This is a genomic window from Streptomyces finlayi (assembly GCF_014216315.1).
Taxonomy (GTDB): domain Bacteria; phylum Actinomycetota; class Actinomycetes; order Streptomycetales; family Streptomycetaceae; genus Streptomyces; species Streptomyces finlayi_A.
Window position 1 is genome coordinate 5,429,052 of record NZ_CP045702.1, and the last position, 57,671, is coordinate 5,486,722.

General features: G+C 70.4%; 50 protein-coding genes, 2 tRNA genes and 1 pseudogene (1 of these 53 only partly in view). 44 read left to right on the plus strand and 9 right to left on the minus strand.

Features of this window, described 5'->3' with window-relative positions; all coding sequences use genetic code 11:
- Positions 1 to 226: 226 nt before the first annotated feature.
- Entirely contained in the window at positions 227 to 502 is a 276-nt protein-coding gene (locus F0344_RS24940; protein WP_258050102.1) for a hypothetical protein, read from the plus strand.
- A gap of 414 nt (positions 503 to 916) precedes the next feature.
- On the opposite strand, the gene F0344_RS24945 is transcribed toward F0344_RS24940, so the two are convergent.
- Positions 917 to 1,396, minus strand: coding sequence for an ATP-binding protein (locus F0344_RS24945; protein ID WP_185300899.1), 480 nt, complete (start codon positions 1,394 to 1,396; stop codon positions 917 to 919).
- 229 nt (positions 1,397 to 1,625) lie between these two features.
- On the opposite strand from F0344_RS24945, the gene F0344_RS24950 reads away from it, so the two are divergent.
- The 16 genes from F0344_RS24950 (at position 1,626) to F0344_RS25025 (ending at position 19,638) form a co-directional block, all read left to right on the plus strand.
- Positions 1,626 to 2,474: a helix-turn-helix domain-containing protein gene (locus tag F0344_RS24950; protein WP_185300900.1), complete on the plus strand. Its 849-nt coding sequence runs from the start codon at positions 1,626 to 1,628 to the stop codon at positions 2,472 to 2,474.
- Between the two features lie 13 nt (positions 2,475 to 2,487).
- A complete protein-coding gene (locus tag F0344_RS24955) occupies positions 2,488 to 2,688 on the plus strand; it encodes a DUF397 domain-containing protein (RefSeq protein WP_185300901.1) in 201 nt (66 codons plus the stop codon).
- Positions 2,689 to 2,732: 44 nt separating this feature from the next.
- A complete protein-coding gene (locus F0344_RS35190; RefSeq protein WP_219732151.1) occupies positions 2,733 to 3,008 on the plus strand; it encodes a ribbon-helix-helix domain-containing protein in 276 nt (91 codons plus the stop codon).
- Positions 3,005 to 3,442 carry a PIN domain-containing protein gene (locus F0344_RS24965; protein ID WP_185300902.1) on the plus strand — a complete coding sequence of 146 codons (438 nt, stop codon included), beginning with the start codon at positions 3,005 to 3,007 and terminating at the stop codon, positions 3,440 to 3,442. The genes F0344_RS35190 and F0344_RS24965 overlap by 4 nt, the downstream gene beginning before the upstream one ends.
- A gap of 207 nt (positions 3,443 to 3,649) precedes the next feature.
- Positions 3,650 to 3,970 carry a 50S ribosomal protein L21 gene (gene rplU / locus F0344_RS24970; RefSeq protein ID WP_185300903.1) on the plus strand — a complete coding sequence of 107 codons (321 nt, stop codon included), beginning with the start codon at positions 3,650 to 3,652 and terminating at the stop codon, positions 3,968 to 3,970.
- Positions 3,971 to 3,984: 14 nt separating this feature from the next.
- Positions 3,985 to 4,242 (plus strand): 50S ribosomal protein L27, encoded by a 258-nt coding sequence (gene rpmA, locus F0344_RS24975; RefSeq protein ID WP_015608479.1) that lies wholly within the window; start codon positions 3,985 to 3,987, stop codon positions 4,240 to 4,242.
- 134 nt (positions 4,243 to 4,376) lie between these two features.
- The gene (gene obgE / locus F0344_RS24980) at positions 4,377 to 5,813 is read left to right on the plus strand and encodes a GTPase ObgE (protein ID WP_185300904.1); all 1,437 of its coding nucleotides are present in this window, start codon (positions 4,377 to 4,379) and stop codon (positions 5,811 to 5,813) included.
- Positions 5,814 to 6,180: 367 nt separating this feature from the next.
- The gene (locus F0344_RS24985) at positions 6,181 to 7,680 is read left to right on the plus strand and encodes a bifunctional cytidylyltransferase/SDR family oxidoreductase (protein WP_185300905.1); all 1,500 of its coding nucleotides are present in this window, start codon (positions 6,181 to 6,183) and stop codon (positions 7,678 to 7,680) included.
- Positions 7,681 to 7,816: 136 nt separating this feature from the next.
- Positions 7,817 to 9,979, plus strand: a complete 2,163-nt coding sequence (locus tag F0344_RS24990) for a hypothetical protein (protein ID WP_185300906.1) — start codon at positions 7,817 to 7,819, stop codon at positions 9,977 to 9,979.
- 179 nt (positions 9,980 to 10,158) lie between these two features.
- Complete coding sequence (locus tag F0344_RS24995; RefSeq protein WP_185302880.1) at positions 10,159 to 11,451, plus strand: glycosyltransferase family 2 protein; 1,293 nt, start codon at positions 10,159 to 10,161, stop codon at positions 11,449 to 11,451.
- A 197-nt stretch (positions 11,452 to 11,648) separates the two neighbouring features.
- Positions 11,649 to 14,369, plus strand: coding sequence for a CDP-glycerol glycerophosphotransferase family protein (locus F0344_RS25000; protein WP_185300907.1), 2,721 nt, complete (start codon positions 11,649 to 11,651; stop codon positions 14,367 to 14,369).
- Positions 14,370 to 14,578: 209 nt separating this feature from the next.
- Positions 14,579 to 15,706 carry a glutamate 5-kinase gene (gene proB, locus F0344_RS25005; RefSeq protein WP_185302881.1) on the plus strand — a complete coding sequence of 376 codons (1,128 nt, stop codon included), beginning with the start codon at positions 14,579 to 14,581 and terminating at the stop codon, positions 15,704 to 15,706.
- A gap of 121 nt (positions 15,707 to 15,827) precedes the next feature.
- Complete coding sequence (locus F0344_RS25010; RefSeq protein ID WP_185300908.1) at positions 15,828 to 16,328, plus strand: hypothetical protein; 501 nt, start codon at positions 15,828 to 15,830, stop codon at positions 16,326 to 16,328.
- Between the two features lie 84 nt (positions 16,329 to 16,412).
- Complete coding sequence (locus F0344_RS25015) at positions 16,413 to 17,696, plus strand: glutamate-5-semialdehyde dehydrogenase (protein WP_185300909.1); 1,284 nt, start codon at positions 16,413 to 16,415, stop codon at positions 17,694 to 17,696.
- Positions 17,697 to 17,762: 66 nt separating this feature from the next.
- Entirely contained in the window at positions 17,763 to 18,353 is a 591-nt protein-coding gene (locus F0344_RS25020) for an SCO2584 family spore wall biosynthesis protein (RefSeq protein ID WP_185300910.1), read from the plus strand.
- Positions 18,354 to 18,519: 166 nt separating this feature from the next.
- Complete coding sequence (locus tag F0344_RS25025; RefSeq protein WP_185300911.1) at positions 18,520 to 19,638, plus strand: SCO2583 family membrane protein; 1,119 nt, start codon at positions 18,520 to 18,522, stop codon at positions 19,636 to 19,638.
- Here F0344_RS25025 and F0344_RS25030 read toward each other — a convergent pair.
- Positions 19,571 to 20,680 carry a M48 family metallopeptidase gene (locus tag F0344_RS25030; RefSeq protein ID WP_185300912.1) on the minus strand — a complete coding sequence of 370 codons (1,110 nt, stop codon included), beginning with the start codon at positions 20,678 to 20,680 and terminating at the stop codon, positions 19,571 to 19,573. The two genes, F0344_RS25025 and F0344_RS25030, sit on opposite strands and share 68 nt — an antisense overlap.
- Positions 20,681 to 21,026: 346 nt before the next feature.
- Here F0344_RS25030 and F0344_RS25035 point away from each other — a divergent pair, with 346 nt between their 5' ends.
- From F0344_RS25035 to F0344_RS25070, 8 genes are all read left to right on the plus strand, one after another.
- Positions 21,027 to 21,191 carry a hypothetical protein gene (locus F0344_RS25035; protein ID WP_185300913.1) on the plus strand — a complete coding sequence of 55 codons (165 nt, stop codon included), beginning with the start codon at positions 21,027 to 21,029 and terminating at the stop codon, positions 21,189 to 21,191.
- Between the two features lie 38 nt (positions 21,192 to 21,229).
- Positions 21,230 to 21,847, plus strand: coding sequence for a nicotinate-nucleotide adenylyltransferase (gene nadD / locus F0344_RS25040; protein ID WP_185300914.1), 618 nt, complete (start codon positions 21,230 to 21,232; stop codon positions 21,845 to 21,847).
- A 19-nt stretch (positions 21,848 to 21,866) separates the two neighbouring features.
- Positions 21,867 to 23,627: an LCP family protein gene (locus F0344_RS25045; RefSeq protein WP_185300915.1), complete on the plus strand. Its 1,761-nt coding sequence runs from the start codon at positions 21,867 to 21,869 to the stop codon at positions 23,625 to 23,627.
- A 90-nt stretch (positions 23,628 to 23,717) separates the two neighbouring features.
- Positions 23,718 to 24,149, plus strand: coding sequence for a ribosome silencing factor (rsfS, locus tag F0344_RS25050; RefSeq protein ID WP_185300916.1), 432 nt, complete (start codon positions 23,718 to 23,720; stop codon positions 24,147 to 24,149).
- Entirely contained in the window at positions 24,146 to 24,799 is a 654-nt protein-coding gene (locus tag F0344_RS25055) for a histidine phosphatase family protein (RefSeq protein WP_185302882.1), read from the plus strand. Before rsfS ends, F0344_RS25055 begins: the two co-directional genes overlap by 4 nt.
- Positions 24,800 to 24,914: 115 nt before the next feature.
- Positions 24,915 to 24,987 (plus strand) — tRNA-Ala (locus F0344_RS25060).
- A 383-nt stretch (positions 24,988 to 25,370) separates the two neighbouring features.
- On the plus strand, positions 25,371 to 25,604 hold the full coding sequence (locus F0344_RS25065) for a hypothetical protein (RefSeq protein ID WP_185300917.1): 234 nt from the start codon (positions 25,371 to 25,373) through the stop codon (positions 25,602 to 25,604).
- Positions 25,605 to 25,710: 106 nt separating this feature from the next.
- Positions 25,711 to 25,783 (plus strand) — tRNA-Ala (locus F0344_RS25070).
- A gap of 55 nt (positions 25,784 to 25,838) precedes the next feature.
- Here the strand turns inward: F0344_RS25070 and F0344_RS25075 are convergent.
- Together F0344_RS25075 and F0344_RS25080 are read right to left on the minus strand one after the other, a co-directional pair.
- Positions 25,839 to 27,413 carry an NADH-quinone oxidoreductase subunit NuoF family protein gene (locus F0344_RS25075; protein WP_185300918.1) on the minus strand — a complete coding sequence of 525 codons (1,575 nt, stop codon included), beginning with the start codon at positions 27,411 to 27,413 and terminating at the stop codon, positions 25,839 to 25,841.
- Positions 27,410 to 28,660, minus strand: a complete 1,251-nt coding sequence (locus tag F0344_RS25080; protein ID WP_258050103.1) for a ferric reductase-like transmembrane domain-containing protein — start codon at positions 28,658 to 28,660, stop codon at positions 27,410 to 27,412. Before F0344_RS25080 ends, F0344_RS25075 begins: the two co-directional genes overlap by 4 nt.
- A 430-nt stretch (positions 28,661 to 29,090) precedes the next feature.
- Here F0344_RS25080 and leuS point away from each other — a divergent pair, with 430 nt between their 5' ends.
- The 7 genes and pseudogenes from leuS to F0344_RS37070 form a co-directional block, all read left to right on the plus strand.
- Positions 29,091 to 31,964 (plus strand): leucine--tRNA ligase, encoded by a 2,874-nt coding sequence (gene leuS, locus F0344_RS25085; RefSeq protein ID WP_185300920.1) that lies wholly within the window; start codon positions 29,091 to 29,093, stop codon positions 31,962 to 31,964.
- Between the two features lie 200 nt (positions 31,965 to 32,164).
- Entirely contained in the window at positions 32,165 to 32,938 is a 774-nt protein-coding gene (locus tag F0344_RS25090; RefSeq protein ID WP_185300921.1) for a hypothetical protein, read from the plus strand.
- Between the two features lie 128 nt (positions 32,939 to 33,066).
- On the plus strand, positions 33,067 to 33,912 hold the full coding sequence (locus tag F0344_RS25095; RefSeq protein ID WP_185300922.1) for a DegV family protein: 846 nt from the start codon (positions 33,067 to 33,069) through the stop codon (positions 33,910 to 33,912).
- A 348-nt stretch (positions 33,913 to 34,260) separates the two neighbouring features.
- The gene (locus F0344_RS25100; RefSeq protein ID WP_258050104.1) at positions 34,261 to 35,142 is read left to right on the plus strand and encodes a ComEA family DNA-binding protein; all 882 of its coding nucleotides are present in this window, start codon (positions 34,261 to 34,263) and stop codon (positions 35,140 to 35,142) included.
- The gene (locus tag F0344_RS25105; RefSeq protein WP_185300924.1) at positions 35,139 to 37,658 is read left to right on the plus strand and encodes a ComEC/Rec2 family competence protein; all 2,520 of its coding nucleotides are present in this window, start codon (positions 35,139 to 35,141) and stop codon (positions 37,656 to 37,658) included. The genes F0344_RS25100 and F0344_RS25105 overlap by 4 nt, the downstream gene beginning before the upstream one ends.
- A gap of 72 nt (positions 37,659 to 37,730) precedes the next feature.
- The gene (locus F0344_RS25110; RefSeq protein ID WP_185300925.1) at positions 37,731 to 38,585 is read left to right on the plus strand and encodes an arylamine N-acetyltransferase family protein; all 855 of its coding nucleotides are present in this window, start codon (positions 37,731 to 37,733) and stop codon (positions 38,583 to 38,585) included.
- 1 nt (position 38,586) lies between these two features.
- Positions 38,587 to 38,679 (plus strand): annotated as a pseudogene (locus F0344_RS37070) (YceI family protein); the annotation flags it as partial.
- Between the two features lie 10 nt (positions 38,680 to 38,689).
- On the opposite strand, the gene F0344_RS25115 reads toward F0344_RS37070, so the two are convergent.
- Positions 38,690 to 38,935: a hypothetical protein gene (locus tag F0344_RS25115; RefSeq protein ID WP_185300926.1), complete on the minus strand. Its 246-nt coding sequence runs from the start codon at positions 38,933 to 38,935 to the stop codon at positions 38,690 to 38,692.
- A 79-nt stretch (positions 38,936 to 39,014) separates the two neighbouring features.
- Between F0344_RS25115 and holA the strand changes: the two genes are divergently transcribed.
- On the plus strand, positions 39,015 to 40,001 hold the full coding sequence (gene holA, locus F0344_RS25120) for a DNA polymerase III subunit delta (RefSeq protein WP_185300927.1): 987 nt from the start codon (positions 39,015 to 39,017) through the stop codon (positions 39,999 to 40,001).
- 347 nt (positions 40,002 to 40,348) lie between these two features.
- Here the strand turns inward: holA and rpsT are convergent, their stop codons facing one another.
- Positions 40,349 to 40,615 (minus strand): 30S ribosomal protein S20, encoded by a 267-nt coding sequence (gene rpsT / locus F0344_RS25125; RefSeq protein ID WP_173313224.1) that lies wholly within the window; start codon positions 40,613 to 40,615, stop codon positions 40,349 to 40,351.
- 217 nt (positions 40,616 to 40,832) lie between these two features.
- On the opposite strand from rpsT, the gene lepA reads away from it, so the two are divergent.
- The 4 genes from lepA (at position 40,833) to hemW (ending at position 48,424) form a co-directional block, all read left to right on the plus strand.
- On the plus strand, positions 40,833 to 42,707 hold the full coding sequence (lepA, locus tag F0344_RS25130) for a translation elongation factor 4 (protein WP_185300928.1): 1,875 nt from the start codon (positions 40,833 to 40,835) through the stop codon (positions 42,705 to 42,707).
- A 276-nt stretch (positions 42,708 to 42,983) separates the two neighbouring features.
- The gene (locus F0344_RS25135; protein ID WP_185300929.1) at positions 42,984 to 44,873 is read left to right on the plus strand and encodes an AMP-dependent synthetase/ligase; all 1,890 of its coding nucleotides are present in this window, start codon (positions 42,984 to 42,986) and stop codon (positions 44,871 to 44,873) included.
- A gap of 256 nt (positions 44,874 to 45,129) precedes the next feature.
- Positions 45,130 to 47,127, plus strand: a complete 1,998-nt coding sequence (locus F0344_RS25140) for an ATP-binding SpoIIE family protein phosphatase (RefSeq protein WP_185300930.1) — start codon at positions 45,130 to 45,132, stop codon at positions 47,125 to 47,127.
- Between the two features lie 55 nt (positions 47,128 to 47,182).
- Positions 47,183 to 48,424, plus strand: a complete 1,242-nt coding sequence (gene hemW / locus F0344_RS25145) for a radical SAM family heme chaperone HemW (protein WP_185300931.1) — start codon at positions 47,183 to 47,185, stop codon at positions 48,422 to 48,424.
- Positions 48,425 to 48,591: 167 nt separating this feature from the next.
- Here the strand turns inward: hemW and F0344_RS25150 are convergent, their stop codons facing one another.
- Together F0344_RS25150 and F0344_RS25155 are read right to left on the minus strand one after the other, a co-directional pair.
- The gene (locus tag F0344_RS25150) at positions 48,592 to 49,410 is read right to left on the minus strand and encodes a DUF3097 domain-containing protein (protein WP_185300932.1); all 819 of its coding nucleotides are present in this window, start codon (positions 49,408 to 49,410) and stop codon (positions 48,592 to 48,594) included.
- A 25-nt stretch (positions 49,411 to 49,435) separates the two neighbouring features.
- The gene (locus tag F0344_RS25155; RefSeq protein WP_185300933.1) at positions 49,436 to 50,158 is read right to left on the minus strand and encodes an MBL fold metallo-hydrolase; all 723 of its coding nucleotides are present in this window, start codon (positions 50,156 to 50,158) and stop codon (positions 49,436 to 49,438) included.
- 164 nt (positions 50,159 to 50,322) lie between these two features.
- Between F0344_RS25155 and hrcA the strand changes: the two genes are divergently transcribed.
- From hrcA to F0344_RS25175, 4 genes are all read left to right on the plus strand, one after another.
- Positions 50,323 to 51,339 carry a heat-inducible transcriptional repressor HrcA gene (gene hrcA, locus F0344_RS25160; protein WP_185300934.1) on the plus strand — a complete coding sequence of 339 codons (1,017 nt, stop codon included), beginning with the start codon at positions 50,323 to 50,325 and terminating at the stop codon, positions 51,337 to 51,339.
- Positions 51,340 to 52,479 (plus strand): molecular chaperone DnaJ, encoded by a 1,140-nt coding sequence (gene dnaJ, locus F0344_RS25165; protein WP_185300935.1) that lies wholly within the window; start codon positions 51,340 to 51,342, stop codon positions 52,477 to 52,479.
- Positions 52,480 to 52,621: 142 nt separating this feature from the next.
- Positions 52,622 to 53,695 (plus strand): nitronate monooxygenase, encoded by a 1,074-nt coding sequence (locus F0344_RS25170; RefSeq protein WP_185300936.1) that lies wholly within the window; start codon positions 52,622 to 52,624, stop codon positions 53,693 to 53,695.
- Positions 53,692 to 54,438, plus strand: a complete 747-nt coding sequence (locus F0344_RS25175) for a 16S rRNA (uracil(1498)-N(3))-methyltransferase (protein WP_185300937.1) — start codon at positions 53,692 to 53,694, stop codon at positions 54,436 to 54,438. Before F0344_RS25170 ends, F0344_RS25175 begins: the two co-directional genes overlap by 4 nt.
- Positions 54,439 to 54,454: 16 nt before the next feature.
- Here the strand turns inward: F0344_RS25175 and F0344_RS25180 are convergent, their stop codons facing one another.
- Positions 54,455 to 55,813, minus strand: a complete 1,359-nt coding sequence (locus tag F0344_RS25180; protein ID WP_258050223.1) for an IS4 family transposase — start codon at positions 55,811 to 55,813, stop codon at positions 54,455 to 54,457.
- Positions 55,814 to 56,316: 503 nt separating this feature from the next.
- Here F0344_RS25180 and F0344_RS25185 point away from each other — a divergent pair.
- The 3 genes in view from F0344_RS25185 to F0344_RS25195 are tightly spaced (at most 35 nt apart) and all read left to right on the plus strand, a layout consistent with a single transcriptional unit that may run on beyond the window.
- Entirely contained in the window at positions 56,317 to 56,676 is a 360-nt protein-coding gene (locus F0344_RS25185) for a histidine triad nucleotide-binding protein (RefSeq protein WP_185300938.1), read from the plus strand.
- Positions 56,677 to 56,693: 17 nt separating this feature from the next.
- Positions 56,694 to 57,602, plus strand: a complete 909-nt coding sequence (locus F0344_RS25190) for a ribonuclease Z (protein WP_185300939.1) — start codon at positions 56,694 to 56,696, stop codon at positions 57,600 to 57,602.
- 35 nt (positions 57,603 to 57,637) lie between these two features.
- Positions 57,638 to 57,671, plus strand: the 5' portion of a protein-coding gene (locus F0344_RS25195) for an adenosine deaminase (RefSeq protein WP_185300940.1). The gene runs 959 nt beyond the window's last position; only the first 34 of its 993 coding nucleotides appear in the window; the start codon lies at positions 57,638 to 57,640; its stop codon lies beyond the right edge, outside the window.

Sequence of the window (57,671 nt, forward strand, 5' to 3'; positions counted from 1 at the left end):
CGGCCGGCATCGATACCGCGCGTGCAGCACTGGCAGGTGGTGCGGAGCTGGTTGAGCAGGTGCGGACGTCCTTGGCGGTGAGCTTGGCGAGCTTCTTCCGTCCGAGGCCGGGGATGAGGTAGAGGTGGGCGACGGCGGTGTAGCGGGCGACTGCCCGCACGCCAGCGGGGGTGAACCTCTGCGGATCCAGTTGTCCGAGGCCGCGGCACCGTCCTACACTGCCGGCGTGGCCGCTGCATTCGACTACGAGGACATGCACCACCTGGTGGACCGGCTCTCCCCGACCCAGGTGCGACGTCTGCGCCTGCTCGTCACCCAGGATGAGGAACTGTCCCAGGTTGCCCAGTCGCTGTCGGTAGTCGACGCGAACGAGGACGAGGAGTCGGTCCCGGCCGGGCTGCTGGCCCTGATCGGCAGCGTGAATGGCCCAGAGGATCTGGCTGAACGGCACGACGACTACATCCGCGAGCGGATGCGCGAGCGCTTCGGCGACTTGGCGTGATTGCCACGGTCCTGGACACCGGACCCCTGGCTGCGGCGTTCAACGCGGCCGACCGGCGTCACCCGGAGTGCGCCTGATTGAGGCGACTGCTGCGGGCCCGTGCGCGCTCCGGCCTCGCGGCGCCGCCGCCCGCTCCTGTCTCCGCCCAGCTTGGCGGCAGCCCCGCCGGTCCGGGCGCCCAACGCCGGTCGGCAGAGACCGTTGTGGGGCTCTGCCGCAGGCCCTGGCCCTCTCCCTGAGGGGAGGAGGCCGAGTGCGGGTGCGGCTCCGATAGGTGGTCGGGGCGCGGGAGGGCCTCGCCGCCCGGTCGCCGGAGGCGTACCAGGACCCCCGGGGGAACCCTGGTCCAGCGAAGCTGCCCGACCGGCGAGGCCCCCTTCCGCGCAGGCCTCGATCCTGCCCGGCCCGGATGCGTTAGGCCGCGCTGACCAGTTCCCGCTTGGGTGTGAGCTCGAACCAGAGGAGCTTGCCGCTCCGGCCGAAGAGGTCGTCGCCGAGTGGGTATCCGCCCCAGTTGTCGGCGCACTCTTGTACGAGAAGTAGTCCGCGCCCGCCCTCGGCGGTGTCGGCGGCGGGGGAGAGGGCCGACAGGAGCGTCAGCGCCCCGGGTGGTCTGTCGAACGGGGCCGGGATCAGGGGGTTGGTGTCCCACACGCTGACCCGTAGGCCGCCGTCCTCCGTGTGGCGCAGCCGAAGTGTCGACTGGCCGCCCGAGTGTCGGTAGGCGTTGGTGACCAGCTCGCATGCCAACAGCTCGGCGGTGTCGCGCAGTTCTGTCGGTCCGTGGAGCTCGAGTACGGCCCGCAGTATCGTGCGCGCCACCCTTGGTGCGCGGGGGTCGTGTGGGAGTTGGAGTACGTACGACCAGGGTGTCTGCGGCGATACGGTGTCCACGGAAGTCCCCTGCGGGGAGGTGGAGTTGGATCACTCGGCGGCGGGGCCGTGCGGTGGCAGTGTCGCGATGAGCGGTGCGCTTCCGGCTGAAGGGCCGGGCCGGTCGAGTGGCTGTGGGACACACCGTAGAGCGGATATTGATATACCTGCCAATGAATCATGGGGATTCATCTCAATTTCCCACGTGTGGGTGACGCGCCACGGACGTGCGTACGTAGAACGGAGAGTCGTGCCCCCAAGTGCTGCCCCAACCCTCAGGCAACAGCGGCTTGGCGTTGAGCTGCGAAAGCTGCGTGAGTACGCAGGTCTGACGTCGACTGCCGCCGCTTCGCTCCTGGGCGTGAACCAAGCCCGTGTCAGCAGCATCGAAGCGGGGCGCTATGCGGTGAGTGCCGAACGTGTGCGTGCCTTCGCGCGCAGCTACGACTGCGCCGACGAGTCGCTGGTGGAGGCGCTCTGCGCGATGACCGGCGGACGTACGCGGGGGTGGTGGGACGAGTATCGCGAGCACCTTCCGGCCGCTCTGGTCGACCTCGCCGAACTTGAGCACCACGCGGTGGGCCTGCGGGTGAGCCTCGTCATCCACATTCCGGCGCTGCTTCAGACCGTCGACCATGCGCGAGCGCTCTTCCAGGATGTGGCTCCGCCCCTGCTGCCCTACGAGGTGGAGCACCGTCTTTCGCACCGCATCAAGCGGCAGGGGATCCTGCACGGAGACCGGCCGGTCCGCTACACCGCGCTGATCCACGAGGCTGCGCTACGCATGGGTGTCGGGGGCGCTGATATCGCGCGGTCCCAATTGCGGAACGTCCTCGATATGGGCGAGCGCGAACACATCACCGTTCGGGTGGTCTGTTTCGGGAGTGGCTTCGTCGGCACCGGCCAGTCCGTCGACTATCTGGCCGGGCCGGTTCCCCAGCTCGACACCGTGCAACTGGATACCCATCACGGCTGTGAATTCCTCGACGCGAGGTCTCAGCTCGACAAGTACCGCTCGGTCCTCGACCGGACGGAAGCCGCAGCCCTTACGCCGGCTGAGTCGCGAGACTTCATCCACCGGCTTGCCCGGGAACTCTGAGAAGGAGAGCGAAGTGTCTGACTACCAGTGGCGGAAGTCCTCGTACAGCGGCGACGCCTCGAACTGCGTCTGCCTGGCCGCAGCCCCCGACGGAACCGTCCGCCTCCGCGACAGCAAGGCCCCCGCGACCCTCGTCGCCACGACGCCCCAGGCCCTGCGTCGCTTCCTGGATGCCATGGTCGCGGGGTCCTTCGAAGGCGCCGGGCCTGCCTGAATGCTTGCCGCCGCACGGACGTATACAACGGGTACCATACGTTCATGGGACTCAAGCGAACGACGGTCTACGCCGACGCGGAAGACCTCGCCATAATCAAGGAAGCGGCAGGGCGCGAAGGCATCGCGGAGGCGGAGATCATCCGCGAAGCCATTCACTTGGCCGCGCTGTCCAAGCGGACATGGGATGCGCCGCTGGCCTTTCCCACGTTCCGGAGCGGCGATCCGAAGGGCGCTGAGCGCGCTGGGGCGGAGTTCGACCGGATCTGGGACGAGAAGGCGCGGGCCTATGAGGAGACGAAGGGGCGGCCCCGTACGTGATCGTCATCGTGGCGGACACGTCGGCGTTGCTGGCCTCCGTGGACGAGAGTCACCCCGACATGGAAGCGAGCAGGGGGGTCCTTGAGCGAGCCGGCCTCATCGTCCTCTCGCCGCTGGTCCTGGCTGAAGCGGACCAACTTCTGCGCCGGATCGGCGGCGCGACTGTGCGGGACGGTTTTCTGGACGGCCTGGTCGAGGAGGAGCGGCGTGCCAGGGTTCAGTTTCCGCAGGTCACCGGGGGCATGCTCGGCACAGCCCGGGGTGTCATGCGTCGATATGCCGCGCTCGACCTCGACCTGGCGGACGCTGTCAACGTCGTACTTGCTTCGGAATTTCGTACGAACGCGGTGCTGACCTTTGACCGACGGGACTTTCGGAGTGTCCGGCCGCTCACCGCGCACAAGGCTTTCAGGGTCCTGCCGGATGATCTGTAGCCACCCGGTTTGACCCCCCGCACCCCGCCCCGTAGCCTTGACCCTCGGCGTGTTTACCTGCGCCTACCCCTGAGCACTTCCCTCCTGGCCTCGGCGTTCGCGTCGGCTGCCGTGGAGAGGCCGCTCATCCTTCCGGATCGTCGTGGGCTTCGGCCTGTGCGAGCGGCTGGCATCAGGGGATCCGTTCCGAGCGAAAGAGAGATCCGCGTGTACGCCATCGTGCGCAGCGGTGGTCGCCAGCACAAGGTTGCTGTCGGCGACATCGTTGAGGTTGACAAGATTCCCACCGCCAAGGTCGGCGACACCGTAGAGCTCTCTACGCTGCTCGTGGTCGACGGCGACGCCGTCACCAGCGACCCCTGGGTGCTTGCCGGGATCAAGGTTCAGGCCGAGATCGTGGACCACCACAAGGGCGAGAAGATCGACATTCTTCGCTACAAGAACAAGACCGGCTACCGCCGTCGCCAGGGTCACCGCCAGCAGTACACGGCGATCAAGGTCACCGGTATCCCCGCGGCTGCGAAGTAAGGGACTGAGGAGACATGGCACATAAGAAGGGCGCATCGTCCACTCGGAACGGGCGCGATTCCAATGCTCAGCGGCTCGGCGTGAAGCGCTTCGGCGGTCAGGCCGTCAACGCCGGTGAGATCCTGGTCCGCCAGCGCGGTACCCACTTCCACCCGGGCACGGGCGTCGGCCGTGGCGGCGACGACACGCTGTTCGCGCTGACCGCGGGTGCGGTGGAGTTCGGTACGCACCGTGGCCGCAAGGTCGTGAACATCGTTCCGCTCGCCGTCTGATTTCCGGCGCGCGCAGAACGACACAGCACCTTCCGAGGGCGGATCTCAGCTTTCCCGGGGTTTTCGGGGAAGCGGGTCCGCCCTCGGCGTGTTACGTACAGAGACATTCCCGTATTTACCTGGAGGCACCAACCATGACCACCTTCGTGGACCGCGTCGAGCTGCATGCCGCCGCAGGTAACGGAGGCCACGGCGTCGCCTCCGTCCACCGTGAGAAGTTCAAGCCGCTCGGAGGCCCCGACGGGGGCAACGGCGGCCGTGGCGGCGACGTGATCCTCGTCGTCGATCAGTCCGTCACCACCCTGCTGGACTATCACCACCACCCTCACCGCAAGGCCACCAACGGCCAGCCCGGCGCGGGTGACAACCGTTCGGGCAAGGACGGCCAGGACCTCGTGCTGCCCGTCCCGGACGGCACCGTCGTCCTCGACAAGGAGGGCAACGTCCTCGCCGACCTGATCGGCCAGGGAACCACCTTCGTCGCCGGCCAGGGCGGCCGTGGCGGCCTCGGCAACGCCGCGCTGGCCTCCGCCCGCCGCAAGGCCCCGGGCTTCGCACTGCTGGGCGAGGCGGGTGTGAGCCGGGACATCGTCCTGGAGCTCAAGACCGTCGCGGACGTCGCACTCGTGGGTTACCCGAGCGCCGGCAAGTCCTCGCTGATCTCGGTGCTCTCGGCCGCCAAGCCGAAGATCGCGGACTACCCGTTCACGACCCTCGTCCCGAACCTGGGTGTCGTCACCGCCGGAGCGACCGTCTACACCATCGCGGACGTCCCCGGCCTCATCCCCGGCGCCAGCCAGGGCAAGGGTCTCGGTCTCGAGTTCCTGCGTCACGTCGAGCGCTGCTCGGTGCTGGTGCACGTCCTGGACACCGCGACGCTGGAGTCGGACCGTGACCCGCTCTCCGACCTCGACATGATCGAGGAGGAGCTGCGGCTGTACGGCGGTCTTGAGGACCGGCCGCGCATCGTCGCCCTGAACAAGGTCGACATCCCGGACGGCCAGGACCTCGCCGACATGATCCGTCCCGACCTGGAGGCCCGCGGATACCGCGTCTTCGAGGTCTCGGCGATCGCGCACAAGGGCCTGAACGAGCTGTCGTACGCCCTCGGCGGGATCATCTCCGAGGCGCGCGCCGCCAAGCCGGCCCAGGAGTCGACCCGCGTGGTCATCCGTCCGAAGGCCGTCGACGATTCAGGCTTCACCGTCAAGCTCGACGACGAGGGCATCTACCGGGTGCGCGGCGAGAAGCCCGAGCGCTGGATTCAGCAGACCGACTTCAACAACGACGAGGCCGTTGGCTACCTCGCCGACCGGCTCAGCCGCCTCGGCGTCGAGGACGCGCTGCGGAAGGCGGGTGCCCACGCCGGTGACGCCGTGGCCATCGGCTCCGCGGAGAACTCGGTTGTCTTCGACTGGGAGCCGTCCATGATGGCCGGCGCCGAGATGCTGGGCCGTCGTGGCGAGGACCACCGTCTCGAGGCGCCGCGGCCTGCCGCGCAGCGCCGCCGGGACCGTGAGGGTGAGCGTGACGACCCGCAGCGCGAGTACGACGAGTTCGATCCCTTCTAAGCGAAGCGATCTGCTTGGCGAAGAGAGCTGCGTGAGGCCCGCCGCGCACCGTCGAAAGCGGTGCGCGGCGGGCCTCACGCACACCACACCGAGGCCGAATTTCCCGTGTCGGAACGGACGCTCACCGTCACGCTCACCGCAATTGCCTGGTGGCGACCGGTGTTGGGCGCCAAAGCTGTGCGGATTGGGTAACACGTCTGTGGAGTCGGTCACTGCCCGTACACCCCCGGCAGAGGCCAACCTCCCTGGCCAGGCGGTGAACTACGGGTTTCCGGAGGGCATGCACCGGTCGACGTCCGCCTTGCGGGACGGTCACGGAGAGTGCGACCATCACACTGTTCCCTCGTCATCGCAAGGTAGGTCGTTTGTGTCTGTGCCGCACCACGCCAAGCCCCGGACCGCTGCTGTCGTACTCGCCGGTGGTACCGGTCAGCGCGTCGGACTGTCGATCCCCAAGCAGCTGCTGAAGATCGCCGGCAAGGCAGTCATCGAGCACACGCTGACCATCTTCCAGAACGCCGAGGGCATCGACGATGTCATCGTGCTGATGGCGCCCGGCTTCGTGCCCGACGTCGAGGCGATCGTCGCCAAGGCCGGACTGACCAAGGTCGTCAAGGTCATCGAGGGTGGCAGCACCCGGAACGAGACCACCCAGCGTGCCATCGCGGCCCTCGGCGAGGGCCTGGCCGAGGGCGAGGACCGCAACGTCCTCTTCCACGACGCGGTCCGCCCCCTCCTGTCGCAGCGCGTCATCAAGGACTGTGTCGACGCCCTCGACCGCTACCAGGCCGTCGATGTCGCCATCCCGTCCGCGGACACGATCATCGTGACCCGCACGCACGGCGGTGACGGCGAGTTCATCACCGACGTCCCGGACAGGTCCCGGCTGCGCCGCGGCCAGACCCCGCAGGCGTTCAAGCTGTCGACGATCCGCAAGGCGTACAGGATCGCGGCGGGAGACCCCAACTTCCAGGCCACCGACGACTGTTCGGTGGTCCTGCGGTACCTCCCCGACGTGCCGATCTACGTGGTCGCGGGCGACGAGTACAACATGAAGGTGACCCAGCCGGTCGACGTCTTCATCACCGACAAGCTCTTCCAGCTGGCCTCCACCGCCGCTCCCCGCCAGGCCGACGAGGCCGCCTACCGTGAGCTGCTCGCCGGCAGGACGCTGGTCGTCTTCGGCGGCTCGTACGGCATCGGCGCCGACATCGCGAGGCTGGCCGAGCAGTACGGCGCGAGCGTCTACGCGCTGGGCCGCTCCACCACCGGTACGCACGTCGAGAACCCGGAGCACGTCGACGACGCGCTGTCCAAGGCGTACGCGGAGACCGGGCGCATCGACTACGTCATCAACACGGCGGGCGTGCTGCGCATCGGCAAGCTGGCGGAGACCGACACCGCCACGATCCAGGAAGCGCTGAACGTCAACTACCTGGCGCCGGTCCAGATCGCCCGTGCCTCGTACAAGTACCTGGCGGAGACCAAGGGCCAGCTGCTGCTCTACACCTCCAGCAGCTACACGCGCGGCCGCGCCGAGTACAGCCTCTACTCCTCCACCAAGGCGGCCATGGTGAACCTCACCCAGGCGCTCGCCGACGAGTGGGCGGGCGACGGCATCCGGGTGAACTGCGTCAATCCGGAGCGCACGGCGACCCCGATGCGCACCAAGGCGTTCGGCCAGGAGCCGGAGGGCTCGCTGCTCTCCTCGGAGGCCGTGGCCCGTACCTCGCTGGACGTGCTGCTCTCCGCGATGACGGGTCACGTCATCGACGTCCGGCAACAGGACCCGACCAGCGACGTCTCGGAATCCTCCGGGTTCGAGCAGGCCCTGGCCTCCGTGCTCGACCGTCAGGAAGATGTGTAATAATTCTTGACAAATGTTTTTTCGGGCCTCTGTGATCGCATTCCGCGAACGCAGAGGCCCGAATGCGTGAAGCCCCGTCTTCACATTTCCCTCAATACGTGAATCAAACCGGCACCCCTCCTGGAGCAGGTTCTTCGTGATTTCGACAGCCATCCGCCTGGCCCGTGTGGGCAGCCGGTCAGAACTGTTCGCGGCCGTACTGATGATGCTGGGATATCCCCTCATCATGCTTGCCGCGCTTCTGCCCAATATCTGGTTCTTCGCGGCGGCCACGGCTGTCACGTATGTCGCGGACTGGTATCTCCATCAGAGCGGCAGCTATCTCGTCAACCGGCTCGGCAAGGTGCGGGCGGGGCTCTCTATCCGCTTCCTGCTCCGCCAGCTGATGGTCATCCTGTTGCTGGCCCGGCTGGATCTCGCTGCGGAGCCGCTCTTCTTCGCGACGGTCGCCTGCTTCCTGCTCTTCTACGGCCTGCAGGCCCCGCACGGCGCGATGACGACCCTGCTCCGGATGCGCCGCACCATGCCGGTCGTCACCCGCAACGTGGATCTGCACGCCGTGCGCATCCCCGACGCACCGCCGCGTGTGCTGCTGCACCGCTCCGCCGAGAAGATGCTCCACCTCGACATCCCCGCGGTGGTCGGCATCCTGGTCGCCGCCGGGACCGGAGTGAACGCCATCGGCTATGCCGGTGCCGCGCTCACCCTGCTGCTGGCGCTCCTGTTCAACGCGCTGGTCGTCCAGTATCTGCGCCGCGGCCGGCTGGTCCCGCCGGCCGGCGCGGTGCTCAAGGCCGTGGACGGCTGGCTGCGCGAGTACCAGCCGACCGTCGTCCTCTACTTCTCCGGCTCCAACGAGTCTGCGTACCAGGGCAACATGTGGCTCGACACCATGGCGAAGGTCGACGGCCGGCCGCTGATCATCATGCGTGAGCGCGCTCTCGTGCCGCAGCTCGCCGAGACCTCGGTGCCGGTGCTCTGCGTGCCGGCGGGTACGCACCTGATGAACCTGGACCTCTCCAGCGTCCGGGTCTGCCTCTACCCCGCCAACGTCGGCAAGAACATCCACATGCTGCGGGTCCCCACGATGAAGCACGTGTTCATCGGGCACGGCGACAGCGACAAGCTCGCCAGCGTCAACCCGTACTCCAAGGCGTACGACGAGGTGTGGACGGCCGGCCGTGCGGGCCGCGACCGCTACGCACTGGCCGACGTCGGCGTCCGTGACGAGGACATCGTCGAGGTCGGACGGCCGCAGCTCGCGCCGATCACGACCTGGACCGGCACCGCGAAGAACCCCATCCCGACCGTGCTGTACGCCCCCACCTGGGAGGGCTGGGACGACAACCCGGGCAACACCTCCATGCTGCTCGCGGGCGAGAACATCGTGCGCCGCCTGCTGAGCGCCGAGAAGCCGGTGCGGGTCATCTACAAGCCGCACCCCTTCACCGGCATCCGCAACCCCAGGGCGAAGGCCGTCAACGCACGGATCCGCAGCCTGCTGAACAAGGCGAACGCCGAGCGTGCGGCCGAGCCGCGCTGGGCCGAGGAGGCCGCCGCCTCCCTCGCGGGGCAGGACGCGGCGAAGGGCGAGTTGGCCAGGATCGAGGCGGCGCTCGCCGGGCTGGCGACGCCCGGCCGCGCCGGTGGCGACGACGCCGAGGAGTCGCGCGTCTCGCTCGCCGACCCCTCCCGTCAGGAGCGTGCCGAGGCCCTGCGTGCCGAGTGGAACGACGCCTACTGGCGTTCCTTCGGCTGGTGGGAGCACCAGACGGTGACCGGCCCGCAGCCCAAGCTGTACGACTGCTTCAACGAGTCCGACGCCATGGTCTCGGACATCTCCAGCGTGGTGTCCGACTTCATCGCCAGCGGCAAGCCGTACGCGGTCACCGACTCGGCGGAGCTGGGCGTGGAGGAGTTCAAGCGGCAGAACACCGCCGTACGGGCGGCGGTCATCCTCTCCAACAGTGCCGAGGAGATCGGTGAGCTGCTGGACGCGGTCGCGGACAGTGCGGCCGACCCGCTGGCCAAGGCCAGGCACGAGCTGAAGAGCTATCTGCTCGGCCCGGACGAACCGACCTCCATGGAGCAGTTCAACGCCGCTGTGCGCGCACTCGCGGCCAAGGCCGAGGCGCGCAACGCCGGGGTCAGACAGCGAATCGGGGAGCAGGACGTGGCAGCGGTTCCCGACCCGGAGGACACGTCAAGCGGCGCGGGTGACGGCGAGGAGCAGGTCGTCGCCGAGGCCGTGGCCGCGGCCGACGCCGAGATCGGCACCGGATCCTCGGTGGTCGGCTGACCGTCCCCGAGTGATCAAGGTCGTCGCGACGGCCAGGCAACCAATCGGTCGGCCCGTACATCTCTCCAGGAGAGGGATGTACGGGCCGATCTGCGTGTTGACACGCAAAAGGTAGATTAGATCAGCATTCTGTCTCATTTGTGATGAGAATCAACGAGATGGGTACTGCCGAGATGGTCATGGACGCCAACGAGACCGATACCCGCGGCTCCGGTGCCGCCGAACCCGGTGCCGTCGAACCCGACGTCAGCATCGTCATCGGGGCCTACGAGGCCATGCCGTACCTGATCCGCTGCCTGGAGTCCGTCGAGGGGCAGACGCTGCCCGCCGGGCGTATGGAGATCGTCGCGGTCGACGACGGCTCCACGGACGGCACGGGGGAGTATCTGGACGCCTTCGCCGCCCGTACCGCGATCCCGACGCGGGTCATCCACCAGGCCAACTCCGGCGGGCCCAGCGGGCCGCGCAACACCGGTCTCTCTCTGGCCCGCGGGCGGTACGTCTTCTTCCTCGACGCCGACGACTACTTCGGTCCCGAAGCGCTGGAGCGGATGGTCGCGATGGGTGACCGCGCCGGTACGGACGTGATCCTCGGCAAGGTCGTCGGCGTCAACAGGGGGGCGGCCAAGTCGATGTGGAAGGAGACGGTCGAACGCGTCGACCTGTACCACTCCAACGTCAAGTTCACCCTGAGCGCCCAGAAGCTCTTCCGGCGCGAGCTGCTCCAGCGGCTCGGGATGTCCTTCGACGAGAAGCTCAGGACCGGCGAGGACGCGCTCTTCACCATGGAGGCGTATCTGCGGGGCAACGGCGTCTCCGTCGTGGCGGACCACACCTGCTACTACCTCGTGGGCCGGGACGACGGCAAGCACGTGACCAAGAGCGGCAGCTACGTACTGCGGTTCGATTCGGCGCGGGCACTGATGCGGCTGATCGCCACCCACGTGCCTCCGGGGCCGCGTCGGGACTCCCTCATGGTCCGCCCGTTCGTCATCACGTTGCTGCCACAGTTCGGACCCAATCTGCTGAAGCAGTCGAAGGCCGTCCGCGAGAAGAAGATGGCGCTGGCGGCGCCCCTCCTCGCGGCGTACTGGACGCCGGGACTGGCACGCGGACTGAAGGCGAACGAACGGCTCAGGCTCACCTGTGTCGCGATGGGCCGGCTCGATCTGCTCCTCGACGTCCTGCGGTTCATGAAGGCCAAGAGCGAGCCCGCGCTGGTCCACGAAGACCGTCCCTCCCGGCTGTACCTCGCGTATCCGCACTTCAGGGACGGCTCGGGTCTGCCCGACTCGGCGTACGAGGTGACCGTCACCGAGTGGATCGGCGGACGGCGGATCGAGGCGCCGGAACCAAAGCCATACCTCTCCTTCGCCCGCCGCGTGGTGCGCAAGATCCGCCGGACAGCCCTCCGGACGCTCCGGGCGCCACGGTCGCAGAGGGGGCGCGCGGGTGCGCGCACCAGGGCGTGAGCGGGTCGAAGCGCCCTCTGCGCGGAGGGGGTTGTGACGGGCGTCACTCCACCCTGTTGGGCAACCATGAGACCTTGGTGAGAGTCTCATTCACGCCCCGTCTTCCTGGGGTTCACGTCTGAAAGTCCCCCCGGAAAGGCCCTCTCGCCGTGGCGTCCCGACCTGTCGAAACCATTCCCGAAGAGCTCAGCCGTCTCATGAAGTACTTTCCCGAGACACCGGTCGAGGAGCGCACCGCCTTCCACGCAGCCGCGAAGGACTTCCTGGCGCGGGCCGCGCCCAAGCTGGTCAGGCAGTTCTCGCCGATGGCCCGGGTCAAGTGGCACCTGGCGGCCAGCGGACGCGGCGACGAGCTGATGGACGTCCTCCACTACGAGCGCGAGAACCCCGGCGTCTTCGCCGTCAGGGGCCTGCGGCGGGCCCGCATCGAGCTGCCCGGAGTCGAAAGCTCCTCGCTGCCCCCCACGGTGCGCAACTTCACCCGCAGCGAGCTTCCCGTACACGGCAAGCTGACCGACCTGGCCTGGCAGGACGGACGCCTGGTCGTCCGCGGCTACGCCTACATCCCGAACGTCCCCTCGGCGACCGGCAAGCGCTCGCTGCGCGTCGCCGTGCTGCGCCGGCAGGGCAGCCGGAGCACCATCCCGCTGCGGATGCGCACCGTCCTGGAGCCCAGGGCGACGGCGGAGGCCAAGGGGGCTCTGCACTGCTACGACTGGTCGGGCTTCGAGCTCGCCATCGACCCGTCGCGGCTGCGGACCCGCGGTCAGTGGCAGGCGGGCACCTGGCGGCTCGGGATCGGCATCCCGCGCCCCGGAGGCATGTCCGTCGGCAGCATCCTGAAGAGCAACAGCGGAGCCGCGGGCCACAGCCAGGTGCACGTGCTGGACGACGGCGTACGCCTCGTCGCCGGTTACGACCGCAACCGGCTGAAGCTCACCGTGGACGTCGTGCCCGCCGAGGTCGAGTCGCAGGAGACGGACGACAACGGCCTCACCGTGACGATCCGCTCGCGCGGTACGGCCGCAGCCTCGGGGAAGATCCCGACCGCGCTGCGCATCGACCACGAGGGCACCGAGTTCTCCATCGACCTCCCGCTGGAGGCCGGTTCCATCGGCGCCGACGGCTGGCACCGCCACACCGCGCGCCTGCCCTTCGGCGATCTGCCCGTCGCGGGCGTCGTCCCCGGCAAGGCCCGGAAATACCGCGCGCGGATCGTCTTCGCGGACGGCACGATGCGCCGCGCCACGATCGGCCAGTCCCTGCGCACCGGTGTGCGGCAGCTGCCGGGCACCCTCGAATTCGCCGTGCTCACCGACGGCGCGGGCAACTTCACCCCGCAGCTCCGCACGGCCCAGCCCGTCGTCGACACGACCGAATGGTCCGAGAACGGCGAGCTGACGCTGTCCGGTACGTACGCGGGCCCGGCCGAGAAGATGAAGTTCGTCCTGCGGCACAGCGGCCGCAACGAGGACAAGCCGTTGCCCGCCGAGTTCGAGAACGGGCGCTTCACGGCCCGCCTCACACCCGACGCCATGCCCACGTACGACGGGACGCTCCCGCTCCGGGCCGGCCGCTGGCTCCCCTTCCTGCGCGCCCGGGACGAGTGGAACCACCGGCACGACATCCCCGTGACGATCCGCCCCGACCTGGTCTCCCTACTGCCCTCGGCCCACGATGGCGCCCGCCGGACGTACACGCTGGAGCGGCTGGACCACGACCGGATCTTCCTGGAGTCGGGCCCCGCCCTGGAACCCGAGCTGCGCGGCGCGTACCGCCAGCGGCTCATGCGTGACGTGTACACCCCCGAGCAGCGCAAGCTGCCGCTGCGCGAGGCCGTGCTCTACAACAGCTTCGGCGGCAAGCAGTTCTCCGACTCGCCCCGCGCCGTCTACGAGGAGCTCGTACGCCGAGGCACCGAGGTCGAGCACATCGCGATGGTCCACGACGAGCAGGTCGTGCTGCCGCCGGGCGTCCGCGGAGTGCTGTGGGGCAGCAAGGAGTGGTACGAGGCCCTGGCCCGCAGCCGCTACATCGTCACCAACGGCGGCATCCGCGAGTGGTTCGTCCGCCGTGAGGGCCAGGTCGTCGTCCAGACCTGGCACGGCACGCCCCTCAAGCGCATCGGCGCCGACCTGCTCGGCACCCCGCAGGCCAACCTCGCCTACATCTCCAGCCTGCCGCAGCGTTCGCGCCAGTACAGCCTGTTCATCACGCCGAACTCCTTCACGACGCCGATCATGACCAACTCCTTCCGCCTCCAGTGCGAGGTCCTGGAGGCCGGTTATCCGCGCAACGACGTCTTCCACGCCCCGGACCGGGTCAAGCGCGCGGCGGCCGTACGGGAGAAGCTCGGCGTCCCCGCGGGCAAGAAGGTCGTCCTGTACGCGCCGACCTGGCGCGACGACCAGCGGTACGGCGGCCGGCGCTTCAAGCTCGACAACCAGATCGACGTCACCGCCGCCCAGGAACAGCTGGGCGACGACCACGTGCTGCTCTACCGCAAGCACCACAAGGTCCTCGACAGCATCCCCGGCGCGGGCCAGGGCTTCGTCTGGGACGTCACGTACTACCCGGACATCGCCGACCTCTACCTGATCGCGGACGTGCTGATCACGGACTACTCCTCCGTGCTCTTCGACTTCGCCCACTCGGGCCGGCCGATGCTGTTCTTCACGTACGACCTGGAGCACTACCGGGACACCCTGCGCGGCTTCTACTTCGACTTCACGTCGCGCGCCCCGGGACCGCTGATCAAGACGTCCGGTGAACTCGTCGACGCCATCCGCGGCATCGACGCGGTGACGGAGGAGTACAAGGAGAAGTACGCCCAGTTCAGGGTGGACTTCTGCGAGCCCTCCGACGGTCTGGCCTCGGCGCGGGTCGTCGACCGGATGCTGACCGTCAACAACGACTGACGCCGTCCGGGCCGGCCGCGCCGCGCCTCCCACCATCCGTCCGCGGCGTGTCCACCGGACGGAACGGGAAGGCGCCGGGCGCGGCCGCTCGCGTACTGTGCTGCTCGGACGGCCCCCGCAAGCCCGGGCCGCAGGAGCCCTTGACGGCCCCTCAGCGGCGCTCCGGGCCAGCCAGAGTGAGGAAGTACGTGTCAGCTGCCAGGCCGGGCGTGACCGGCGCCCGCAGGATCGTGGTCAAGATCGGTTCCTCCTCCCTCACGACGGCGGCAGGCGGCCTCGACGCCGACCGTGTCGACGCCCTCGTCGATGTCCTGGCAGGCGTCAGGAGCGGCGGGGAGAAGGAGATCGTCCTGGTCTCCAGCGGTGCGATCGCCGCCGGACTCGCCCCGCTCGGACTGATCCGCAGACCCAAGGACCTGGCCCGTCAGCAGGCCGCGGCGAGCGTCGGCCAGGGACTTCTGGTCGCCCGCTACACCGCCTCGTTCGCCCGCCACGGCGTACGTGTCGGGCAGGTGCTCCTCACCTCCGACGACACCAGCCGGCGCGCCCACTACCGCAACGCCTACCGCACGCTCGACCAGCTCCTCGACATGGGCGCCCTGCCCGTCGTCAACGAGAACGACACCGTGGCCACGGACGAGATCCGGTTCGGCGACAACGACCGGCTCGCCGCGCTCGTCGCCCACCTGGTCCGCGCCGACCTCCTGGTCCTCCTGTCCGACGTCGACGGCCTGTACGACGGCGACCCCCGGACCCCGGGCGCCACACGGGTCGCGGAGGTCCAGGGTCCGCAGGACCTGGAAGGTGTCTCGATCGGCAGCGCAGGGAAGGCGGGCGTCGGCACCGGCGGGATGGTGACCAAGGTCGAAGCCGCCAGGATCGCCGGCGCCGCCGGTATCCCCGTCGTCCTCACCTCCGCCAGCCACGCCGCCGACGCGCTGTCGGGCCGCGACACCGGCACGTACTTCCACCCGACCGGACGCCGCTCAGCCGACCGGCTGCTCTGGCTGGCCCACGCGTCGACCCCGCGGGGAGCCCTGGTCCTCGACGACGGTGCCGTACGGGCCGTGGTGGACCGCCGCACCTCGCTGCTGCCCGCCGGGATCTCCGCCGTCGAGGGCGAGTTCACCGCCGGGGACCCGGTGGAACTGCGCGACCTCTCCGGCCGGGCCGTCGCCCGCGGCCTCGTCAACTTCGACGCCAAGGAGATCCCCCAGCTGCTCGGCCGGTCCACCCGCGAGCTGGCACGCGAACTGGGCCCCGCCTACGAACGCGAGGTCGTACACAGGGACGATCTGGTCGTCCTCGCGCCCGGACTCACCCCCCGAATCGGCTGAGGCTCCGGAGATTCGGCGGAGACCTTCACCAAAAGCGCCCCACACCCGGCTCCGGACTGGTCAACTTTGTAGCGGGGACACAAGGCGTACAGCACCGCAACGCATTCACAGGAGGCCGCCGGTGAGACGAGCGCGCCCGGGGGCGCCGCCCCGAGGGACGGGAAGCCGCGCCCTGACCAGCGTCGGGGCGGGCTCCGACTTCGGCGCCGGGCTGCCCACGGACAGCAACAGTGACCGAGCCACCGAGCAGGAACCGATGGCGGCGCGGGAGGAACGGACCCAGTCCAGGCTCTGGCACATCACCCTCAGCGTCTCGGGTTCGGAGATCCCGCTGAAGGAGGTCAGACGCGGCCTGGAGCAGCTGGCCCACGACCACCCGTTCCTGCTGACCAGCCGGTATGCCAACGACCACGCGGAGATCCGCTACTGGGAAGAGGCCCGCGACCTCCACGACGCGGCGGCCGTAGCCCTGCGGCTGTGGGGCGAGCACCGCTCCAGCGCCCGGCTCCCGCCGTGGGAGATCGTCGGCCTGGAGGTCATCGACCGGGAGACGTACCACCTGCGCATCGCCGAGGGGTACGGGCCACCGCCCGCGGCCCCCGTCGGAGTGCACCCGTACTGAACGGGCCGGCCGCCCTGCGGACCGGCCGTCTCGCATCACGGGATACGTGAGGGATGCCCGCAGCGTGCGCATTACCCTGCGGGCATGACCACGCTCTCGCCGTACGACAACATGTCCCCGGTCGCCCAGGCCGCCTACCGGGCCCGCGCCGCCGCCGCGGACATCGCGCCGCTCCCGCGCTCGGCGAAGGACGACGCGCTGCTGGCCATCGCGGACGCCCTCGAAGTGCGCACGGGCGAGATCGTCGCCGCCAACGCCGAGGACGTCGCCCGTGCCCGTGAGGCCGGGACCAGCGAGTCGATCGTCGACCGGCTGACCCTCACCCCCGAGCGCATCCGCGCCATCGCCGCGGATGTGCGCGATGTCGCGGCGCTGCCCGACCCGGTCGGTGAAGTGGTCCGCGGCTCGACCCTCCCCAACGGCATCGACCTCCGTCAGATCCGTGTACCGCTCGGCGTGGTCGGGATCATCTACGAGGCCCGTCCCAATGTGACGGTGGACGCGGCCGCCCTCTGCCTCAAGTCGGGCAACGCCGTGCTCCTGCGGGGCTCCTCCTCCGCGTACGCCTCGAACGTCGCCCTCGTCCGGGTCCTCCGCGACGCCGTCGGGGGCTCCGGCCTCCCCGCCGACGCCGTGCAGCTGGTTCCGGGCGAGAGCCGTGACTCGGTACGGGAGCTGATGCGGGCCCGCGGCCTGGTCGACGTGCTGATCCCGCGCGGCGGCGCCTCGCTGATCCGCACGGTCGTGGAGGAGTCCACGGTGCCCGTGATCGAGACCGGTACCGGCAACTGCCACGTCTACGTGGACGCGCAGACCGACCTCGGCATGGCCGTCGACATCCTGATCAACTCCAAGGCACAGCGCCCGAGCGTGTGCAACGCGGCCGAGACGCTACTCGTCCACAAGGACGTCGCCGCCGAGTTCCTTCCCCTGGCCCTGGACGCCCTGGCCGAGGCGGGCGTGACGGTCCACGGCGACGAACGCGTCATGGGATACGCCGGGAACTCGAAGGCCACCCTGGTGGAGGCGACACCGGAGGACTGGGAGACCGAGTACCTCTCGTACGACATCGCGGCGGCCGTCGTCGAATCGCTGGACGCCGCGGTCGCGCACATCCGGCTCTGGTCCTCGGGTCACACCGAGGCGATCGTGACCACGTCGCAGGCGGCGGCCCGCCGTTTCACCCAGCTGGTCGATTCCACGACGGTCGCGGTGAACGCCTCCACGCGCTTCACGGACGGTGGCCAGTTCGGGTTCGGCGCCGAGATCGGCATCTCGACGCAGAAGCTGCACGCCAGGGGTCCCATGGGACTTCCGGAGCTGACGTCCACGAAGTACATCGTCACCGGCGACGGCCACATCCGGTAGCCGACGGGGGCGGCCTGGTCTGTGCGCTCCCTGCCCAAACCGACCCGGCGCGGCTACGCTGAAGCCGTGCCGGACGACGTGGGAGGCAGGCCGTTCCAGGACGGCTGGGAGCCCGACGACGACCGCGGGGGCGCGGACGAGGACTTCGCCTCCGTGGTGTTCGACGAGGACTTCGTACGGGCCGCGGCGGTCCATGAACCCACCGCGGTGGAGCGGCTGGTCCTCGCGGCCCAGGCGCGAGCCGAGGCGGAGGCCGCCCGGGCGCGCTCCGGCGGTGGCCCGCTGGACGACGACCTCTACGACGAGGACCATGGCCAGGACGGCGCGTACGGCCGCAGACGGCCCTACGGAACCTCCGCGGACCCCGACGGGGACGAGGACGACTACAGCGGCCCGTACGGGCCGCACGGCGGCGCGCTGCGCCCCTATCGCGGCTCGGCACGGTGGCACCGGCCGGTGGCCTGGCTGCTCGCCCTGGTGATGGGCGTCGGCATGGTCGCGCTGGCCTTCTCCGCCGTGTACCGCGGCGCTTCGGGCAACCGCCAGGACCAGATTCCGCAGCCGGTGACGAGCGGCGTCGACAAGCCGGGCACCGACCGCTCCGCCCCGGCCGGCCACACCCGCCCGACCGTCTCCGCGGTGCCCCGCACCCCCTGACGGCGCCTCCCTCCTGACGGCCCCTTCCTACTTCTGGCCTCTCCCGCGTTTACGTTCTGCCCGATCGACCTACCCTGAAGGTGTGACCCCTCTTCCGGTCTCCCGGAGAGGGCTCCTCACTTGTCCGGTTGTGCGCCCGCGTACGTGTCGGCGATCGGGAGAAGTCATGACTGGCCGCGGAGAACCGCCGGAAGGCCCGCCCGAGAACCCCGCGGGCGGCGAGGACGAGTACCGCTCGCTCGTCTTCGACGAATCGTTCGTCCGCGCTGCCCGCCTTCAGGAGTTCTCCGCACAGGAACGCCTGGGCGACCACACCGCCGCCGTACGTCCACTGCCCGGCCGCGTCGCCCGCAACGGCTCCAAGGCCGCCATGGCCCTGGTACTGCTCATCGCCCTGGCCTTCGCCACGGCGGTGTACATCGGCTTCCGCAACCCCTACCCGCCACCCGCCGTCACGCGCGCCGAACCGCTGAAGGTGACCACGGTGCCCCTCGCCCCGCAGGGAGCCGTGCGGGGCGGTACCCCCGCGGCTCTCTACGCGGCGAGCCCGGCAGCGGAATTCCGGACCGGCGCCGACGGCATCGCTCTCCCCGCGGTCCGGCGCACGCACAGCTTCTCCGTCAGCCAGGTGACGGCTGCCCTGTCCACGGTCAAGGACTATCTGGTGGGGTCCTCGACCGACCCCGACGTGCTCAACGGAACGTCCACCCGGCCCGTCGAGCGCCTGCTGGACCCGGACCAGACGGCCCAGTTCGAGCGGAGCGTGAACTCACCCGCCGACGACGGCCGGCACTCCGCCACCGGCTGGCTCGTGCGCTTCGATCCCCAGGACGTGGAGCTCGCCGACCCGAAGGTCAGGGTCCAGGGCACGGTGGCCTACACGGAGGTGGGAGCGGACACCCTGGAGGTGGTCTCCGACCACACGTTCACGTACGCGCTGCGCCCGGCCGGTTCCGGCCCGCGGAAGGAGGCCGGTGCCTCGCTGTTCACCGTGCGGCGCGAACTGAGCTTCCAGTTCGACCGGGAGGATCTGCGGCTCCACCGACTGGAGGTCCGGACCGCGCATGTGCAGGCCGGACCCCAGTCGTGCTCGGCGGACACGGCCGGTTGGCTGGTACCGCTGCTCGCGGGGGAGCGGGCGGACAGCCGGGGACCGGCCGGCACGGACCCGTATGCGACGGGTCCGCGCACGGCGGCGCTGTGCGGAACGCTGGCGGTCAGCTCCGGTCGGGCCCGGACCCCTCCTCCGGGTCCTGCGGCGGACGGCTCCCCGGTCCGTCCGTAGTGCCGGTGCCGGTGCCGTTACCCGCACCCGCGAACTTGTTCCGGAGCCTGCCGCCCAGGTCTCCCGCACCGCCCGCGATGTCACCGACCAGCTTCATCAGCGGGTCCTTGCTGGTGCGTACCGTGTCCGCGTAGTGCGAGGCCGACTCCCGGAAGGAGTCCGTGACCGAGGTGTCCGGGTCCTCGTCGCGCCGGGGGTAGTGGCCGTCCATGATCCGCTGGTAGTCGCGGGTCTCCGACCACTTCTTCAGCTCGGCGGCCCGCACCGTGGTGAACGGGTGCGTGCGGGGCAGCACGTTGAGGATCTTCAGCACGGAGTCGCGCAGGTCGCCGCCCTTCTCGTACTCGTCGGCCTGGGCCAGGAACGCGTCCACGTTCATCTCGTGCAGATGGTTGCCGCCGGCGATCTTCATCAGGCCGCGCATCGAAGCCTGCAGATCCTGACCGACCAGCAGGCCCGCCCGGTCCGCCGACAGCTCGGACTTGCGGAACCACTCGCGCAGCGCCGTCACGATCGCCATGATCGCGATGTTGCCGAGGGGAATCCAGGCGATCTTGAGGGCCAGATTCGTGAGGAAGAGCAATATCGTGCGGTACACCGAGTGGCCGGAGAGCGCGTGGCCCACCTCGTGGCCCACGACGGCCCGCATCTCCTCCTCGTCGAGCAGCTCGACCAGACCCGTCGTCACGACGATGATCGGTTCGTCGAGCCCGATGCACATCGCGTTGGGCCGGGGGTCCTGGGTGACGTACATCGGAGGGACCTTCTCCAGGTCCAGGATGTAACAGGCGTCCCTCAGCATCGCGTTGAGGTGGGTGAACTGCGCGTCGCTCACCCGGACGGAGTCGGAGAGGAAGAGCAACCGCAGACTGCGCTCGGGAAGCAGTCCGCTGAGCGCCTTGAAGACGGTGTCGAACCCCGTCAGCCTGCGCAGGGCCACCAGGGCCGAGCGGTCCGCCGGATGTTCGTACGCCCGGGACGAGATTCCCGGGAATCGCCTGCGCTGCCTGCTCGGCACGTTCTCGTGGCTGCTTTCGGTCATGGAAGGCCCCCTGTTCGTACGAGATGTCGCTCGTCCCCCTGGCAAATCCCAGCGTATGTGCTGGCGCTACGGTGTGCGGGGGCTGTGGACAACGTTGAGGAGCGCCCGAGATGCCGTACACCGTCGCACTGCTCGCCGCCGCGTCCGATGACCAGGAACGGGCGACACGCTTCGGATCGTACTGATCGTCTCGATCCTCGGCGCCGCCCTGCTCGCCTGGTTCCTGCTGCGTGGATACGGCAACGAGGACAACAACGACTGAGTCGGCGTGAGCGTGCCCGAGGCGCCCGCATACGATGGCGGCGACGTCTTCCTTCCGACTCCCGATGAAAAGGTCCCGCCGAAGATGAGCCTCACGAGCACCGCGCACCAGCTGGTCACTCTCGCCTCCGAAGGCGGCGAGTCCGGCGGTAACCACGAAAGCCTCAACCCGTACCTCACCGGCGGAGGTGCGTTCCTCGTGCTGCTGCTGTTGCTGTGGATCACCACCTCCTTCAACCGCGACCGCTGAGGCAGGGGCGCACGGCCGTACCAGTAGGGTCTGCACGCATGGGAGAGCAGGAAGTGCCTACCGGCCGCGGCAAGCGCCGAATCGGCGTGATGGGCGGGACATTCGACCCGATCCATCATGGACACCTGGTGGCGGCCAGTGAAGTGGCCGCCCAGTTCCACCTCGACGAGGTCGTCTTCGTCCCGACCGGGCAGCCGTGGCAGAAGAGCCACAAGCAGGTCTCGCCGGCCGAGGACCGCTATCTGATGACGGTCATCGCCACGGCCTCGAACCCGCAGTTCTCCGTGAGCCGCCTGGAGATCGACCGTGGCGGACCGACGTACACCATCGATACGCTGCGGGACCTGCGCGCGATCCACGGTGACGCGGACCTCTTCTTCATCACCGGCGCCGACGCCCTTTCCCAGATCCTCACCTGGCGGGACGCGGAGGAGCTGTTCTCGCTCTCCCACTTCATCGGCGTGACCCGTCCGGGCCATGTGCTCACGGACGACGGACTGCCGAAGGGCGGCGTCTCCCTCGTGGAGGTTCCGGCGCTGGCCATCTCGTCCACGGACTGCCGTGCGAGAGTCGGGCAGGGAGATCCGGTCTGGTATCTGGTACCGGACGGAGTGGTCCGGTACATCGACAAGCGCCAGCTGTACCGCGGCGAATGAGCCACGGAGAGGGGCACCGGTGAACGACCGACAGAACCCGTACGACCCGTACTACCAGCAGCCGCAGATCGTCGGCTACGACGAGTACGGGCAGCCGGTGTACCAGCAGCCGGGACAGCAGGCGCAGCAGCAGGGACAGAACCCGTACGACCCGTACGGAGAGCAGTCCCAGCAGCCGCACCAGTCCCAGCAGGGTCAGCAGTCCCACCAGGACCAGCACGGCCAGCAGGCTCAGGGCGGCGACCAGGGCTACGGGTACGACCCGTACGCCCAGCTGCCGCAGCAGCCCCAGCAGTACGACCCCTACGCTGCCCAGCAGCAGCAGCAACAGCCGCAGGGATACGACAGCGGTTACGCCGACTACGGCTACGACGCCGGCAGGCAGCAGCCCGCGGCGCCCGACAGCACCCAGCAGTGGACCGCGCCGCAGCAGAACGCCGCCCCCACGACGGCCCTGCCGGAGCCAGTGCGGCCGTCCCGACCCGGCCCGGAACCGGTCGTCCCCGGACAGCGCAGCGCCGCCCCGGACTACCGCACCGAGCAGTTCTCGTTCATCGAGGAGCCCGACGAGGACTCCGAAGACGTCATCGACTGGCTGAAGTTCACCGAGAGCCGCAGTGAGCGGCGCGAAGAGGCACGGCGTCGCGGCCGCAACCGGATCGTCGCCCTGATCGTCGTCGCGGTGCTCGTGGTGATCGGCGGCACGGGATACCTCTGGGCCACCGACAACTTCCCCGGACTCTCCGGACCGGACGAGCCGAAGGCCACCGAGGCGGGTGCGCAGCAGCGGGACGTCATCGTGGTGCACCTCCACAACACGAAGAAGGGCGGCACCTCCACGGCGCTGCTCGTCGACAACGTCACGACCGAAGAGGGCACCACCGTCCTGCTGCCCAACTCGCTGGCCGTCGCCACCGACGACGGCTCGACCACCACGCTCGGCAGGTCCGTCGACGACGACGGGTCCACCGCCACGAGCGAGTCGATCGACGCCCTGCTGGGCACCAGCATCAGCGGCACCTGGCGTCTCGACACGCCGTACCTGGAGAACCTGGTGGAGCTGGTCGGGAACATCGAGGTCGACACCGACACCGATGTGCCCGACACCCGCAAGGGTGCGTCGCCGCTGGTGAACAAGGGGGAGGCGCAGACGCTGAGCGGCCAGATGGCCGTCGCGTACGCCACCTACCGCGGCCCGGAGGAGCCCGAGGCGAAGCAGCTGCTGCGGTTCGGGCAGGTCATCCGGAGCGTGCTGCGGAAGCTGTCGGAGGACCCCGCTGCCGCGACGGTCACCGTGCAGACACTGGGGCAGATCCTCGACCCGTCACTGCCCGAGGCGGACCTCGGGGCATCCCTCGCGAAGCTCGCCGGACACGCCAAGGTCGGCGACTACAAGACGGCGCTGCTGCCGGTCCAGCCCGACGGCGCGCTCACCGAGAAGGCCACGAACAGTGTGATCAAGGACGTGCTCGGCGGAACGGTGAAGGCGCCGGACAAGGACGCGATCGTCCGGGTGGGCGTCAAGAACGCCACCGGGAACACCGAGGCTCCCGGGCGGTCCAGGGTGCAGCTGATCAACGGCGGCTATGCCTTCGTCGACGGCGGGAAGAGCGAGGTCGCGGCTTCGTCCACGGTCCTCTACCGGACGGCGGAGGACAAGGCGAAGGCGACCGAGGTCGCCAAGACGCTGGGGTTGCCGACGAGCTCGGTACGGAAGGGCGAGCCCGCCGCGAACGTCGATGTGTCCGTCGTGCTCGGCCAGAACTACCCGGTCGAATAGCGAACCGGCGCGTTCGAACGATCGTCGTCGGGGCTGTCGGCGGTCCGTGAGACCCTAGAGGTTGATCTGACCGCCGACGAAAGCCTGCATGTGACCGCCACGGACCGCTCCATCGAGCTCATCAACGCCGCCGCTCAGGCGGCCGCCGACCGGCTCGCGCACGACATCATCGCCTACGACGTCAGCGACGTGCTGTCGATCACCGACGCCTTCCTGCTGGCCTCGGCCCCCAATGACCGCCAGGTCAAGTCGATCGTCGACGAGATCGAGGAGCGGCTGCAGAAGGAGCTCGGCGTCAAGCCGGTGCGCCGCGAGGGAGACCGCGACGCCCGCTGGATCCTCCTCGACTACGTCGACATCGTGATCCACGTCCAGCACAGCGAGGAGCGTGTGTTCTACGCGCTCGAGCGCCTGTGGAAGGACTGCCCCGAGATCGGCCTCCCCGAGGACGCGATCAAGACCCGCGGCAAGGCCGCCGAGCACGCCGAGCTCAACGGCGTCCCGGAAGGTGAGCAGCTCTGAACGGCAGCGGCAGCGGCAGGGGCCGCAGGATCGTCCTCTGGCGTCACGGCCAGACGGCGTGGAATCTCGAGCGCCGTTTTCAGGGCTCCACGGACATCGAGCTCACCGAGACCGGCGTCGGGCAGGCCCGTCGGGCCGCCCGGCTGCTCGCCTCGCTGAAGCCGGACGCCATCGTCGCCTCGGACCTGCGGAGAGCGTCGGCCACAGCGGCTGAGCTCGCCGCGGTCACCGGCCTCGCAGTCGCGCACGACGCGGCACTGCGCGAGACGTACGCGGGCGCCTGGCAGGGGCTCACGCACGAGGAGATCATCGAGCGGTTCGGCGACCAGTACGCCGCCTGGAAGCGCGGCGAACCCGTGCGCCGGGGCGGTGGCGAGCTGGAGACCGAGGTCGCCGACCGGGCCGCCCCGGTGGTGCTCGCGCAGGCCGACAAACTGCCCGACGACGGCACGCTCGTCGTGGCCAGCCACGGAGGCACGATCCGGACGACCATCGGTCGTCTGCTCGGCCTCGAGGCGCACCACTGGGAAGGACTCGGCGGGCTCACGAACTGCTGCTGGTCCGTCCTCGGTGAGGGCGCCCGCGGCTGGCGTCTGATGGAACACAACGCCGGCACCCTGCCGGAACCGGTGCTGGGCGACGACGTGTGACGGCTGCCCGGAGGCCACCTCCGGGCGACATCGGCCGGATTTCACTTTCTGGCTGGTCGCAGGCTAAAGTTCTTCTTGTTCGCAGCGTGGAAACGCGGGAAACAACGCGAACAGCGGGGCTATAGCTCAGTTGGTAGAGCGCCTGCATGGCATGCAGGAGGTCAGGAGTTCAATTCTCCTTAGCTCCACAATGAAGATCCCGTCCCCGGTGGGGGCGGGATCTTTTCGTTCCCCGCAAGGCGGGCTCCTCAGCGGGCTGACCCCCTTGCGGTGCCATGGCAGAATCGGAGCGCCGGAGGGGGCGACGGACCGATCGGGAGGGAGCGCGACGCCTGCGAGTCGCGAACAGGTCCCCGACCTGCCCGTCACACCCGCCACCGGCCCCCCTCCCGCTCCCCGTTCTGCCGCCCCGCCCGCCCCGCTGCTTGATTCTCCGGCTGCCCTCACCTCCCGAGACCGAGATCTCCTTGGCTGTCCGTCCTGCGGTTCGTCCCACGTGGCCCAGGTTCTGGGCGGCAACGGCGGGGTTTCCCACGTGTGCACGGCCCGCGGCCACAGCTGGAGCTGACTGATGGGTGCACACAGGCGTAAGTGCGACTGGTGCGGCAGTGGTACGCCCATCGTCCGGGACATGGATCCGGTCAATCCGGACTACCAGTACTGGTGCGAGGAGTGCGCGCAGGCGCTGATCATAAAAGGCGACCCCATCGAGACCTACCGGGAGCTGGAGGGGGAGCCGATCTACGGGCGTCTCCTGGAGGAGCACTGCACGCTCAAACGGTTCTACTCCTTCGCCACCGCCTGACCCGAAGCGGGCAAATCGGACCGGACGCGAAACGATTTGGTGGAGCACCGGGGGGACCGTGTAATGTTCTCGATGTCGCCAAGGGAAACCGGGCGGCAAGCAGCGAGGGGCTATAGCTCAGTTGGTAGAGCGCCTGCATGGCATGCAGGAGGTCAGGAGTTCAATTCTCCTTAGCTCCACAGTGAAAGAGCGGGTCATCCGGATCGGATGACCCGCTCTTTTTGTCGTTCCCGCTCAACCTCGTCCGCTGCCGAGGGCCTTGCGGCCGGTGCTCGGCAGCGCGGGGCGCCGCACCGGCGCCTGCTCGATACGGAGAGCCAGTGCCGGGCAGCACCGTACGGCCCGCTGGGCGCGTCCGCGCAGGTGCATCGGAACGGCGGCGTCCGCGAGCACCGGATATCCGTCGGGGCCCAGCCGGATCAGCTCGGGGAGGATGTCGGCGCACAGTCCGTGGCCCTGACAGAGCGTCCAGTCGACGGCCAGTGACCCGCCGCTCGGAATGGACTCCTCCAGATCCTGGTGGCCGGCAGCGGGCAGGGGCAGCACCCCGAGGGTGTCCCGTCCGCAGCCGCCGTCCAGGACATGCGCGGCGAGGTCGTCGGTGAACGCGGACAACGTGGAGGACAGGAACCGGGCCGAACCGTCCGGGTGCTTGCACGCGCCCCGGCCCTTCACCGCCTGGGTCACCTCGCGCAGCGCCGCCAGGGCCGCGGGCCCCCCACCGTTCAGTACGTCGGAGAGGCCGCCGGCGGCGGCGGGAAGCCCGAGCTTGCACGGCCCACACTGGCCCGCGGTCTCGGCGGCCAGCCAGTTGGCGATGCGCAGCGACTCCCCGAGCGGGCAGGTCTCAGGGGTGATCGGCAGGACGGCGCCGGCGCCGAGCGCGCCGCCCACCGCCGCGAGTGACCTGACGGAGACGACGGCGTCGTGCGCGGACTCCGCGTCGATCCAGTTGCCGTGATACCCGCCTGTCAGCACACCCTGCGGCATCGGCGGCGCACCGGCCAGCTGGAGCACGTACCGCAGGGGTACGCCGGTCGGCACCTCGATGACCATGGGACGCGATACGGAGCCGGAGACGGTGAGCAGGACCGTGCCGGGCTCGTCGGGCAGCCCGGTGTGTCCGTATCGACGGGAACCGATCCGGGCGGCGACGGCGAGCTGGGCGTAGGTCTCCGCGTTGGACAGCAGTGTCGGGGCGCCGCCGACACCCGACTCGGCGGCGCGTTCCCTGCGGCCCGGAGGCAGGGCGGGGCCACCGCTCGCCGCCCGGATGACCGCCGAGGCCTCACCCGAGACCATCCGCTCCGGGGTGCGCACGACCCGGGCGCGCAGCTGTTGCCCGCGTCTGTCGGACAGCCCGCGCTCGGCCAGGGCCGCCCGGACGGATATCTCCGTGGAGTTACGGGTGACCGCGACGACCAGGGTGCGCGCACCGAGCGCCTCGGCGGCCAGCAGCGCGCCGTCCAGGATGAGGTGCGGCGCACGGTTGAGCAGCACGGTGTCCTTGCGGCAGGCGGGTTCGCCCTCGCTTCCGTTGATGACGACGGCCGGTCGGACCCCGCGCCGGATCGACGCTTTCGCGACCGCGCGCAGCTTCCTCCCGAACGGGAAGCCGGCGCCGCCGCGACCGCACAGGGAGATGGCCTCGGCCAGCTCGGCGAGGCGTTCACCGGTCATGGGTTCGAGCGGTCCGTGCACCTTCAGATGCATGCTGAGGTCGAGCCGCTCCACCAGGTCGAAGCCGCTGGTCAGCTGGGGCAGACCGACGACGCGCACCTCGGGGACGTCAGGGAGGGGGACGTTCACGGCCGGTCTCCAGCGGGTGCGTGCCAGGGTTCACCGGCGGATGGCGGGTAGAGCGGCCCCGGCGGTGGTCCGGCGAGACGGGCGGTATCGCCGGTTGAGCTGTACGGGGGAGCCGTGTGCGGGGGAGCGGTGTGCGGGGAGGCGTTGTACGGGCCCTCCTGCGCGGGGGCGTAGGCGTGGCCGGGGTGGGCCGTCTGCGCGGGAGGTGCCGGCGACGGCGTCGGCCAGCGGCTGTCCGGCTGGACCGACGGCGGGTCGGCGGCGAGGGAGACGGCCCGGTAGGCGGCGGCGATCCCGGGGGCTTTGACCGGTGCCTCCGTGGCCGCCGGAAACCCGCTGAGCCGCTCGGAGCCGCGCGGCGGGGCCTCGTACAAGGGCGGGGAGGGCGCGGGCAGGGTCCGGGGGCGTACGGGCGTGCTCCGTACCCCCCGGTCGGGCTCGTGCCACGCCGGCTCGAACCGTCCGGGGGCGTCGGGAGGAGATGAGCTTCCCGTGCCGGGCAGCGGGTCGGAGAGCAGATCCGGGTCCGGTTCGGACGGGAGCGTGTCGGGGCTGATCAGCGCGGTGATCCGGGCGGAGATACGGCGCTTCGCCGCAGACGGCAGCAGCCGCAGGCCCAGGGCCGCCGCCGCGGCGATCAGGCACAGGCCGTACATGACGACGACCCAGGCCGCGGCCGCGCGTCCGGCGTACAGGCCATGGATCAGTGCCGCGCACCAGGCGGGATAGGCCAGCCCGTGCAGAGCGCGCCAGCGGCTCGCGAACCGGCCCCCGCTGAGAGGGGAGCGCAGCGAGTTCCCCAGCAGGGTGGTGGCTGGGGACGGGTGTGCGAAGGCACTGCGCAGGGCACCGGTCGCGGCGGCGGCGATCATCAGGAGCCCGGCCAGCGAACCGAAGCCGATGAGGCCGGCCGTGCCGCGTACGCCCAGGCCGAAGGGGACGAGGGCGCCGACGAGCGCCACGTGACCGAGTGCCACCTTGACCGAGGCGTGCAGCAGAAGGAAGCCGAGCGAGGCCACGGCGGTGGCCCGGTGGATGCCCTGCGCGAGCAGCCGCTGGCGGCTGGAGAGGAACAGCCGGTCGGTGGCCAGCAGGCCCCAGGCGATGGTCGCGGTGAGCGACACGAGGGACAGGACGCCGGTGGTGAAGTCGAGCGCGGCGCGCAATCCGTCGCTCCCGCCGACGGCGAGGAGCGGGACGAGAACCAGCAGGGCGACGGTCAGACCGCCTTGCATGGGGCGGCTCATTCCGGGGCTCATGGTGGGGGATGAGCGGATCTTGCGATGAGGGTTCATTGGGGCGACTCCGAATGGTTCGGGGATGCGGTCCCGTTGCGGCATGCTAAGTCGCTCCATACCAGCCAGTACGGGGATTGCGCGGTTGCCCCGATAGAGGCAGGTACGCGGAGTAACCCCCGCTTCCCGGACGTTCCGTCCACGCCTGCTGTCCGGGGACCGGAAGTCCCCGGCCGGGCTCCGGGCCTGTGCGGTACCCTGGCGCCATGCGTGCCGTACGCCTTCTGCTCAGCGAGCCGCGCTGATCACTCCCGACCGGTGAGAATGCCTGGTCGGACTCGGCGCGGCGTCCCCTCCTGTGCGAGGGGATTTTTCGTTTCCGTAGACGTGTGTCCGTAGACGTGGGCGCCGGCAGATGACGATCGATGGAGCTTTGAGGATCATGAGCGAGACGAATACCGCAGCCGAGACGGCTGCGCCGCACCGCTACACGGCGGCGATGGCCGCCGACATCGAGGCACGCTGGCAGGACTTCTGGGATTCCGAGGGGACGTACGAGGCGCCCAACCCGACCGGGGACCTGGCGGGCGATCCGGAGCTGGTCGCCAAGCCGAAGAAGTTCATCATGGACATGTTCCCGTACCCCTCGGGTGCGGGGCTGCACGTGGGTCACCCGCTGGGGTACATCGCCACCGACGTCTACGCCCGCCACCAGCGCATGACCGGGCACAACGTCCTGCACACCCTGGGCTTCGACGCCTTCGGCCTGCCGGCGGAGCAGTACGCCGTGCAGACCGGTACGCATCCGCGCGCCTCCACCGAGGCGAACATGGAGAACATGAAGGTCCAGCTGCGCCGGCTGGGCCTGGGGCACGACAACCGCCGTTCGTTCGCGACGGTCGAGGCGGAGTACTACAAGTGGACGCAGTGGATCTTCCTGCAGATCTTCAACTCCTGGTACGACACCGAGGCCGACAGGGCCCGTCCGATCGCCGAGCTGGTCGCCCGGTTCGAGAACGGTTCGCGTGCCACCCCGGACGGCCGTGACTGGAGCGCGCTGAGCACCGCCGAGCGCGCCGATGTCCTGGGCGAGTACCGCCTGGCGTACGCGTCGGACGCACCCGTCAACTGGTCCCCCGGCCTGGGCACCGTCCTGGCCAACGAGGAGGTGACGGCCGACGGCCGTTCCGAGCGCGGCAACTTCCCGGTCTTCAAGGCCAAGCTGCGCCAGTGGAACATGCGCATCACCGCGTACGCCGACCGGCTGCTGGACGACCTGGACGGGCTGGACTGGCCCGAGGCCATCAAGCTGCAGCAGCGCAACTGGATCGGCCGCTCGGAAGGTGCGCGGGTCGACTTCCCGGTCGACGGCGCCGGCGCCGTCACCGTGTTCACCACCCGCCAGGACACCCTGTTCGGCGCGACGTACATGGTGCTGGCGCCCGAGCACGAGCTGGTCGAGCGGATCATCCCCGCAGCCTGGCCCGAGGGCACGCACCCGGTGTGGACCGGCGGCCACGCGAGCCCGGCCGAGGCCGTCACCGCGTACCGCAAGCAGGCCGCCTCCAAGTCGGACGTGGAGCGGCAGACCGAGGCCAAGGACAAGACCGGTGTCTTCACCGGCGCGTACGCGACCAACCCGGTCAGCGGCGACAAGGTCCCCGTCTTCATCGCCGACTACGTTCTGATGGGTTACGGCACCGGCGCGATCATGGCCGTACCGGCGCACGACGCGCGCGACTTCGCCTTCGCGCGCGCCTTCGAGCTGCCGATGCGCTGTGTCGTCGAGCCCTCGGACGACCGCGGTACGGACACCACGACCTGGGACGACGCCTTCTCCTCGTACGAGGCGAAGCTGGTCAACTCGGCCAACGACGACATCTCGCTGGACGGCCTGGGGGTGGTCGACGCGAAGGCGAAGATCACCGAGTGGCTGAAGGAGCACGGCGTCGGTGAGGGCACCGTCAACTTCCGGCTGCGCGACTGGCTGTTCAGCCGCCAGCGCTACTGGGGCGAGCCCTTCCCGATCGTGTACGACGAGGAGGGCATCGCCCACCCGCTGCCCGAGTCGATGCTGCCCCTGGAGCTGCCCGAGGTCGAGGACTACTCACCGCGCACCTTCGACCCGGAGGACGCCGACACCCAGCCCGAGACCCCGCTGTCCCGTAACGCGGACTGGGTCAACGTCACGCTGGACCTGGGCGACGGCAACGGTCCGAGGAAGTACCGCCGAGAGACCAACACCATGCCCAACTGGGCGGGCTCCTGCTGGTACGAGCTGCGCTACCTGGACCCGAACAACGGCGAGAAGCTGGTCGATCCCGCGATCGAGCAGTACTGGATGGGCCCGCGCGAGGGGCAGCCGACCGGCGGCGTCGACCTGTACGTCGGCGGCGCCGAGCACGCCGTGCTGCACCTGCTGTACGCACGCTTCTGGACCAAGGTGCTGCACGACCTGGGGCACATCTCGTCCGCCGAGCCGTTCCACAAGCTGTACAACCAGGGCATGATCCAGGCGTTCGTGTACCGCGACAGCCGCGGTATCGCGGTCCCGGCCGCGGAGGTCGAGGAGCGGGACGGGGCGTACTACCACCAGGGCGAGAAGGTCAGCCGCGTCCTGGGCAAGATGGGCAAGTCCCTGAAGAACGCCGTGACGCCCGACGAGATCTGCGGCGAGTACGGCGCGGACACGCTGCGTCTGTACGAGATGGCGATGGGGCCCCTGGACGTCTCGCGCCCCTGGGACACGCGTGCCGTGGTCGGCCAGTACCGCCTGCTGCAGCGGCTGTGGCGCAACATCGTGGACGAGGAGAGCGGCGAGGTCACCGTCGTCGACACGGAGCCCGGCGAGGACACGCTGCGGGCGCTGCACAAGGCCATCGACGGGGTCGGCCAGGACATGGCGGGCATGCGGTTCAACACCGCCATCGCCAAGGTCACCGAGCTGAACAACCACCTGACGAAGGCCGGCGGCCCGCTGTCCCGTGCGGTCGCCGAGTCGCTGGTGCTGCTGGTGGCGCCGCTGGCGCCGCACGTTGCGGAGGAGCTGTGGCGCCGGCTGGGCCACCGGGAGTCCGTCGTGCACCAGGACTTCCCGGTCGCCGACCCGGCGTACGTCGTGGACGAGACCGTGACCTGCGTCGTGCAGATCAAGGGCAAGGTCAAGGCGCGCCTGGAGATCTCGCCCTCGATCACGGACGAGGAGCTGGAGGCGCTGGCACTGGCCGACGCAGGCGTCGTCGCCGCGCTGGGCGGTGCCGGTATCCGCAAGGTGATCGTGCGCGCGCCGAAGCTGGTCAACATCGTCCCCGCGTGACGGTCTGAGCTTTCGGCCGGAGCTTTCGGTCGGGGCTTTTGGTCGAGCTTTCGGTCCGGGCTTTCAATCGGGGCTTTGGTCGGGGCTTTCCCCTACGGGCAGGTTGGGGGTTCCATTGGAACCCCTGGCCTGCCTGTTCCGTTTACGGTAGAAGCGGCGACCGGCACACCGGCAGCCGAATCGGACATCGAGGGGCGCTCATGGAAGTCGCGATCACGATTCTGGCGCTGCTCTTCGTCGCGCTCGCGGCGTTGGGCGTGTATGCGGGCATCAAGGTGGTCGGTGCCACGCGGCGCGGTGTGGACCGCACGATCACGCAGGCGCGCCGCACCGTGGAGGAGACCGCGCTGCGGGCCAAGAGCTACGGGCAGCCGGGGGTGCCGGGTGAGCTGGCACAACTGCGTCTCACGCTGCGTACGTCGATGCGGGCCACGCAGGACGCGTTGCACGCCGGGCTGGTGGAGGACGCGTCCCTCTCGGAGTCGCTGGGGCTGTTCCAGCGGCTGAGTGTGCACGGCCGAGAGCTGGACGACGAGCTGAAGCGGCTGGAGCGCGAACCGGACCGGGCGACGGTGGCTTCGCTGCTGCCGGGTCTCAAGGAGCGCACCGAGCGGATCACGCACTCGGCGGAGTCGCTGCGATGGGCCGCACGCGACCGGGCCCGGCAGTTCGCCGACGACGACCTGGACGCGCTGAACGCACAGATCGACGTGGAGGCGGGGGCGCTGCGGCACTGGACGGTGGAGGAGCCGCTGTCCACGGACCAGGCGAGGCGGCCCGGTGCGTCCGGCCCGGCCGGTGCGTCCGGATCGAGCGGTGCCGCCCGGCCGGGCGGCGGGGCCGAACCGACCGGTGCGTCCCGATCAACCGGTGGCGACACGCCGCAGGCGATCACGGCTGCCGACCCTGCCGACCCGAGGCGTTCCACCGGCTATCCGTGGCAGAAGACCGCACGGCCGGAAACGACCAACTGACCGACGTAGCGAACGGGTCCCTGCCCTCCGGCCATGCCAGGCCGGCCGGAGGGCGGGTGGCTTCCGGACGGTGCGGAGTCGTGGGGCCGGGCTGCCGCACCCCCGCTCCGGAAGGTAACCTCCGGCTCATGTCCCGCCATGTCGCGATCATCACCGATTCAACGGCCTACCTGCCGCCCGAGGCGATGGAACGGCACGGCATCACAGCGGTGCCGCTGACCGTCGTCCTGGGTGATCAGGCTCTGGAGGAGGGTACGGAGATCTCGGCCCGCTCGCTGGCCGCCGCGCTGCAGAAGCGCCACTCCGTGACGACGTCCCGGCCCAGTCCCGAAGTGTTCGCCGCCGCCTACCGCGCGGCGGCCGAGGCCGGGGCAACGGCCATCGTGTCCCTGCATCTGTCGGCCGAGATCTCGGGGACGTACGACTCGGCCCTGCTCGCCTCCAAGGACGCTCCCGTGCCGGTGCGCGTGGTGGACACCGGAATGGTCGCCATGGCACTCGGGTTCTGTGCGCTGTCCGCGGCGGAGGCGGCTGAGGCGGGCGGGAGCCTGGACGACGCGGTCGTCGCCGCGGAGAAGCGGGCGGCTGCCACATCCGCCTATTTCTATGTCGACACCCTGGACTATCTGCGCCGGGGCGGCCGTATCGGGGCCGCGCAGGCTCTGCTGGGGTCCGCCCTCGCGGTGAAACCGCTGCTGCAACTGAACGGCGGCCGGATCGAGCTGCTGGAGAAGGTACGGACGGCCTCGAAGGCGATCGCCCGGCTGGAGGAGCTCGTGGTGGAGCGGGCGGGTGCGGATGCCGTGGACATCGCCGTGCACCACCTGACCGCCCCGGACCGGGCGGAACGGCTTGCGCAGCGGCTGCGTGAACGGGTGCCTGGCCTGGTGGATCTGCATGTCAGCGAGGTGGGCGCGGTCATCGGGGCGCATACGGGGCCGGGGCTGCTCGGAGCGGTGATCTCGCCGTGCTGACGGTGTGATCCCTCGGTGCTGGTCCCACCTTCGCGCACTCACTCCGGTGGGTGAGCGAGTTCTCCACAACTGCTTGGTTTTCCACCGGAATTGAGGGTGCTCGGCAGATTCGGGCGGATATGCCTAACGTCATGAGGCATGGCCCTCCGATCACTTCACGCAGCCCGTTTCGCCACTCCGCCCCCGGACGCGATGTCAGAAGCGTCTCCGGGAGCGTCCTCAGCCATGCCTCCGTCTCCCGACGTGCCTACGGGCGCGCGCCCCGGCTCGCGTGCGGGGCGTCGGCCGGCCGGTGGGGCCGGTCGTGGGCCGGGACGCGGTGCGCCCAGGTCAGGCGTGGGGCCCGGTGTGCGCCACAGCACCGCCCGCCATGGGCGGAGGCGGCCGGCGCGTGGGCGGGCGGCGGCGGTCGCGGCGGCCTCCCGGCAGCGAGCGGACGAGCTGATGGCGGTGGCGGTGGCGGACGGAGCCGAACCGGCCCGGTCGGCCCCGCCCGTGGGTGAGGCGGGAAGGGCACGGCCGGGGTGGCGGGACCGGGCCGTTCCCGCGGTGCGGGAGCGGCTGCCGCTGTGGCTGCAATTACGCTGCGGCCTGGAGCCGAAGACCCTCGCGTCGCTCGGCGCGGTGATGGTCGCGGCGGCGATTCTGGCGGGAATGCACTTCTGGTCGGCCCGGCCGCAGGCCGTCACAGCCCCCGGACCGGTGAAGGACAGTGCCGCCGCCACGGTCACCGCCGCTCCCGCGCCTGCGGTGCAGCCGTCGGCGGGTCCGTCGCCCACGGCTGCGGCGGACGGGCGGATCATCGTCGATGTGAGCGGCAAGGTGCGGCGGCCGGGCATCCAGCATCTGCCGCCCGGGTCGAGGGTGGCGGACGCGCTGCGGGCCGCCGGCGGGGTACGGGACGGCACGGATGTCACGGCCCTCAACCGGGCGAGGGTCCTGACGGACGGGGAACAGGTGGTGGTGGGTCTGCCCGCCGGGCCCTGGTCCGTGGGTGGTGCGCCGGGAGCGGGGACAGCGGAGGCAGCGGGGCCCCCGGCCCCGGTCAGCCTCAGTACGGCGACCGTCGAGCAGCTCGAAACCCTGCCGGGCGTGGGGCCGGTACTCGCCCAGCACATCGTCGACTACCGCGCCGAGCACGGCGGATACCGGTCCGTCGACGAACTCCGCGAGGTCAACGGGATCGGTGACCGCCGGTTCGAGGACCTCCAGCCACTGGTCAGGCCATGAGCGCCCCGGACGTCCATACGGCATCGGGCGGCAGGCTGGGCGCGTCCGACCCGCGGCAGGAAGGGCCTGCCGACCTGCGTCTGGTCCCGCCCGCACTGGCGGTGTGGGCCGCCTCGGCACTCGCACTCGGGGCACCCTGGCCCCGGGTGGCCGCGGCGGTGGTGGCGTGCGTCTGTGTGGCCGCGGGCTTCCTGGTCCGGGCGGCGCGGGCGGCGCGGGCGGTTTCGCCCGGCTGCCCGGAGTCGTCCGGGCAGCCGGGCAGGCGGCTGCGGGCGACCGCGGTCGCCGCCGTGCTGCTGTCCGCGGCGGCAGGGGCCTCGGCCGCCGGGCTGTACGGCGCCGACGTCAGGCAAGGCCCGCTCCCCGGTCTGGCGGACACCTACAGCCGGGTCACGGTCGAGGCCACGGTCACGTCGGACCCGCGCCGGACCCGGCCGCGCGTACAGGGCGACCACAGCACCCCGGTCACCCTGCTCCTGGACGCCGAGGCCGGGCGGCTGACCACCGCCGACGGGGCCGTCACCCGACTCCGTACGCCGGTACTCGTCATGATCTCGCCCGGTGACGCGGCGGCGAGCTGGCAGCGACTGCTGCCCTCCACCCGCATCCGCGTGACCGGCGGGCTCGCGCCTCCGCAACGGGACGGGGAACGTATCGCTGCCGTCCTGCGCACCGACGCGGACGACCCGCCCCTGGTCACCGGAGGACCCACCCGCCTCCAGCGCACGGCCGGCGAACTGCGCTCAGGTCTGCGCGAGGCGAGTGACGGGCTGGACGCGGACGCACGGGCGCTGCTCCCCGGGCTGGTCGTGGGCGACACCTCGCGCGTCACCCCCGAGCTCCAGGACGCCTTCAAGGCCACCGACCTCACTCACTTGTTGTCTGTATCGGGGGCGAATCTCTCGATCCTGCTCTTCCTGCTCATCGGGCCACCGGGCACGGCCCTGCGGGCCGAACGCCGGGGTCTGGCACCCCGCCTGGGGATCTCCTTGCGGACGACCGCGCTCATCGGCGGCGGGCTCACCCTTGCCTTCGTCGTGGTCTGCCGTCCCGAGCCGAGTGTTCTGCGCGCGGCGGTCTGCGGGCTGATCACCCTGCTCGCCATCGGGACGGGCCGTCGCAGATCCCTGATTCCCGCTCTGGCCGCCGCCGTGCTGCTGCTGGTGCTGTACGACCCGTGGCTGGCCCGCAGTTACGGGTTCCTGCTCTCCGTCCTGGCCACCGGGGCGCTGCTCACCCTCGCGCCCCGGTGGAGCGCCGCGCTGCGCAGCCGCCGGGTGCCGGCCCGGATCGCTGAAGTGATCGCCGCGGCCGCCGCCGCCCAGGCGGTGTGCGCACCCGTCGTGGTCGTCCTCGCCTCGCGCGTGAGTCTGGTGGCGGTTCCGTGCAATCTGCTCGCGGAGTTCGCCGTGGCGCCTGCGACGGTGCTCGGGTTCGCGGCCCTCGCCGTCGCCCCGGTCGCCATGCCGGTGGCCGGACTGCTGGCCCGGATCGCGGGATGGCCGGTCGGATGGATCGCGTCCGTTGCACGCACCGGGGCGGCGCTTCCCGGAGCGGTGGCCGACTGGCCCGGCGGCTGGCGGGGCGCGGCACTGCTCGCCGCCCTCACCCTGCTGCTCGTGCTCGTCGCCCGGCGGCTGGCCCGGCACCCCTGGGTCTGTTCGGCCGCCGCCCTGCTCCTGGTCCTCGCGGTGCTCCGGCCCGTGCCGCTCACCCGGATCATGACCGGATGGCCACCGCCCCACTGGGCCTTCGCCCTGTGCGATGTGGGGCAGGGCGACGCCATGGTCCTCGCGGCGGGCGACGGTACGGGGGTGGTCGTCGATACGGGTCCCGAACCCCGGCTCGTCGACCGGTGCCTGCGTGATCTGGGGGTCACCCGGGTGCCGCTGCTGCTCCTCACCCATTTCCATGCCGACCACGTCAGGGGCCTTCCCGGGGTGCTGCGCGGCCGGGCGGTGGGGGCGATCCAGACGACGAGCCTGGAGGAGCCGCCCGAGCAGGCGGAGTTCGTACGGAGGACGGCGGCGGAGGCAGGGGTCGCCGTGGTGCGGGCGGTCCCGGGGGAGCGCCGCAGGACCGGTCCGCTCGACTGGCGGATCCTGTGGCCGGGGGAGAGGGGGCCGGGTGCCGGACCCGGCTTCGTGACGGAGGAGCCCAACGACTCCAGCATCACCCTCCTCGTCCGGTCGGGAAAACTGACGCTGCTGCTCCTCGGCGATCTCGAACCCCCCGCCCAGCGCGGGCTGTTGCGCAGCCACCCGGCGCTGCCCCGGGTGGACGTCCTGAAGGTGGCGCACCATGGCTCCGCCTACCAGGACGCGGCGTTGCTGCGCGGTGTGCGGCCGAGATTCGCCCTCATCTCGGCCGGCACGGACAATCCGTACGGGCACCCGTCGGCCCGAACGGTCGAGGCCCTGACCGACGGGGGAGCGAGAGTGCTGCGGACGGACGAGGACGGGGCCATCGCGATCACGGGCTCGGGCACGGCGCTTACCGCGGTCGGCAGTTCATGAGCGCGCGGCGCGTACGGGGTGTGCGGCCGACGGCGCTGGCGCGAGGGTGGGTGGCCGGGACAGACTCTCGTCATGAATCCGCAAGCCCCGCAGACCGACACCGTTCCCGAGCACGCCGATGCACCTGTGGAAGCCCGGGTCGACGCCTACCTGGAGCGCATCGGCGCCGTCCGCCCGGCTCGTGCCGACGCGGATGCCCTGCGCGAGCTCCAGCTCTGCCATCTGATGACGGTCCCCTTCGAGAACCTCTCGGTCCACTTCGGCGAGGACATCGTCCTGGAGGAGGGCGCCCTCCTCGACAAGGTGGTGGACGCCCGGCGCGGCGGCTTCTGTTACGAGCTGAACGGCGCCTTCGCCTTTCTGCTGCGCGCCCTCGGCTTCCGCGTCACGCTGCTCCAGGCAAGGGTGTTCGGCGACGGTGGACAGCTCGGCATCCCGTACGACCACATGGCGCTGCGCGTCGAGACGGACGACGGCACCGGTCCCTGGCTGGCCGACGTCGGATTCGGTGACCACGCCCAGTGGCCGCTCGCACTCGACGACCGGACCGAGCAGGAGGACCCGCGGGGGGTGTTCCGGTTCCGGGAGGCTCCGCAGGGCGATGTGGATCTGCTGCGCGACGGCTCACGCGAGTTCCGCCTCGACCTTCGACCGAGGACGTCGGCCGAATTCAAGGTAGGAGCCTGGTACCACAGCACCTCGCCCGACTCCCACTTCCTGCGGTCCGTCGTCTGCTCCCGGGTCACGGACGACGGCAGGGTGACGCTCAGCGGCCGGAAGCTCGTCACGACGGTGCGGGGTGAACGGCACGAGACGCCCCTGGCCACCGACGCCGAGGTGCTGGCCGCCTATCGCGACCACTTCGGGCTGGTACTCGAACGGCTCCCCGAGGTGCGGGAGCGAGTCATCAGTTCGGACCTTCGTTAACCTCACCTGGCAGACGATGCCGGCGCGCGGGATCGGGGTCGCGGGGCACAGCATCGCCATGGGCATGGACATCCAGATCGTCCCCAAGGGCTGACCCGCACCCCCTAAGGCCGCTCCAGCCACCCCTCGTACTCCGCGGCGAACGAGTCGAGCGACGCGGGGTCGAGCCGCCCGGCGGCGTCCTCCACGACCACCAGCCACTGGGCGTCCTCGGCGTCGTCCTCGCCGGCCAGGGCGTCGCGTACGAGCTGAGGTTCCTCGGTCACACCGAAGCGGTCCGGCAGCTCCCCGGCCACCTCCTCCGCCGTATCGCGGTCGGGCAGCACCAGTACGTGTCTCACATCGCTCACCTGCCCATTCTCGGGTACGCGCCAGGGCGCCAAGGACCGCAGGGCCGGCTGTCAGCGGGGCGTGGGATGCTGGAGCGCGATGGCCACCAGAAGGAATTCCACCGACGACCTGCTCGCCCCCATCACCCTCGCGGTGGGCCAGGAGGACCTCCTCCTCGACCGTGCCGTGCAGCAGGTGGTGGCGGCGGCCCGTGCTTCCGACGCCGACACGGACGTCCGCGATCTCAGCTCCGACCAGCTGCAGCCGGGCACCCTCGCCGAGCTGACCAGCCCCTCGCTCTTCGCCGAGCGCAAGGTGGTGATCGTGCGCAACGCACACGATCTCTCCGCCGACACGGTCAAGGACGTCAAGGCCTACGCGAGCGCGCCGGCCGAGGAGATCACCCTCGTCCTGCTGCACGCGGGCGGGGCCAAGGGCAAGGGGCTGCTGGACGCGATCCGGAAGGCCGGCGCGCGCGAGGTCGCCTGCCCCAAGACCACGAAGCCGGCCGAGCGGCTGTCCTTCGTCCGGTCGGAGTTCCGGGCGCTCGGGCGTTCGGCGACTCCCGAGGCGTGCCAGTCCCTGGTGGATTCCATCGGCAGTGACCTGCGGGAGCTGGCGAGCGCGGTCTCCCAGCTGGTGGCCGACGTCGAGGGCACCATCGACGAGGCGGTCGTCGGGCGCTACTACACGGGGCGGGCGGAAGCCTCCTCCTTCGCCGTCGCCGACCGTGCGGTCGAGGGCCGGGCGGCGGAGGCCCTGGAGGCCCTGCGCTGGTCCCTGTCCACCGGGGTCGCCCCCGTGCTGATCACCAGCGCCCTCGCCCAGGGGGTCCGCGCGATCGGGAAGCTCTCCTCGGCGCGGGGCGGGCGGCCCGCGGATCTGGCCCGTGAGCTCGGGATGCCGCCGTGGAAGATCGACCGGGTGCGTCAGCAGATGCGGGGCTGGACGCCGGACGGGGTCTCGGACGCGTTGCGCGCGGTCGCGGCGGCGGACGCGGGGGTGAAGGGCGGTGGGGACGATCCGGAGTACGCCCTGGAGAAGGCCGTGGTCGCTGTCGCGCGGGCCGCGCGGGCCGGTCGGTAGCGGCAAGGCGGCAAGGCAGCAAGGCGGCAAGGCGGCAAGCGGTAAGCGGTAAGCGGCAAGCGGCAAGCGGCAAGCGGTAAGCGGTAAGCGGCAAGCGGCAAGCGCAGCGGGAGCAGCGGCGCCGGAAGCGTCCGGCTGCTGCTTGCCCTCAGGGGGACGCCTTCGCGCCCCGGGGCATACCGAAAGCCCCGGTCCCTGCCCTGGGGAGGGCGGTTCCGGGGCTTTCGGTTCATGCTGTGGTGCGCCGCACCCGCGTGGCGAACGCAGGTTCGGTGTGCGGCGCGGGGTGCCGGTCAGGAGCGGGAGAGAGGGCCCGCTGATTCCGTTCCGGCGATCACATCAGTAGCTCAGCCCTGAAGGGCGGCAACCTTGAGCGCGAGCGCCGACTTCTTGTTGGCGGCAGCGTTCTTGTGGATGACGTTCTTCGAGACAGCCTTGTCCAGCTGACGCGACGCCTCACGGACGGCCACAGTGGCCTTCTCGACGTCGCCGGAAGCGGCAGCCTCACGGGCCTTGCGGATCGAGGTCTTGAGCGACGACTTGACGGCCTTGTTGCGCAGGCGCGCCTTCTCGTTCGTCTTGTTCCGCTTGATCTGGGACTTGATGTTCGCCACGAGATAGAGCCTTTTCAGGTTCGTTGGATCTTCTATGTGCGCCACGCCGCTTCTGAGGGCCACGAGGCACAGCTGCCCACGGTACCAGCCGCCGTCCTAGCGGCCCAAACCGGTCGCTGCCCCGCAGGCGTGGGACGATAGAGCTTACGTATCGATCCGACCGACCCGACATCGACCCGAGACACGGCGTTCGGCGTCTCAAGAATCAGGACCCTGCGTGCCCGCGACTCCTACCAACGTGCCCGAGCCGAGCCGTACCGACCCGGCGCTGATCCGCAACTTCTGCATCATCGCCCACATCGACCACGGCAAGTCGACGCTTGCCGACCGGATGCTTCAGCTGACCGGTGTGGTCGACGTGCGGCAGATGCGTGCTCAGTACCTCGACCGGATGGACATCGAGCGCGAGCGCGGCATCACCATCAAGTCCCAGGCGGTACGTCTGCCGTGGGCACCCAACTTGGGCGAGGACCAGGGCACCACCCACATCCTCAACATGATCGACACCCCGGGCCACGTGGACTTCACGTACGAGGTGTCCCGTTCGCTCGCCGCCTGCGAGGGCACGGTTCTGCTGGTGGACGCGGCGCAGGGCATCGAGGCCCAGACCCTCGCCAACCTGTACCTGGCGATGGAGAACGACCTCACCATCATTCCGGTGCTCAACAAGATCGACCTGCCGGCCGCGCAGCCCGAGAAGTTCTCCGAAGAACTGGCCAACCTCATCGGCTGCCAGCCGGAGGACGTCCTCAGGGTCTCCGCGAAGACCGGTGTCGGCGTGGACGCGCTGCTGAACCGGGTGGTGCGGGATGTCCCGGCCCCCGTCGGCAAGGCGGACGAGGCGGCCCGCGCGATGATCTTCGACTCGGTCTACGACCCGTACCGCGGTGTCGTCACCTACGTCCGTGTCATCGACGGTCAGCTCAACAGGCGCGAGCGCATCCGGATGATGTCCACGGGCGCCACCCACGAGCTGCTGGAGATCGGTGTCTCCTCGCCGGAGATGACCCCGGCCGACGGTATCGGCGTGGGCGAGGTCGGCTACATCATCACCGGCGTGAAGGACGTCCGGCAGTCCAAGGTCGGTGACACCATCACCTCCCTGCACAACGGGGCGACCGAGGCGCTGGGCGGCTACAAGGACCCCAAGCCGATGGTGTTCTCCGGTCTCTACCCGCTGGACGGCTCGGACTACCCCGACCTGCGCGAGGCCCTCGACAAGCTCCAGCTCAACGACGCCGCCCTGGTGTACGAGCCGGAGACGTCCGCGGCGCTCGGCTTCGGCTTCCGTGTCGGCTTCCTCGGGCTGCTCCACCTCGACGTGGTCCGTGAGCGACTGGAGCGCGAGTTCGGCCTGGAGCTCATCGCCACCGCCCCGAACGTGGTCTACCGCGTCGAGATGGAGGACGGCACCGAGCACATCGTCACCAACCCGAGCGAGTTCCCCGAGGGCAAGATCGACAAGGTGCACGAACCGGTCGTCCGGGCCACGGTCCTGGCGCCCAGCGAGTTCATCGGCGCGATCATGGAGCTCTGCCAGAACCGGCGCGGCACCCTGCTCGGCATGGACTACCTCTCCGAGGACCGGGTCGAGATCCGTTACACCCTGCCGCTCGCCGAGATCGTCTTCGACTTCTTCGACCAGCTGAAGTCCAAGACCCGGGGGTACGCCTCGCTCGACTACGAGCCCACGGGCGAGCAGTCCGCCCAGCTCGTCAAGGTCGACATCCTGCTGCACGGCGACAAGGTCGACGCGTTCTCCGCCGTCACGCACAAGGACAAGGCGTACGCGTACGGCGTCCGGCTCGTCGCCAAGCTGCAGAAGCTCATCCCCCGGCAGAACTTCGAGGTGCCGATCCAGGCGGCCATCGGCGCCCGGGTCATCGCCCGTGAGACCGTCCGCGCCATCCGCAAGGACGTCCTCGCCAAGTGTTACGGCGGTGACATCTCCCGTAAGCGGAAGCTGCTGGAGAAGCAGAAGGAAGGCAAGAAGCGCATGAAGATGGTCGGCAACGTGGAAGTTCCGCAGGACGCCTTCATCTCCGTGCTGTCGACGGACGAGTCGGCCGGCGAGAGCAAGGCCAAGAAGTAACCTCGTCGTACCGAGGAGTAGGTTCACGGGCCCCTGTGCCGCCGCACCCTGCGGCACAGGGGCCTGTTCGTTATCAAAGCCGCGGCCTGTTGCCCCTTACGCGGCGGACGTGTGCGCTCTACCCTGATCACGGCTCGGTGGTTACTCGCCAGTTAACAAGCGTGATCGAGCCGGAACGTACAGCACGGACACAGCAGGTACAGAGCAGGACAGAAGCAGGCACCTGAGCACCATCACTTAGCCGGTCGTAGCAACGCCGCAGGCCCGGAGGACGTCGTGAGCGACACAAAGACCCTGATCGATAACCGACCGCCCTCCGTGGCGAACCTCTTCATCGACCGCGTGGCCGCCACGCCGGACGGAGAGGCGTACCGCTACCCGGTGCCCGCCGCCTCCGGCCAGGGCCCCGACGACTGGAAGTCGCTCAGCTGGGCGCAGGCCGCCGAACGGGTCTACGCCATCGCGGCCGGCCTGATCGCGCTGGGCGCCCAGCCGGAGGAGCGGGTCGCACTCGCCTCCTCGACCCGGGTCGAGTGGATCCTCGTCGACCTCGGCGTGATGTGCGCGGGTGCCGCCACCACCACGATCTACCCCTCGACGAACGCCGAAGAGTGCGCCTTCATCCTGACCGACTCCGAGAGCCGCTTCCTGGTCGCAGAGGACGCCGCCCAGCTCGCGAAGGCACGGGAGCGGCGCTCCGAGCTGCCGGACCTCGCCCATGTCGTCGTCATCGACCCGACCGGTGTCGAGCCCGCCGCCGACGACCCCGAGGGCTGGATCCTCACCCTCGCGGACCTGGAGGCCAGGGGCGCCGCGTACCTGGAGAAGAACCCGGACGCGGTCACGGACCGGGTCTCGGCGATCACCGCCGAGCAGCTCGCGACTCTCATCTACACATCGGGGACCACCGGCCGCCCCAAGGGCGTACGGCTGCCGCACGACAACTGGTCGTACATGGCCAAGGCCACCGTCGCCGCCGTGGAGCTCTCCACGGACGACGTCCAGTACCTGTGGCTGCCGCTCGCGCACGTCTTCGGCAAGGTCCTCACCTCGGGCCAGATCGAGGTCGGCCACGTCACCGCCGTCGACGGCCGCGTCGACAAGATCATCGAGAACCTTCCGGTGGTCCAGCCGACGTACATGGCCGCCGTCCCCCGGATCTTCGAGAAGGTCTACAACGGGGTCGCAGCCAAGGCGCGGGCCGGTGGCGGCGCGAAGTACAAGATCTTCCTGTGGGCCGCCGGGGTCGCCCGGGAGTACGCGAAGGTGTCGCAGGACAACTTCCGCCGCACCGGCACGGCCTCCGTGCCGTTCGCGCTCGGCGCCAAGCACAAGGTCGCCGACACCCTGGTCTTCGCCAAGATCCGTGAGGCGTTCGGCGGACGGCTCCGTGCCTGTGTCTCCGGCTCCGCTGCGCTCGCCCCCGACATCGGCTTCTTCTTCGCGGGCGCCGGCATCCACATCCTGGAGGGTTACGGACTCACGGAGACGAGCGCCGCCTCCTTCGTGAACCCGAGCGACGCCTACCGCACCGGCACGGTCGGCAAGCCGCTCCCCGGCACCGAGATCCGCATCGCGGACGACGGCGAGATCCTGCTGCGCGGCCCCGGCCTCATGGAGGGCTACCACCGGCTGCCCGAGAAGACCGCCGAGGTGCTGGAGTCCGACGGCTGGTTCCACACGGGCGACATCGGCGAGCTGTCGGTGGACGGCTACCTGCGGATCACCGACCGCAAGAAGGACCTGATCAAGACGTCCAGCGGCAAGTACATCGCCCCGGCGGAGGTCGAGGGCCAGTTCAAGGCGGTGTGCCCGTTCGTCTCCAACATCCTGGTGCACGGCGCGGACCGTAACTTCTGCACCGCCCTGATCGCACTCGACGAGCCGACCCTCATGGGCTGGGCCGCCGAGAACGGCCTGGGCGGCAAGTCGTACGCGGAGGTGGTGGCGGCGCCGAAGACGGTGGAGCTCATCGAGGGGTACGTGAAGCGCCTCAACGAGGGCCTCCAGCGCTGGCAGACGGTCAAGAGGTTCCGGCTGCTGCCGCGCGACCTCGACATCGAGCACGGCGAGCTCACCCCGAGCCTGAAGCTGAAGCGTCCGGTCGTCGAGCGCGAGTACAAGCAGCTCATCGAGGACATGTACGCGGGGTCCCGCGAGGCGTGACGCCCGTGACGTGTGTGAAGGACCGTACGTGAAGGGCAGCGTGTGAAGGACCGCGTGTGAGCGATACACGCGGGGGAACGGGGCCGGTGGGGCCGTACACCCACCGGCCCCTTCGCGTTCCCCGGAGGCCATCTCCCGTTCTTCCGTAGCCGGTTCTTCTCCCACTTCGGTAACTCGGTGCTTATGCGCGCGGCCGGTCTGTCACTCTGTCGTGTGTCGTCGGCCGCATCTCGTGAGACCCGGTAGGAGCCGCCCCGTGGGGCCAATTCCCCTGCAGCGGGACATTGTTCAGCGTCCCGCCACCACCGTCGCGGGCCACCACGACGGTCCGCTTCCGGTGGTTCGTACGAGCCTGCCCGGAATCGCCCTCACGCCCTCAGCGGCGCGTGGGTTCGTCCGTGCCGCCCTCGCCGACTGGACGGGGCTCGGTGTGCCCGCCGCCGTGGGGTTCAGCGACCGGCTCGCCGACGACGCGGTGAGCGTGGCCAACGAGCTGGTCACCAACGCGGTCGTGCACGCCGGGACGACGGTCGAACTGCTCCTGCGCCTGGAAGAGGCGTCCGAGAGCGAAACGGCGGCCCTGGTGATGGAAGTCACCGACCACCACCCCGCCCGCGCCATACGGGGAGACGGGCCCGGGGCCGGGCGGGCGCCCTCGCCGGACCCCGCGGAGTACGGCCGCGGCTTACACCTCGTCGCCACCCTCGCCGAGTCCTGGGGCATCACCTACCGCACCGGTCTCAAGACCGTCTGGGCCCGCCTCGGCGTCGACGACTGGAGCGGATCGGCCGGCCCTTCGGAGGAGGTGTCGGTCCAGCACGGACTGCGCGCCGCGGAGATCCTCGCCCCCGCGTCCCGGCGTGTCGAACGCGACGACGCGGACTGGGACAGCAGGGCCGCACTCTCCTTCCTCGCCGAGGCATCCGACCTGCTGGCGGGCCAGCTCGACGAGGACCTGGTGGCGGCCATAGCGGGTCAGCTGCTCGTGCCCAGGCTCGCCGACTGGTGCGCGATCTGGCTGGCGAGCGAGGGCCCGGGGCCCGCGGCGGACCCACGGCTGGCCCGCGTCTGGCACAGCGACGAGAACGGGACCGAACACCTGCGTTCGGTACTGGAGAAGGAACCGCTGAGGCTGCCCGGGAGCGTCGGTACGGGCCCGGTGCCCGTGCCGTGGCCGGGGCAAGCCCCCGAGGGCGCACCGGGGGTCCCTGAGGGCGAGGCGGGGGCCCCGTGGGCGGGGACGCGGACACGGGAGGACGGCGCGGGGCCGCTGCCCGGGGGCCGCGACGGGGCCGCGCTCGCGTACCGCATCACCGCGGGCGGCCGTACGCTCGGCACCGTGCTCGTCGGCCGGGAGGGCGTGCCCCGGGTGCCCGACGCCGTGGCCTCCCTGATCGAGGACTTCGTACGGCGGGTCGGCCTCGCCGTCGGCGCCGCCCGCGCCTACACGCGGCAGGCCACCATCAGCCGCATCCTCCAGCGCGGACTGCTGCCCAGCAAGGTCGCGGAGATCCCCGGGGTCACCAGCGCGCTGGTATACGAACCGGGTGACGACGGCGTCGTGGGCGGTGACTTCTACGACATCTTCGCGTGCCCCGGCGACCGCTGGTGCTTCGTCCTCGGGGACGTCCAGGGCAGCGGCCCCGAGGCCGCCGTCGTCACCGGCCTCGCGCGGCCCTGGCTACGGCTCCTGGCCCGTGAGGGCTTCGGCGTCGGCGAGGTCCTGGACCGCCTCAACCGGCTGCTCCTCGACGACGCGATGGAAGCGGCCGAGGCCGCGGCGCTGATGGTCGCCGCCGCGGGCGGCCAGCAGATCCTGGACGGCTCGCAGTCCCGGTTCCTCTCCCTCCTGTACGGGGAGGTGGTGCCGCTCCCCGGCGGCGGGGTGCGCTGCACCGTCGCCAGCGCGGGCCACCCGCTGCCGCTGCTGCTGAGCGAGGACGGTTCCGTACGGCCCGCCGCGGAGCCGCAGGTGCTGCTGGGGGTCGTCGAGGACGTCGCGTACGAGAGCCAGAGCTTCGACCTGGCGCCGGGCGAGAGCCTGCTCTGCGTCACCGACGGGGTCACGGAGCGGCGGTCCGGACCGGCCATGTTCGACGACGGGGACGGGCTGGCGCGGACCCTGGCGGGCTGCGTGGGGCTGTCCTGCGGGGGGATCGCGGACCGGATCAAACGGGCCGTCCACGACTTCGCCGAACAGCCGCCCGACGACGATCTCGCGCTTCTGGTGCTCAAGGTCGACCGGGACGGCTGACCGGGACAGCCGGCTGGGACACGGGTGGGCGGGGCATGCCCGGCGGCGAGTGACAATGGACGGTATGCCTTCCGTACTGCCCGATGGTGAGCCCGTGCCCGACGACGGGGCGCTGCCCAGCCACGCCCTGGACGGCGCCGCCGACCGGCCGCTCGGCTTCTACCTGCACGTCCCGTACTGCGCGACGCGCTGCGGGTACTGCGACTTCAACACCTACACCGCCCCCGAGCTGCGTGGCTCCGGCGGTGCGCTGGCTTCACGGGACAACTACGCGGCCCATCTGATCGAGGAGGTCCGCCAGGCCCGCAAGGTGCTCGGCGACGACCCGCGGCCGGTCCGTACGGTCTTCGTCGGGGGCGGTACGCCCACGCTGCTGCCCGCTGCCGATCTCGTACGGATGCTGGGGGCCGTCCGCGACGAGTTCGGGCTCGCGGACGACGCGGAGGTGACGACCGAGGCGAATCCGGAGTCCGTCGATCCGGCGTACCTGGCGGCGCTGCGGGAAGGCGGCTTCAACCGGGTCTCCTTCGGGATGCAGAGCGCGAAGCAGCACGTCCTGAAGATCCTCGACCGGACGCATACGCCGGGCCGGCCCGAGGCATGCGTCGCCGAGGCGCGGGAGGCGGGCTTCGAGCACGTCAACCTCGACCTGATCTACGGCACGCCCGGGGAGTCCGACGACGACTGGCGCACCACGCTGGACGCGGCGATCGGTGCCGGGCCCGACCATGTGTCGGCGTACGCGCTGATCGTGGAGGAGGGCACACAGCTCGCGCGGCGCATCCGGCGCGGGGAGATCCCGATGACCGACGACGACGCGCACGCGGACCGCTATCTGATCGCGGACGAGGCGATGGCAGCGGCGGGCTTCTCCTGGTACGAGGTGTCGAACTGGTCCCGGACACCGGAGGGCCGGTGCCTGCACAACGAGCTGTACTGGCGTGGGGCCGACTGGTGGGGCGCCGGGCCCGGCGCGCACAGCCATGTGGGCGGGGTGCGCTGGTGGAACGTGAAGCACCCGGGAGCCTATGCGCAGGCCCTGGCCGAGGGCCGGTCGCCGGGGGCGGGGCGCGAGGTCCTGTCCGCGGAGGACCGGAGGGTGGAACGGATTCTGCTGGAGCTGCGGCTGGTGGACGGCTGCCCGTTGTCGCTGCTGGCGCCGGCGGGGCTGGCGGCGGCGGGGCGTGCGGTGGGGGACGGACTGCTGGAGGCGGAGGCGTTCGCGGACGGTCGGGCGGTGCTCACGTTGCGGGGTCGGTTGCTGGCCGACGCGGTGGTCCGGGACCTGGTGGACTGAGCCTGCGGCGGCGCGTACCGGGGCGCCGCCCCCGGGCCCCGGTCCTCAAGCGCCGGGCGGGCTGAATGCCTGACCTCAAGCGCCGGGCGGGCTGGGGGTGGCCGGGGCCGGTGGGAAATCAAGCCCGTCCGGCGATCGAGGACAGCGGTCCGCCGGCGAGGGCCGCCCTACTCCGGGGCCGTGACGAAGTCGATCAGTTCTTCCACCCGGCCCAGCAGTTCAGGCTCCAGGTCGCGGTACGAGCGCACCGCCGACAGGATGCGCTGCCACGCCGCACCCGTGTTCTCCGGCCAGGCCAGGGCGCGGCACACGCCCGTCTTCCAGTCCTGGCCGTGCGGGACCCTCGGCCAGGAGGGGATGCCCACCGAGGACGGTTTCACCGCCTCCCAGACGTCGATGTACGGGTGGCCCACCACCAGCACGTCGCCGTCCGAGACCAGGGCGGCGATGCGGGACTCCTTCGAGCCCGGGACCAGGTGGTCGACCAGCACGCCCAGGCGGGCGTCCGGGCCCGGGGAGAAGTCGCTGACGATCGCGGGGAGGTCGTCGATGCCCTCCAGGTACTCGACCACCACGCCCTCGATGCGAAGGTCGTCGCCCCAGACCCGCTCGACCAGTTCGGCGTCGTGGCGGCCCTCGACATAGATCCGGCCCGCACGCGCCACCCGCGCACGTGCCCCCGGGACCGCCAGCGAGCCGGATGCCGTGCGCACGGTCCGGGCGGGGGCCGCGGAAGTGGGGCGGACCAGGGTGACCACCCGGCCCTCCAGCAGGAAGCCGCGCGGCTCCATCGGGAACACCCGGTGCCTGCCGAAGCGGTCCTCCAGGGTCACCGTCGGGCCCTGGGCCGTCTTCTCGCAGCGGATCACCGCCCCGCAGAAGCCGGTGGCGGCCTCCTCGACGACCAGGTCGGGCTCGGCGGGGACCTCGGGGGCCGGAACGGACTTCTTCCACGGCGGGGTCAGGTCCGGCTGATAGCTGCGCATCGGACGACGATACGGCGGAGAACGGTCACGACACGCCGAACTGCGCCGCCAGTTGATCACGTTGCGTCCGTACGAACGTGGCGTCCACCAACGCCCCGTGCCCCGGCACGTACACCGCGTCCTCGCCGCCCAGCGCCAGCAGCCGGTCCAGGGCGGCCGGCCACCGGGAGGGGATGGCGTCGGTGCCCGCCTGCGGCTCCCCGGACTGCTCGACCAGATCGCCGCAGAACACCACGGCGGGGGAACCCGGCACCAGGACGGCGAGGTCGTGACCGCTGTGACCCGGCCCCACATTGGCGAGGAGCACCTGGAGCCCGCCGCCCAGGTCGAGCGTCCACTCCCCGCACACCTCGTGCTGCGGGGCGACCAGCACGTCCACCGCTTCCGCCGCGTCGTGCTCGGACACCCCGTGACGCACCGCCGAGCTGTGCAGTCCGTCCGCCTCGTTCCGGAGCAGATCAGCGACGCCGACCGCCCCGAACACCTCGGCCCCGGCGAACACCGCCGTACCCAGAACATGATCGAAGTGCGGGTGGCTCAGTGCGATATGCGTCACCCTCCGCCCGAGCAGACGCTGCGCCTGGGAGCGCAGCTCGGCGCCCTCGCGGAGCGAGGAACCGGTGTCGAAGAGCAGGACACGGTCCCCTCCCGCCACCAGAGCGGCCGTCGCGTCCCACACGGGAAGGCGTCGCCGCCCCACACCGTTGCCCAACCGCTCCCAGCCCAGCTCTTCCCAAGAGACGTCCATACAACGACGCTATCGGCAACGACCTGCACAGTCTCTCGGAGGCATGGCCGGTCGCCCTTGCCCCGGGACCACCCCGCCCCCGTACACTGACCGGGGGGATTGCTGGCACTCGAACGCACAGAGTGCCAGGCCGATACCGAGAACCACAGCTGGAGGTGTGCGCGATGCTCAGTGAACGCAGACTCGAAGTGCTGCGCGCCATCGTCCAGGACTACGTCGGCACCGAGGAGCCGGTCGGCTCCAAGGCACTGACCGAGCGGCACAAGCTCGGCGTCTCCCCGGCCACGATCCGCAACGACATGGCGGTGCTGGAGGACGAGGGCTTCATCGCCCAGCCCCACACCAGCGCGGGGCGCATCCCGACGGACAAGGGCTACCGGCTCTTCGTCGACCGGCTCGCGGGCGTCAAGCCCCTGTCGTCGCCGGAGCGCAGGGCCATCCAGAACTTCCTCGACGGCGCGGTGGACCTCGACGACGTCGTGGGCCGGACCGTGCGGCTGCTCGCGCAGCTGACCCGGCAGGTCGCCGTCGTGCAGTACCCCTCGCTGACCCGTTCGACCGTGCGGCACGTGGAACTGCTCCTGCTCGCGCCGGCCCGTCTGATGCTCGTACTGATCACGGATACCGGCCGGGTCGAACAGCGTATGATCGACTGCCCTGTGCCGTTCGGTGAGACATCTCTGGCGGACCTCCGGGCGCGGCTCAACAGCCGCGTCGTAGGACGCCGTTTCGCGGATGTCCCGCAGCTGGTGCAGGACTTGCCGGAGTCCTTCGAGGGCGAGGACAGAGGAACCGTTTCCACGGTCCTCTCCATCCTTCTCGAAACTCTGGTGGAGGAGACGGAGGAGCGGCTGATGATCGGCGGCACCTCCAACCTCACCCGCTTCGGGCACGACTTCCCTGTGATGATCCGGCCGGTGCTGGAGGCGTTGGAGGAGCAGGTCGTGCTGCTGAAGCTGCTCGGCGAGGCCAAGGACTCGGGCATGACCGTACGTATCGGTCACGAGAACGCCCATGAGGGCCTCAACTCCACGTCCGTGGTCGCGGTCGGCTACGGTTCGGGCGACGAGGCAGTCGCCAAACTCGGCGTGGTCGGACCGACCCGCATGGACTACCCCGGAACGATGGGAGCGGTACGCGCAGTGGCACGTTACGTCGGACAGATCCTGGCGGAGTCGTAAGTGGCCACGGACTACTACGCCGTACTCGGCGTGCGCCGCGACGCATCTCAGGACGAGATCAAGAAGGCATTCCGCAGGCTCGCCCGCGAGCTGCACCCGGATGTCAACCCCGATCCGAAGACCCAGGAGCGGTTCAAGGAGATCAACGCCGCTTACGAGGTGCTGTCGGACGCGCAGAAGAAGCAGGTCTACGACCTCGGCGGCGACCCGCTGTCCGCCTCGGGCGGCGGTGGTGGCGCGGGCGGATTCGGACAGGGCGGCTTCGGCAACTTCTCCGACATCATGGACGCGTTCTTCGGTACGGCGTCCCAGCGCGGGCCCCGTTCGCGGACCCGGCGCGGCCAGGACGCCATGATCCGGCTGGAGATCGACCTCTCCGAGGCGGCCTTCGGCACGACCAAGGACATCCAGGTCGACACGGCGGTCGTCTGTACGACCTGCAGTGGTGAGGGCGCCGCACCCGGCACCTCCGCCCAGACCTGTGACATGTGCCGCGGCCGAGGCGAGGTCTCGCAGGTCACCCGGTCGTTCCTCGGCCAGGTCATGACCTCGCGGCCCTGCCCGCAGTGCCAGGGCTTCGGTACGGTCGTACCGACCCCCTGCCCGGAGTGCGCCGGAGACGGCCGCATCCGCTCGCGGCGCACCCTCACGGTGAAGATCCCGGCAGGCGTCGACAACGGCACCCGCATCCAGCTCGCGGGCGAGGGCGAAGTCGGCCCCGGCGGCGGCCCGGCCGGTGATCTGTACGTCGAGATCCACGAGCTGGCGCACGCGGTGTTCCAGCGGCGCGGTGACGACCTGCACTGCACGGTCACCATCCCCATGACGGCGGCGGCCCTCGGCACTCAGGTGCCGCTGGAGACGCTGGACGGCATGGAGGAGATCGACATCAGGCCGGGCACGCAGTCCGGCCAGTCGGTTCCGCTGCACGGCCGCGGCATCACGCATCTGCGGGGCGGCGGGCGCGGCGATCTGATCGTGCACGTCGAGGTCATGACCCCGTCGAAGCTGGACGCGGAACAGGAGCGGGTCCTGCGCGAGCTCGCGCAGCTCCGTGGCGAGGAGCGGCCCACCGGGCAGTTCCAGCCAGGCCAGCAGGGGCTCTTCTCCCGCTTGAAGGACGCGTTCAACGGTCGCTGACCGGACCGCCGGACGGCTTTGGCCTTACCCCGCACCGCCCGTCGGTCTCGTACCGGCGGGCGGTGCGGCGCGTTCTGGTAAACCTTCCGCCCGTCCCCCTGGCTGATTCGGCGCGGTGCACCGGACGTGGCACGATGCGGTCATGTCCTCCGCGTTGACCGATCTCTGCCGGCATCCGATCGTGCAGGCCCCCATGGCGGGCGGAGTGTCCGGCCCGCAGCTCGTCGGCGCTGTCGCCGAAGCCGGTGGGCTCGGATTCCTCGCCGCCGGGTACAAGACGGCGGACGGCATGTACAACGAGATCAAACAGCTGCGCGGACTGACCGGCCGGCCCTTCGGCGTCAACCTCTTCATGCCGCAGACCGGCCACGCCGACCCGAGCGCCGTAGAGGTCTACCGGCACCAGCTCGCCGGTGAGGCCCTCTGGTACGAGACTCCGCTCGGCGAGGCCGACCGCGGCGGCGACGACGGCTACGAGGCCAAGACCGCGATCCTCCTGGAGGACCCGGTCCCGGTCGTCTCCTTCACCTTCGGCTGCCCCTCCCGCGAGACCCTCGACGCGTTCACCCGGGCGGGCACCCGCACCGTCGTGACGGTCACCTCCGCCGAGGAGGCGCAGTCCGCGCAGCGGGCGGGCGCCGACGCCGTCTGCGTCCAGGGTGTGGAGGCCGGCGGCCACCAGTCCACGCACCGCGACGACCCGCAGGCCGACCATTGCGGCATCGGGCTGCTGACCCTCCTCGCCCAGGTGCGCGAGAGCGTGCGGCTGCCGCTCATCGCGGCGGGCGGAGTGATGCGCGGCTCCCAGATCGCCGCCGTCCTCGCGGCGGGCGCGGACGCCGCGCAGCTCGGCACCGCCTTCCTGGCCACCCCCGAGTCAGGGGCCCACCCGCTGCACAAGCAGGCACTGACCAACCCGCTGTTCGTACGGACGGCGATGACCCGGGCGTTCTCCGGGCGCCCCGCGCGCGGTCTCGTCAACCGCTTCGTGACCGAGCACGGCCCCTACGCCCCGGCCGCCTACCCCCAGGTGCACCAGATGACGAGCGGGCTGCGCAAGGCCGCCGCCAAGGCGGGTGACGCCCAGGGCATGGCGCTGTGGGCGGGCCAGGGGCACCGGATGGCACGCGAGCTGCCCGCCCGGGAACTGATCGACCTGCTCGCCGCCGAACTGGAAGCCGCGCGCGCGGCCCTGAGTGTGAGGAGTGCCGAGTGACGGCACCGGTCTTCGTCGTCGAACAGCTCCCGGGCGGGGCCGACTTCGTCCTGGACGGCCCCGAGGGACGGCACGCCGTCTCCGTGAAGCGGCTGCACGCGGGCGAGGAGGTCGTCCTCACCGATGGGCGGGGCCACTGGGCGGAAGGGGTCGTCCGGGCCGCCGAGGGCAAGGACCGGCTGCTGCTCACGGGCCTGGACACGGTGCACGAGGAACCGGCGCCCAGCCCCCGTATCACCGTGGTGCAGGCGCTGCCCAAGGGCGACCGCGGCGAGGTCGCCGTCGAGACGATGACGGAGACGGGCATCGACGCGATCGTGCCGTGGCAGGCGGCACGCTGCATCACCCGGTGGAAGGGCGAGCGGGGTCTCAAGTCGCTCGCGAAATGGCGGAGTACGGCCCGCGAGGCGGGGAAGCAGTCCCGACGGGTGCGCTTCCCCGAGGTCACCGAGGTGATGTCGACCAAGCAGGTGGCCGCCCTGCTGGCCGCCGCCGACTTCGCCGGTGTGCTGCACGAGGACCGGGAGCACGACAGCGAGGCGCTCGCCACCGCCGCACTGCCGGCCGAGGGGGAGATCGTGCTGGTCGTCGGACCGGAGGGCGGTGTCTCCCCGGATGAACTCGACGCCTTCGCACAGGCCGGCGCACGCCCCTACCGGCTCGGGCACAGCGTGCTGCGCACCTCCACGGCCGGGACGGCCGCGACGGCCCTTCTCCTGGGGCGCACGGGCCGCTGGGGCTAGGTCCAATGCCGTTCGGTTAGCCGTCCGGTGGGCTTGGCAATGCGTTGATCTCGATGTGGACGGTGGTCCTGTGGGTGCGGTGGTCGATGTTGCGGCCGACGGCGCGGTACTTGGAGCTGATCGCTCGTTTCTTCACGCGGGGCCGGGACCGGTCTCGGCGGGCGGGTAGGAGGCCGTTGAGTATGGCGGTGCCGATCCGGCCGACGAGGTCGATCCTGGTGTGGGGGATGATGCCGGCGGCACGGATGATCTGGTCACGTGCCGTGTTCAGCGCGATGGTGAATGCGGTGCGGTCGGGGTCGATGTTGGGCCGGTGCAGGACGGCGTCGCTCATCGCGGTGCGTAGTGCCTGGTAGGCGACCAGAAGCGCCCAGGTTTCCTGGGTGACGGCTGCCGGGTAGCGGCCGCGCAGGACTCTGCCGCCGAGGATGGTCGATTTCAGCTCGCAGTAGCTGGTCTCGATCTCCCAGCGTTCGCGGTAGAGCCTGACCAGAGCGGTGGCGGGTGCCTCGTCGGGGTCGAGCAGACTGGTGACGAGCCGGTAGGTGCTGTGGGTGGCGGGACGCTTGTCGGCGCCGTCGGTGGGGGCGAGGGTGATGGTGGCGTCGATGACGCGGACGGTGACTTCGCCTATGCGGGACAGGAACGTTCCGTCGGGCAGACGACGCAGGATCGGCAGCTTGAGCGCGGTGCTGTGGGTCTTGGCGCGGATGAGGAAGTCCGCGCCCGTGGACGCGACCGTGCGCACGAAGGCGGTGGCTGAGAAGTTCCGGTCACCCAGAAGCAGCGTCCCGGGCCGTAGTGCTCCGGTCGTGCCCGCGGTGGTGATCAGGTCTCGGGCGTAGGTCAGCTCGCCGGTCGCGTCGGTGCCGAAGACGGCGTCCATGAGGGTTCGGGTCCCGCAGGCCACCAGCGTGACCAGGCGCAGCATCGGGTATCCGGACGGCCCGTTCTGTCCTGCCTTCGCCTTGGGGAACACCGCGAGGTTCGCGGGTGTGTCCGGCAGGGCGAGCTGGGTTCCGTCGATCGCGACGACCAGCCTGCCCGCGAACCGTGTCGTCTGTGTCGCGGTCACCGCTGCGGGGCCTTTGACCAGGTCGAACAGTGCTTTCAATGGTTTGGGGCCGACCCGTCGCATCGCGGCCGTGATCGATGAACCCGCTGGCACGGGCAGCGGCGCGGGCAGTGAGGCGGTCAGCCGGGACCAGATCCCGGTCCAGCCGAGCCCGGTGAACAGTGCGCCTGCGAGCAGGAGGTAGACCACCACCCGCGACGGCAGCCGTCGAACCCGCTGCTGCAGACCACCTGCGGATGCGAGTGCCTCGTCGACTAGATCGAACGGGACAACCTGGGTCAACTCGCCCAAGTGCCCCACGGCAAAGACACCGGGGGCATGCGTAATGACAGAATCAGACACTGCAGCCCTTGTGGAGGAACACGAGTCTTGGCGGACCCGAGAACCACTACAGGGGCTGCACCCGTATCACCAGCCGAAACGCCGAGAGTTTGCGCCGCTGACCGAACCCCTAACCGAACGGCATTGGGGCTAGGTCCTGTCTGGAGTTCCCCCGCGGCGTCGCGGCGTCCGGCACCGCCGCCTCCGGCGTTGTCGTCAGTCGCGAGGGCTCCGCCATCGCTCCCTCCTCCGCCTTGGATTCGACGGCACCGGACGCCGCTCTTTCTCCCGCGCTGGAACTCCAGACAGGACCTAAGGCCTTCCGTCTGGATCGTGCCGGGCTCGCGGGGGCCTGATCCGGCCTGATCCAAACGAAAGACCCTGCGTCTCGTCGGGTGCGGCGACGGGCTTCACCGGTTCCGCCGCCCCGTCCCGGATAGCATGCCCACGTACCGATCATCAGCGACCGAGGAGGCCGTGCCATGGCGGGAGAGCCGCAGTCCGACTGCCTGTTCTGCAAGGTCGTCACGGGAGAGATCCCGGCGACCATCGTCCGCGAGAGCGACACCACCGTCGCCTTCCGCGACATAAACCCACAGGCGCCGACGCACGTGCTGGTCATCCCGAAGGCCCACTACCGGGACGCCGCCGCGCTCGCCGCCGCAGAGCCGGGGATCGCCGCCGACGTGCTGCGCGAGTCCGGTCTCGTCGCCGCCGACGAGAAGATCACCGACACCGGGTACCGCATCGTCCTCAACACCGGTTCCGGCGCGGGACAGACCGTGTTCCACGCGCACGCCCACGTCCTGGGCGGCCGCGGCCTCCAGTGGCCCCCCGGATAGCAGGCGGACGCACACCCATGTCCGTACGCGAACTGGTCGTCCTCGGCACCGCGAGTCAGGTCCCGACCCGGCACCGCAACCACAACGGCTATCTGCTGCGGTGGGACGGCGAGGGCATCCTCTTCGATCCCGGCGAGGGCACCCAGCGCCAGATGCTGCGGGCCGGAGCCGCCGCGCACGACATCAACCGGATCTGCGTCACGCACTTCCACGGGGACCACTCGCTGGGACTGGCCGGGGTGATCCAGCGCATCAACCTCGACCGGGTGCCGCACCCCGTCACCGCGCACTACCCCGCGAGCGGACAGCGCTTCTTCGAGCGGCTGCGGTACGCCACCGCCTACCGCGAGACCGTACGGCTGACCGAGGCGCCCGTCGCCGCCGACGGGCCCCTCGCCGTCACGGACGCGTACACCCTGGACAGTCACCGGCTGTCCCACCCCGTCGAGTCCTACGGCTACCGGCTGACCGAGCCCGACGGCCGGCGCATGCTCCCCGCGAAACTCGCCGAGTACGGCATCAGGGGACCGGACGTCGGCCGCATCCAGCGTGAGGGCTCCCTCGGCGGAGTCACGCTCGACGCCGTGTCCGAGCGCAGACGGGGACAGCGGTTCGCCTTCGTCATGGACACCAGACTGTGCGACGGCGTGTACGCGCTCGCCGAGGGCTGCGACCTGCTCGTCATCGAGTCGACCTTCCTCGACGAGGACGAGCGGCTCGCCACCGACCACGGCCATCTGACCGCCGGGCAGGCAGCCCGGGCGGCAGCCGAGGCGGGCGTGCGGCACCTCGTGCTGACCCACTTCTCCCAGCGGTACGACGACCCGGGCGTCTTCGAGGCCCAGGCCAGAGCCGCCGGCTTCACGGGTGAACTGACCGTCGCCCGGGACCTGATGCGTATCCCCGTGCCCACCAGGCACCTCTGAATCACACCAGCACCACCATTCGTTAGCGAGAAGACGTGCACCTCCCCAAAGCGGAACTCCACCTCCACA

Excerpts from the sequence above, each read along its gene's own strand:
- F0344_RS35190 (WP_219732151.1), top strand. The coding sequence starts at position 2,733 with ATGGGACTCAAGCGAACGACGGTCTACGCCGACGCGGAAGACCTCGCC.
- rpmA (WP_015608479.1), top strand. The coding sequence starts at position 3,985 with ATGGCACATAAGAAGGGCGCATCGTCCACTCGGAACGGGCGCGATTCC.
- obgE (WP_185300904.1), top strand. The coding sequence starts at position 4,377 with ATGACCACCTTCGTGGACCGCGTCGAGCTGCATGCCGCCGCAGGTAAC.
- F0344_RS24995 (WP_185302880.1), top strand. The coding sequence starts at position 10,159 with ATGGACGCCAACGAGACCGATACCCGCGGCTCCGGTGCCGCCGAACCC.
- F0344_RS25000 (WP_185300907.1), top strand. The coding sequence starts at position 11,649 with ATGAAGTACTTTCCCGAGACACCGGTCGAGGAGCGCACCGCCTTCCAC.
- F0344_RS25015 (WP_185300909.1), top strand. The coding sequence starts at position 16,413 with ATGACCACGCTCTCGCCGTACGACAACATGTCCCCGGTCGCCCAGGCC.
- F0344_RS25025 (WP_185300911.1), top strand. The coding sequence starts at position 18,520 with ATGACTGGCCGCGGAGAACCGCCGGAAGGCCCGCCCGAGAACCCCGCG.
- F0344_RS25030 (WP_185300912.1), bottom strand. The coding sequence starts at position 20,680 with ATGACCGAAAGCAGCCACGAGAACGTGCCGAGCAGGCAGCGCAGGCGA.
- F0344_RS25035 (WP_185300913.1), top strand. The coding sequence starts at position 21,027 with ATGAGCCTCACGAGCACCGCGCACCAGCTGGTCACTCTCGCCTCCGAA.
- nadD (WP_185300914.1), top strand. The coding sequence starts at position 21,230 with ATGGGAGAGCAGGAAGTGCCTACCGGCCGCGGCAAGCGCCGAATCGGC.
- F0344_RS25065 (WP_185300917.1), top strand. The coding sequence starts at position 25,371 with ATGGGTGCACACAGGCGTAAGTGCGACTGGTGCGGCAGTGGTACGCCC.
- F0344_RS25080 (WP_258050103.1), bottom strand. The coding sequence starts at position 28,660 with ATGAGCCGCCCCATGCAAGGCGGTCTGACCGTCGCCCTGCTGGTTCTC.
- leuS (WP_185300920.1), top strand. The coding sequence starts at position 29,091 with ATGAGCGAGACGAATACCGCAGCCGAGACGGCTGCGCCGCACCGCTAC.
- F0344_RS25090 (WP_185300921.1), top strand. The coding sequence starts at position 32,165 with ATGGAAGTCGCGATCACGATTCTGGCGCTGCTCTTCGTCGCGCTCGCG.
- F0344_RS25095 (WP_185300922.1), top strand. The coding sequence starts at position 33,067 with ATGTCCCGCCATGTCGCGATCATCACCGATTCAACGGCCTACCTGCCG.
- F0344_RS25105 (WP_185300924.1), top strand. The coding sequence starts at position 35,139 with ATGAGCGCCCCGGACGTCCATACGGCATCGGGCGGCAGGCTGGGCGCG.
- F0344_RS25110 (WP_185300925.1), top strand. The coding sequence starts at position 37,731 with ATGAATCCGCAAGCCCCGCAGACCGACACCGTTCCCGAGCACGCCGAT.
- holA (WP_185300927.1), top strand. The coding sequence starts at position 39,015 with ATGGCCACCAGAAGGAATTCCACCGACGACCTGCTCGCCCCCATCACC.
- hemW (WP_185300931.1), top strand. The coding sequence starts at position 47,183 with ATGGACGGTATGCCTTCCGTACTGCCCGATGGTGAGCCCGTGCCCGAC.
- F0344_RS25150 (WP_185300932.1), bottom strand. The coding sequence starts at position 49,410 with ATGCGCAGCTATCAGCCGGACCTGACCCCGCCGTGGAAGAAGTCCGTT.
- F0344_RS25155 (WP_185300933.1), bottom strand. The coding sequence starts at position 50,158 with ATGGACGTCTCTTGGGAAGAGCTGGGCTGGGAGCGGTTGGGCAACGGT.
- hrcA (WP_185300934.1), top strand. The coding sequence starts at position 50,323 with ATGCTCAGTGAACGCAGACTCGAAGTGCTGCGCGCCATCGTCCAGGAC.
- F0344_RS25170 (WP_185300936.1), top strand. The coding sequence starts at position 52,622 with ATGTCCTCCGCGTTGACCGATCTCTGCCGGCATCCGATCGTGCAGGCC.
- F0344_RS25185 (WP_185300938.1), top strand. The coding sequence starts at position 56,317 with ATGGCGGGAGAGCCGCAGTCCGACTGCCTGTTCTGCAAGGTCGTCACG.
- F0344_RS25190 (WP_185300939.1), top strand. The coding sequence starts at position 56,694 with ATGTCCGTACGCGAACTGGTCGTCCTCGGCACCGCGAGTCAGGTCCCG.